44 protein-coding genes are annotated in these 57,351 nt (G+C 64.6%); 21 read left to right on the top strand and 23 right to left on the bottom strand.

Annotated elements, in window-relative coordinates; all coding sequences use genetic code 11:
* Positions 1-353 precede the first annotated feature (353 nt).
* The 6 genes from IE266_RS19925 to IE266_RS19900 all read right to left on the bottom strand — a co-directional run bounded on the left by IE266_RS19925 (position 354) and on the right by IE266_RS19900 (position 11,751).
* Complete coding sequence (locus tag IE266_RS19925; protein WP_189681875.1) at positions 354-5,060, bottom strand: DUF3320 domain-containing protein; 4,707 nt, start codon at positions 5,058-5,060, stop codon at positions 354-356.
* Positions 5,061-5,546: 486 nt separating this feature from the next.
* Positions 5,547-7,217, bottom strand: a complete 1,671-nt coding sequence (locus IE266_RS19920; protein ID WP_189681874.1) for an ABC transporter ATP-binding protein — start codon at positions 7,215-7,217, stop codon at positions 5,547-5,549.
* Positions 7,214-8,053, bottom strand: coding sequence for an ABC transporter permease (locus IE266_RS19915; protein ID WP_189681873.1), 840 nt, complete (start codon positions 8,051-8,053; stop codon positions 7,214-7,216). The genes IE266_RS19920 and IE266_RS19915 overlap by 4 nt, the downstream gene beginning before the upstream one ends.
* A complete protein-coding gene (locus IE266_RS19910) occupies positions 8,050-9,027 on the bottom strand; it encodes an ABC transporter permease (RefSeq protein WP_189681872.1) in 978 nt (325 codons plus the stop codon). Before IE266_RS19910 ends, IE266_RS19915 begins: the two co-directional genes overlap by 4 nt.
* 77 nt (positions 9,028-9,104) lie before the next feature.
* Positions 9,105-10,673 (bottom strand): ABC transporter substrate-binding protein, encoded by a 1,569-nt coding sequence (locus IE266_RS19905; protein ID WP_189681871.1) that lies wholly within the window; start codon positions 10,671-10,673, stop codon positions 9,105-9,107.
* A gap of 37 nt (positions 10,674-10,710) precedes the next feature.
* Entirely contained in the window at positions 10,711-11,751 is a 1,041-nt protein-coding gene (locus IE266_RS19900; RefSeq protein WP_229864316.1) for a histone deacetylase family protein, read from the bottom strand.
* A gap of 258 nt (positions 11,752-12,009) precedes the next feature.
* On the opposite strand from IE266_RS19900, the gene IE266_RS19895 reads away from it, so the two are divergent.
* The 6 genes from IE266_RS19895 (at position 12,010) to IE266_RS19870 (ending at position 18,685) form a co-directional block, all read left to right on the top strand.
* A complete protein-coding gene (locus IE266_RS19895) occupies positions 12,010-13,389 on the top strand; it encodes an aspartate aminotransferase family protein (protein ID WP_189681870.1) in 1,380 nt (459 codons plus the stop codon).
* 100 nt (positions 13,390-13,489) lie between these two features.
* Positions 13,490-15,079: an ABC transporter substrate-binding protein gene (locus IE266_RS19890; protein ID WP_189681869.1), complete on the top strand. Its 1,590-nt coding sequence runs from the start codon at positions 13,490-13,492 to the stop codon at positions 15,077-15,079.
* Complete coding sequence (locus IE266_RS19885) at positions 15,076-16,146, top strand: ABC transporter permease (RefSeq protein WP_229864314.1); 1,071 nt, start codon at positions 15,076-15,078, stop codon at positions 16,144-16,146. Before IE266_RS19890 ends, IE266_RS19885 begins: the two co-directional genes overlap by 4 nt.
* Positions 16,143-17,069 carry an ABC transporter permease gene (locus tag IE266_RS19880; protein ID WP_189681868.1) on the top strand — a complete coding sequence of 309 codons (927 nt, stop codon included), beginning with the start codon at positions 16,143-16,145 and terminating at the stop codon, positions 17,067-17,069. Before IE266_RS19885 ends, IE266_RS19880 begins: the two co-directional genes overlap by 4 nt.
* A gap of 9 nt (positions 17,070-17,078) precedes the next feature.
* Positions 17,079-17,927, top strand: coding sequence for an ABC transporter ATP-binding protein (locus tag IE266_RS19875; protein ID WP_189681867.1), 849 nt, complete (start codon positions 17,079-17,081; stop codon positions 17,925-17,927).
* A complete protein-coding gene (locus IE266_RS19870) occupies positions 17,924-18,685 on the top strand; it encodes an ABC transporter ATP-binding protein (RefSeq protein WP_189681866.1) in 762 nt (253 codons plus the stop codon). The genes IE266_RS19875 and IE266_RS19870 overlap by 4 nt, the downstream gene beginning before the upstream one ends.
* A gap of 5 nt (positions 18,686-18,690) precedes the next feature.
* Here IE266_RS19870 and IE266_RS19865 read toward each other — a convergent pair whose 3' ends face one another.
* Positions 18,691-19,452 carry an IclR family transcriptional regulator gene (locus IE266_RS19865; RefSeq protein ID WP_189681865.1) on the bottom strand — a complete coding sequence of 254 codons (762 nt, stop codon included), beginning with the start codon at positions 19,450-19,452 and terminating at the stop codon, positions 18,691-18,693.
* Between the two features lie 311 nt (positions 19,453-19,763).
* Here IE266_RS19865 and IE266_RS19860 point away from each other — a divergent pair, with 311 nt between their 5' ends.
* The 10 genes from IE266_RS19860 (at position 19,764) to IE266_RS19815 (ending at position 32,154) form a co-directional block, all read left to right on the top strand.
* The gene (locus tag IE266_RS19860; RefSeq protein ID WP_189681864.1) at positions 19,764-20,954 is read left to right on the top strand and encodes a CaiB/BaiF CoA transferase family protein; all 1,191 of its coding nucleotides are present in this window, start codon (positions 19,764-19,766) and stop codon (positions 20,952-20,954) included.
* A 14-nt stretch (positions 20,955-20,968) separates the two neighbouring features.
* Positions 20,969-21,559, top strand: coding sequence for a cysteine dioxygenase family protein (locus tag IE266_RS19855; RefSeq protein WP_189681863.1), 591 nt, complete (start codon positions 20,969-20,971; stop codon positions 21,557-21,559).
* Complete coding sequence (locus tag IE266_RS19850; protein ID WP_189681862.1) at positions 21,556-22,314, top strand: enoyl-CoA hydratase/isomerase family protein; 759 nt, start codon at positions 21,556-21,558, stop codon at positions 22,312-22,314. The genes IE266_RS19855 and IE266_RS19850 overlap by 4 nt, the downstream gene beginning before the upstream one ends.
* 10 nt (positions 22,315-22,324) lie before the next feature.
* Positions 22,325-24,451 carry an acetate--CoA ligase family protein gene (locus IE266_RS19845; protein ID WP_189681861.1) on the top strand — a complete coding sequence of 709 codons (2,127 nt, stop codon included), beginning with the start codon at positions 22,325-22,327 and terminating at the stop codon, positions 24,449-24,451.
* Between the two features lie 16 nt (positions 24,452-24,467).
* On the top strand, positions 24,468-25,205 hold the full coding sequence (locus IE266_RS19840) for an enoyl-CoA hydratase/isomerase family protein (RefSeq protein WP_189681860.1): 738 nt from the start codon (positions 24,468-24,470) through the stop codon (positions 25,203-25,205).
* Between the two features lie 10 nt (positions 25,206-25,215).
* Positions 25,216-27,513 (top strand): molybdopterin-dependent oxidoreductase, encoded by a 2,298-nt coding sequence (locus IE266_RS19835; RefSeq protein WP_189681859.1) that lies wholly within the window; start codon positions 25,216-25,218, stop codon positions 27,511-27,513.
* Positions 27,514-27,557: 44 nt separating this feature from the next.
* A complete protein-coding gene (locus IE266_RS19830; RefSeq protein ID WP_189681858.1) occupies positions 27,558-28,547 on the top strand; it encodes a Bug family tripartite tricarboxylate transporter substrate binding protein in 990 nt (329 codons plus the stop codon).
* 61 nt (positions 28,548-28,608) lie between these two features.
* Complete coding sequence (locus tag IE266_RS19825; protein ID WP_189681857.1) at positions 28,609-29,073, top strand: tripartite tricarboxylate transporter TctB family protein; 465 nt, start codon at positions 28,609-28,611, stop codon at positions 29,071-29,073.
* 9 nt (positions 29,074-29,082) lie between these two features.
* Complete coding sequence (locus tag IE266_RS19820; RefSeq protein WP_189681856.1) at positions 29,083-30,585, top strand: tripartite tricarboxylate transporter permease; 1,503 nt, start codon at positions 29,083-29,085, stop codon at positions 30,583-30,585.
* A gap of 135 nt (positions 30,586-30,720) precedes the next feature.
* Positions 30,721-32,154: an NAD-dependent succinate-semialdehyde dehydrogenase gene (locus IE266_RS19815; RefSeq protein ID WP_189681880.1), complete on the top strand. Its 1,434-nt coding sequence runs from the start codon at positions 30,721-30,723 to the stop codon at positions 32,152-32,154.
* Positions 32,155-32,792: 638 nt separating this feature from the next.
* Here IE266_RS19815 and IE266_RS19810 read toward each other — a convergent pair.
* The 5 genes from IE266_RS19810 to IE266_RS19790 all read right to left on the bottom strand — a co-directional run bounded on the left by IE266_RS19810 (position 32,793) and on the right by IE266_RS19790 (position 36,830).
* Positions 32,793-33,347, bottom strand: a complete 555-nt coding sequence (locus IE266_RS19810; RefSeq protein ID WP_189681855.1) for a hypothetical protein — start codon at positions 33,345-33,347, stop codon at positions 32,793-32,795.
* 344 nt (positions 33,348-33,691) lie between these two features.
* Positions 33,692-34,219 (bottom strand): hypothetical protein, encoded by a 528-nt coding sequence (locus IE266_RS19805; RefSeq protein ID WP_189681883.1) that lies wholly within the window; start codon positions 34,217-34,219, stop codon positions 33,692-33,694.
* Positions 34,220-34,382: 163 nt separating this feature from the next.
* Positions 34,383-34,577 (bottom strand): helix-turn-helix transcriptional regulator, encoded by a 195-nt coding sequence (locus IE266_RS19800; RefSeq protein WP_189681854.1) that lies wholly within the window; start codon positions 34,575-34,577, stop codon positions 34,383-34,385.
* 372 nt (positions 34,578-34,949) lie between these two features.
* Positions 34,950-35,645 (bottom strand): hypothetical protein, encoded by a 696-nt coding sequence (locus IE266_RS19795; protein WP_189681853.1) that lies wholly within the window; start codon positions 35,643-35,645, stop codon positions 34,950-34,952.
* 18 nt (positions 35,646-35,663) lie between these two features.
* Complete coding sequence (locus tag IE266_RS19790; RefSeq protein ID WP_189681852.1) at positions 35,664-36,830, bottom strand: tyrosine-type recombinase/integrase; 1,167 nt, start codon at positions 36,828-36,830, stop codon at positions 35,664-35,666.
* Between the two features lie 545 nt (positions 36,831-37,375).
* Here IE266_RS19790 and IE266_RS19785 point away from each other — a divergent pair.
* The gene (locus IE266_RS19785) at positions 37,376-37,558 is read left to right on the top strand and encodes a hypothetical protein (RefSeq protein ID WP_189681851.1); all 183 of its coding nucleotides are present in this window, start codon (positions 37,376-37,378) and stop codon (positions 37,556-37,558) included.
* On the opposite strand, the gene IE266_RS19780 is transcribed toward IE266_RS19785, so the two are convergent.
* Together IE266_RS19780 and IE266_RS19775 are read right to left on the bottom strand one after the other, a co-directional pair.
* Positions 37,555-38,979: an amidase gene (locus IE266_RS19780; protein ID WP_189681850.1), complete on the bottom strand. Its 1,425-nt coding sequence runs from the start codon at positions 38,977-38,979 to the stop codon at positions 37,555-37,557. The genes IE266_RS19785 and IE266_RS19780 overlap by 4 nt on opposite strands.
* Positions 38,980-38,981: 2 nt before the next feature.
* Entirely contained in the window at positions 38,982-39,611 is a 630-nt protein-coding gene (locus IE266_RS19775; protein WP_189681849.1) for a helix-turn-helix domain-containing protein, read from the bottom strand.
* Positions 39,612-39,687: 76 nt separating this feature from the next.
* Here IE266_RS19775 and IE266_RS19770 point away from each other — a divergent pair, with 76 nt between their 5' ends.
* Genes IE266_RS19770 through IE266_RS19755 form a run of 4 tightly spaced genes read left to right on the top strand, consistent with a single transcriptional unit; the run spans position 39,688 to position 43,471 of the window.
* On the top strand, positions 39,688-41,007 hold the full coding sequence (locus tag IE266_RS19770) for a TRAP transporter large permease (RefSeq protein WP_189681848.1): 1,320 nt from the start codon (positions 39,688-39,690) through the stop codon (positions 41,005-41,007).
* Positions 41,008-41,037: 30 nt separating this feature from the next.
* Positions 41,038-42,027, top strand: a complete 990-nt coding sequence (locus IE266_RS19765) for a TRAP transporter substrate-binding protein (RefSeq protein WP_189681847.1) — start codon at positions 41,038-41,040, stop codon at positions 42,025-42,027.
* Entirely contained in the window at positions 42,024-42,539 is a 516-nt protein-coding gene (locus tag IE266_RS19760) for a TRAP transporter small permease (protein WP_189681846.1), read from the top strand. The genes IE266_RS19765 and IE266_RS19760 overlap by 4 nt, the downstream gene beginning before the upstream one ends.
* Entirely contained in the window at positions 42,536-43,471 is a 936-nt protein-coding gene (locus IE266_RS19755; protein ID WP_189681845.1) for an ornithine cyclodeaminase family protein, read from the top strand. Before IE266_RS19760 ends, IE266_RS19755 begins: the two co-directional genes overlap by 4 nt.
* 9 nt (positions 43,472-43,480) lie before the next feature.
* Here the strand turns inward: IE266_RS19755 and IE266_RS19750 are convergent, their stop codons facing one another.
* The 9 genes from IE266_RS19750 to IE266_RS19710 all read right to left on the bottom strand — a co-directional run bounded on the left by IE266_RS19750 (position 43,481) and on the right by IE266_RS19710 (position 57,210).
* A complete protein-coding gene (locus IE266_RS19750; protein WP_229864312.1) occupies positions 43,481-44,836 on the bottom strand; it encodes an efflux transporter outer membrane subunit in 1,356 nt (451 codons plus the stop codon).
* 4 nt (positions 44,837-44,840) lie between these two features.
* Positions 44,841-47,951: a multidrug efflux RND transporter permease subunit gene (locus IE266_RS19745; RefSeq protein ID WP_189681843.1), complete on the bottom strand. Its 3,111-nt coding sequence runs from the start codon at positions 47,949-47,951 to the stop codon at positions 44,841-44,843.
* 4 nt (positions 47,952-47,955) lie between these two features.
* Positions 47,956-49,113, bottom strand: coding sequence for an efflux RND transporter periplasmic adaptor subunit (locus tag IE266_RS19740; protein WP_189681842.1), 1,158 nt, complete (start codon positions 49,111-49,113; stop codon positions 47,956-47,958).
* A gap of 441 nt (positions 49,114-49,554) precedes the next feature.
* Positions 49,555-49,701: a hypothetical protein gene (locus tag IE266_RS19735; protein ID WP_189681841.1), complete on the bottom strand. Its 147-nt coding sequence runs from the start codon at positions 49,699-49,701 to the stop codon at positions 49,555-49,557.
* Between the two features lie 163 nt (positions 49,702-49,864).
* On the bottom strand, positions 49,865-52,297 hold the full coding sequence (locus IE266_RS19730) for a GcvT family protein (protein ID WP_229864310.1): 2,433 nt from the start codon (positions 52,295-52,297) through the stop codon (positions 49,865-49,867).
* A 2-nt stretch (positions 52,298-52,299) separates the two neighbouring features.
* Positions 52,300-53,181 carry a choline/ethanolamine kinase family protein gene (locus tag IE266_RS19725; protein ID WP_229864308.1) on the bottom strand — a complete coding sequence of 294 codons (882 nt, stop codon included), beginning with the start codon at positions 53,179-53,181 and terminating at the stop codon, positions 52,300-52,302.
* The gene (locus IE266_RS19720) at positions 53,178-55,154 is read right to left on the bottom strand and encodes an ABC transporter permease (RefSeq protein WP_189681839.1); all 1,977 of its coding nucleotides are present in this window, start codon (positions 55,152-55,154) and stop codon (positions 53,178-53,180) included. The genes IE266_RS19725 and IE266_RS19720 overlap by 4 nt, the downstream gene beginning before the upstream one ends.
* Before the next feature lies 1 nt (position 55,155).
* A complete protein-coding gene (locus IE266_RS19715; RefSeq protein WP_189681838.1) occupies positions 55,156-56,169 on the bottom strand; it encodes a quaternary amine ABC transporter ATP-binding protein in 1,014 nt (337 codons plus the stop codon).
* A gap of 108 nt (positions 56,170-56,277) precedes the next feature.
* On the bottom strand, positions 56,278-57,210 hold the full coding sequence (locus tag IE266_RS19710) for an ABC transporter substrate-binding protein (RefSeq protein WP_189681837.1): 933 nt from the start codon (positions 57,208-57,210) through the stop codon (positions 56,278-56,280).
* Positions 57,211-57,351 lie beyond the last annotated feature (141 nt).

Here is a 57,351-nt window from a genome sequence, read left to right as displayed (position 1 = left end):
CAGCAGGACTCGCACAGCCAGCTTCAACGCGGCAGGAGGGGATCGGCGTGGCGCTTACCTTTTGTCCGCAGGCGCCGACCGTTCACTCGCGGATCTCGATGGGGTAACGCCGCTCCAGCATGCCGAGGCGAGAGGCTTCAGCGCGATGGTCCAGCGTCTGCGCAAGACGGACTGACCACTGGACGGGAATAGTCTGACGCAAGCCCGATCCCGGCTTGTCACCGGCGGCAACCGAGGCTCTTGGTGCCCCTCAATGCGGTGGTTCGGATTCTGTCCAGCACACGACAGGCTTGGGCGCTAAGATCGGTTTGATCGGCGAAGAGGTGTTTTCATCTGCGTGGGGTGGCAAGTCTCTAGTTCGCCTCCATTACTACTGCCAGGATCGCTGCGGATAGATCTGGCCCGACGCGCTGGAACCCGAGAAGGCGGGCGATTGCGCGTGTCATGTCCTCAGGCGGCATAATTCCGCTTTCCGCCTGGATGCGCGCCGCGGCTGACGCAATTTCCATTGGCGGAAGATACTCTGCCTTCAGGATCGTGCCTGTTTCAGCGCTGCGGTCCCGGACGGGTGTTTCCGCAAGCTGTTCATCATTCAGTACGAATTGGCCGATCCGATGAAGCCTGTTGTCGCTGCGTTTCTGGACCGCCTGCAAGGCGCGCGTGGTGGCGTCGACGATGCGGCCGCCGGTTCGGGACTTGGAAAAGGCGGTAGCAACCCGGCGGGCGATCTCGTCGACATGAAGCGGCCCTTCGATGTCGACGATCTTGATGATCAGATCGCCAATCTGCCCCTGGGGGGCATCATGAGGCTCGACCGTACTTCTGACCAGCACCTCCGCACGTTTGTAAGCCGGGGCTTTCAACTCCAGATGCCCGATCTCAATTGGACCTTCAGGAGCAATTTCCTGCTCAATCGGTTGGAGAATGCCGCGCTCATTGGCGCCGCGCACGGCGATACCATCCGAGGAGGCCACTCTTGCCTTCAGCAAAGCCTCTGCAAGGCGACGAACCTCATGCTCCCGGCGGAGGAACCAATCGGTGCTCCATATCCTGTGGAAGCGCCAGCCCAAGCTTTCAAGCACGTCCTGTCGCAACCTGTCACGTTCTCGCGCCCAGAGTGCCGAGTGATAGGTGGCGCCGTCGCATTCCACGGCGACGATATACTGGCCGGGCCGTTCCGGGTGACGCACGCCAATATCGATGCGGAATCCGGCCGTGCCGACTTGGAGATCGGCCTCGTAGCCCAAGCTACGGATGACGCGTGCGACATCCTCTTCGAAGGGACTGTCGGCATCCAGGCCCGTCGCAATGCGCTCTTCGATGATGCCGCTCTTGGCGAAATCAAGGAAGCGCTTGAGCACGCGGGGCCCTTCCCGCGACGAGCGGGAGGGATCGATATCGCCCGGATCGAAAGAGGCGAAGACTTCGCAACGGATGCGGGCGCGCGAGAACAGAACGTTCAGGCGGCGTTCGCCGCCCTCGCCGTTGATGGGACCGAAGGACATGGATGCCAGGCGCCCGTTCGGTTCTTGCGGGCCATAGCCGACCGAGATCAGGATCACGTCACGCTCGTCCCCCTGGACGTTTTCGATGTTCTTGACGAAGACATCCTCGGCGCGGCCTTCGCGCAGAAAAGCGTCGAGCACGGGATCTCGCCGGCGCTCGTATTCCAGTGCTTCGGTGAGGGTGTCGGACTGCGCTTTCGAAAAAGCGACAACCCCGAGGGAAAGATCGGGACTGTTGCGCGCATGTTCGACCACCGCCTGGACGATGTATTGCGCCTCGATCTTGTTGGTGCCGGCGCGCTCGGTGGCGGTTTTGCCGCGGGCATAGACGCCTGGCACACGCCGGAATTTCAGGCCGTAATTCGGGTCGAGCTGCAAAGGGGAGGGCGGCAAAACCAGGTTGTCACCGTAGAACTCGGCGTTCGATACGCGGATCAGCGAAGGATCCCGCGACCGATAGTGCCATTCCAACATTCGCGAACGCAGGCCACGCGCCTCGCATAGCGACAGGATACTCTCCATGTCGGCGGCCGTCGCGCCTGCCGGTATGTCCTCGTCTTCCTCCTCGCCATCGCCATCATCAACGAGGCGGTCGAAAAAGGAAGTGGGCGGCAACTGCTTCTGGTCGCCGACAACCACGATCTGGCGCGCCCGAGCGATGACGCCCAGCGCATCCTCGGGCCGGATTTGCGAGGCTTCGTCGATCACCAGAAGATCAAAGGTCACGGTGCCGGGCGGCAGAAATTGTGCCACCGAAATCGGGCTCATCAGCATGACCGGCTTGATCCGCTGAACCATGGAGCCTGCATTCTTCATAACCCAGCGGATTGGCTTGTGACGGCTCTTGCGACCAATCTCTCCGCGGATGACACCCATCTCGCCCATACTGCCCCGCGGGATCTGGGCAAAATGGCGCGCGAGGATCAGGGCCTGGGCGTCATTGAGGCGTGCGCGCTCCCTGTCCTGGAACATTCGCACCAGTTCGTGGCGATCGAGGCCCGCCAGGCGGCCAATTTCAGGTTCTGACTTGCGGGCGGCATTCCACCTCGCTTCGGCACAGGCGTAGGTGAATTCGTCCACCGCCTTTTCCGGAGCTACGCGTCCATCTGCGACTGCGTCGACCACGTCGCCGGCTCCGGCTTCGACGGTCTGGGCGGTTGCGCGGGCCAGGGCGGCCCAATCGGAATAGCTCCAGCTTTCACAGCGCATCTCGTCAAAGGATGCGGCTAGATCCGCAAGATCGACATCTTGCAGGTCTCCCGCGAGATCGGCCTGCTGCAGGTTCAGCTTGAGCCGGGCAATAGGTTTGTCGGCTTTTTCCTCGGCATCGCCGGCCTGCTCCGTGAGCGATCGTGCCAGGGCTTCGGGCGTTTCCACGTCCAGGGCCGCAAGAACGTCGGACGCTGACCCAAACCCGGCTGACTGCATGTCCTCCAACCAGCCTACGACCCTGCCGAATCCGGCGAAGTCGGTGCGTTCGCCGCGCCATCCATCTCCAAGAGCCGATTGAAGCCAGGTTTCGTCATCAGCAAGGCGACGCCTCAGACTTTGGACCGATGCGAGCTGATCGATCAGGGACAGCTGGTCTGCAGGAGATTTCGGAAGCGGGCCGCGCAGAAGTCCACCGAAGGCGTTCGAGGCCTTGCGATAGGGGCCAAATAGCCTTGCCCAGAACGAGGCCTGTCCGCCGGCAATGGCCGAGCGGAGCGCTCCGGTATCGGCCATCCACGCGTGATCGGCAAAGTGGGTATCGGCATTGCGTCGCGCCCGTTCCCAATCAGCGCCAGCTGTCAGGGCCTCGGCAAGGCGTGACTGGCCCAGCCGCCCGAACAGGCTTTCGCTCACCAAAGTCCGGGCGTCCTGAGGGGCAATTGCCAGAGTTTCGAAAGCTTTGGCGAGAGCCGACACCTCGGCGAGCGACAGGGGGGCGGGGCGCGAGAGTTTTGCCGCGATGCGGGAAGCATCGGACATCAGGTTCTTCAGCGCTTGGCTTGCAGTAGCGAGATCAGCTTCCAGCCGCGACAGGTCGGTGGGTTGCAGATCATAGTCCTGAACACCGCGGAACGGGTGGGCTTCGGGCGCCCCGATTGCACCAAGCGCCCCGACCATTCGGCTGATGGCTTGCACGGCGGCGCGTCGTTGCGAAAGGTCGAGCCTGTCCAGCTTGTCCAATGGAATTGATGGGGGCAGGGCGCCCTTGCCGATCAGCCCAATGATTTCCGCCATCGCCCGGAACGGTGTATCACCGGACGGGCCCGACGGCTTGTGAAGCAGATCTGTGATCCGGTTAAGCGTATCGCGATCCTGCCGCAGCGCGCCTGGATCCGCGACATTCGGCACCGCCTTTGCGCTGGCCATCAATGTCCGACCCAACTCTTGCGCGAGGGCCTTCTTATTCGCGCTGCGCGAATGCAGCTCGAGACAGATATCCCTCAGCCCCGAGCGCACCAGGCGGTGATGCACGACGGAAAGCGCGGCCATCTTCTCGGCAACGAAGAGGACGGTCTTACCGTCATGGGCGGCAGCAGCAATCAGATTGGTGATCGTCTGCGATTTGCCTGTTCCCGGCGGACCCTGGACCACGAGGTTCGATCCGCGCCTGACTTCCTCGATGACCTTGGTCTGCGATGCGTCGGCATCGACGACCTGGATGATGTCCGCCGGGTCGAGCAGGGCATCAAGCTTGTCGTCCGGGCCGAAGAGGGACGCCCCACCTTCGAACCCTTCGGCCAGAAGACCAGACAGAAGGTCGTTGCCAATGAGGCTGTTTTCCGGCCAGGACCCAGGATCGAGGTCGCGGTGCATGAGGAGCTTGGCAAAGGAAAAGAAGCCAAGCTGCATCCCGTCGACATCCACCGACCAACCAGCCTGCCCCGAAACCGCTTCCATCACCTGCGCGTAGTAGGTGGAAGGCTTCCAGCCTTCGGTCTCGTCGATGTCCGGCAGGGTGATGCCGAAATCCTGGCGGAGCCTTTCCTGCAGGGGCAGGTTGGTGGAGATGTCATCTTCGCGAACGCGGATGTCGTAGGTCGAAGTGCGCTCATTGCGCACGAGTTCTACGGGCAAGAGAACAAGAGGCGCCTCGCGCCAGATGTCCGAGCTTCCGCTCTCGCGCCATTTCAGGAATCCGAGCGCCAGATAGAGGATGTTGAGCCCTTGCTCTTCCTCAGCTGTGCGCGCATCGCCTGCCAATCGCAGCAGTCGGCGAGCCTGGGCTTCGGGGCCGAGTGGTGTCTCGAGAAATTGATCAATATAACGCTCGGGATCGATTGTCTCGGGGCCCTCGGTATCCTCAGATATTGAATTGAATTCCTCACCGTCCTCAGGATCCTCTTTACGACGATCCTTTCCCGTGGCTTTGAAGCGCAAACGCTTTGCCTGGTCGCGAAGCAGATCGAAGACGTCATCCGAACGTTCGTTGATGATTCCAAGACAGTTGGCACGTTGATTCGCCCGATTTACGTGGATCAGCCGGTTACGCGTGCCCGTCTCAAGTAGTTTGCGCCGCGCGGCGTCCAGTGTTTTCGTTGTAAAGCGATCCGTGCGGTCAAGCATGGTTGAAAATTTCTTTCTTCAGGTGGGCTCTGGCAGGAAACTGAACATAGCGCATACCAATCAGGCGAAATTAAGTCTTCATGCACGCATTGGGCTATGAAAAAGTCAATCGCAGAGCTTTGGCAAGACCGCAGCTGCCTATTGCGGATCGACTCTGATTTTATTGACTTCGCTGGCGAGGCGATTTGGCTGCGATGGGAGTTATGGGGAGGGGCCATGGAAGGTGAGGCAGCATTCCGTGCCAGTTTCGGTCCGTGAATCGATGCCAGCCCTGGTAGGAGAGGTGCGCAACCGCTGCGATAGCAAAGGCGGATGCAGCGACACCGGAGTGGGAAAACAACTACGAAGATCCGCCCCAATCCGGTCTCAATACTCGAATTTCTCGCGAGGCGTAGTCGATACAAGTTTGGCGGTGAACAGGGCGCCAAAGCCTCCCGAAACGTGTTGTCGGGATATGGCGCCCCTTCTCCTTCGTGAAATCCGCGATCAGATCCCTTCTGCCTTGCAGGACTGAAGCAGGGGATCTTGCCCCGTTTCGTTCGAGAACCAAGCGATCCCCGGCATGGAGTCGCAGAGTTGCTGGGTATAGGCGTGGCGTGGCGTTGCAAGCACGGCGTCGGCTTCTCCCAGTTCCACGATCTCGCCGCGCCGCATCACCGCGATGCGGTCGCAGACCTGCGCGGCGACCCGCAGATCGTGTGTGATGAACAGCATCGACAGGTTCAGCCGGTTGCGGATATCGGCCAGCAGGGCCAGCACCTGGGTCTGGATCGACACGTCGAGCGCCGAGACGGCTTCGTCGGCGACAATCAGTTCCGGCTGCATGACCAAAGCGCGGGCGATGCCGATCCGCTGACGCTGCCCGCCCGAGAACTCATGCGGGAAGCGATCGAGCGCGCCTCGGTCGAGGCCGACGAGATCGAGCATCTGCTCGGCGCGCTCCAGCGCCTCAGCGCGCGGGGTGCCGTGGATCATCTGCGTTTCGGTTAGGGCCCTGCGGATCTTGTGACGGGGGTTGAGCGAGGCATAGGGATCCTGGAAAACGATCTGGATCTTGGGCCGGATCTTAGCGCGTTCCTGCCGTGACATGGCCTGAAGGGGCTTGTCGTGGAACCGGATCTCGCCGCTGTCGAGTTCCAGCAACTGCACGACGGCCTGCCCGAGCGTCGACTTCCCCGAGCCGGATTCGCCGACCAACCCCAGCGTCTCGCCCCGGCCGATATCGACCGAGATGTTCTTGAGCGCCTCGACGCGCCGCCGTTTGGTGGAAATGAAGCCGCTGCCGCCGGTGACAAAGGTCTTGGTTGCGTGGCGGATCGAGAGTATCGGTTCGCCCCCGGCCTGCACGTCCGTCGCCGTGGTATCGGACAGGCCCCGCACCGCGGCGACCAGCTTGCGTGTATAAGGGTGTTTCGGGGCGTTCAGCACGGTTTCTGCTGGCCCTTCTTCGACCAGGTTGCCGAACTGCATCACCGCGACACGGTCGGCGATCTCGGCCACCACGCCGAAGTCGTGGGTAATGAACAGTACGGCGATATGCAACCTCTGCTGGATCTCGCGCAGCAACTCCAGGATTTGCTTTTGTGTGGTCACGTCCAGCGCGGTCGTCGGCTCGTCTGCGATCACGACATCGGGTTCGAGGGCGAGCGCCATGGCGATCATCACCCGCTGCCGCTGCCCGCCGGAAAGCCGGAAGGGGTAGGAATGCTGCAGCGTTTCGGGGTCGGGGAGCCCGGTGGCTTTCAGCAGTTCCAGGATGCGCTTCTGACGGTCGCTGGAACGCGTCACGCCATGGGCGACCAGAACCTCGTCCAGCTGTTCGCGCACCGTCAGCACCGGGTTCAGCGCCGTCATCGGCTCCTGGAACACCATCGAGATGCGGGCGCCGCGGATCTTTCGGTATTGCGCGTCAGAAAGCGAGGCGAACGGGGTGCCATCGAAGTTGATCTCTCCCCCCGCGATCCGTACGCCGGGCGGCAACAGGCCCATGATGGCGGTGGCGAGAAGCGATTTCCCCGAGCCGGACTCGCCGACGACGCAAAGGATCTCGTTGCGCCGCAGTTCGAGGTTCAGATCCTTGACGGCAAAGGGTCGGTCTGCGCCCTTGGGTAACGAGATGTCGAGCGACCGGATGCTGAGGATAGGTTCGTTCGTCATGTTCTGTTGCTCCTCGACAGTCGCGGGTTGAGGACGTCGCTCAGCCCCTGGCCGAACAGGTTCAGCGCCAGGACGGTGACGAAGATGGCAAGTCCGGGGATCGCGCTGAGCCACCAGGCATGGCGGATCATCGTGCGGCCGGCGCCGATCATGAAGCCCCAGGTGATGTAGTTCCGGTCGCCGAGGCCGAGGAAGGACAGGCCGCTTTCGATCAGGATCGCCGAGGCGACCATCAGGGAGGCCATAACAATAACCGGCGATAGGGCGTTCGGCAGGATCTGGTGCAGGATGATGTTGCTCTGCGAATGCCCGCCAACCTGGGCCGCCTTGACGAAGTCGCGCTGGCGCAGGGTGAGGAACTCGGCCCGCACCAGGCGCGCGATTGGCGGCCAGCTCACGACCGCGATGGCCGCGACGATCGAGCCGAGCGTGGGCGAGAAGATCGCAACGAGCACGATCGCCAGCATGAAGGACGGGATGGTCTGGAAGAATTCGGTCAGGCGCATCAGCAGGTCGTCGACGATGCCGCTGGAGTAGCCGGCTACTGCGCCGACCAGGACGCCGACACCGATGGCGACAACAGACGAGGCGAAGCCGATCATCAGCGACATGCGGGCGCCGTGCATGATCCCCGCGGCGACGTCACGGCCAAGCTGGTCCGTGCCGAAGAGAAAGCCCTTGCTGAACGGAGGCAGGTTCGGCCGTCCGGCCATCCGCCAGGGATCTCCGGGGAAGAGCAGGTCGGCGAATATTGCCATGAGCACCAGCGTCAGAAGCAGGATCAGGCCGATCATTCCGGAGCGGCTGCGAAGGAAACGTCGGGCGAAATCGGTCATGCGGCGACCTCGATCCTTGGGTCGGCGAGGCTGTAGACCAAATCGGCGACAAGATTGAAGAAAACGACGAAGGCCGAGGCGATGATGAAGATCGCCAGCAGCAGGTTGTAGTCGCGTTGCAGCAGGGCGTCGAACGCCAGCCGGCCGATGCCGGGCCAAGCGAACACGGTCTCGGTCAGCACCGCGCCACCGACGAGGTGGCCGGCCTGAAGGCTGGCGAGAGTGATAATCGGAAGCAAAGCGTTCTTGAGGATGTGGCGGCGCCAGATCCGTTTCTCCTCGAGGCCCTTGGCGCGTGCCGTGCGAACGAAATCGAGGTCCATTACCTCGAGTACCGAGGCACGGGTCATGCGGGTATAGGTGGCGAGATAGAGCAGACCCAGTGTTGCAGCGGGCAGCACCAGGTGCTGGGCAACGTCGAGCGTCCGTCCGATCGGTGACATCTCGACGCCAATTGTGTTCATACCGAAGGCCGGCAGCCAGCCGAGCTGAACCGAGAACAGCAGGATGGCCATCAGGCCGACCCAGAACAGCGGCAGGGCAAAGAACAGCAGCGCGGCGATGGTGATGACCCCGTCAGGCCACTTGCCGACATGTTTCGCGGCAGTGACGCCCATGATAAGGCCCCCGGCCAAGGCCAGCAGGAAGGCGGTCATTGTCAGAATCAGCGTGGCGGGAAGGCGTTCGCCGATCAGCTCGATCACCGGGCGATTGTGCTGGTAGGAATCGCCGAAATCCAGCCGGGCGACACCGGCGACGTATTTGAACAGTTGTTCTTGGATCGGCCGGTCAAGGCCGTAGCGCGCCCGGACTTGTTCGATGAACTCGGGATCGACCGATCCCTGTTCGCCGGCAAGTACGGTGGCCGGGTCGCCGGGTGCGGCACGTATCAGGCCAAAGCTTAGGACCGTGACGGCCAGCAAGACCATGATCGCCTTGACGAGGCGGCCGAACAAATAACGCAGCTGCGCCATGTCTCATTCTTCCTGTCGGGAGTAGGTGGACGCGGCACCTTTGGCGCCGCGTCTCTCTTTCCGGTTTTGGTCCGGCGTTACTTGGCGATCCAGACGTCCGCAAACGTCTCGTTGAGGCCTGGCGCCGTGGTGATGAGGTTCTTGATCTTGCTGCGATAGACCGTCGGGTAGGACATCGCGTGCGACCAGATCACCGGAGCGTCCCGCGACAGGATCTCCTGCGCCTGCGCATAGAATGCCTTGCGCTTGGCCGGATCCAGCGTCTTCCCGGCTTCGGCGAAGATGCGGTCGATCTCGGGGTTCTCGTAGCCGTCGACGTTGGCGGCGGTCCCGCGACCGAGCTGGTTGTCGGACTGATAGGTCTGGCCCACGCCCATGGCCGGATCGCCGAGCAGGTAGATGAAGTTGGTGGTGATGTCGAACTTGCCGGAGGTGGTCCGTTCGACCCAGCCCGGAACGTCGACCGAGACAACGTTGGTTTCGATGCCGATTTCCTTCAGCTGCTGGCGGATGTATTCCGCCTGGCGCTGCCAGGTTTCGCCATAGGGAAGGGGCATCAGGTCGAGCGTTGCATAGACTCCGTTCTGCGCGGTGACGCCGGACTCGGCCATCAGCGCCTTGGCCTTGTCGAGGTCGAAGGTGTAGTCGGTCAGGACGGATGGGTCATAGTAGGGGGTCCGCTCGGTCATCGGGCCATAGGCCGGCTTGCCGAAACCGCCGAAGACCGCGTCGATCATGAACTGACGATCGAGCGCGTAGGAAATGGCTTGGCGCACCTTCACGTTGTCCAGCGGCGCGTTGCGGGTGTTGATGTTGATGATCGCCAGCGGGTCGTAGAATTCCCAGCCTTTTTCGGTCATCTCGACGCCGTCCATGGCTGTCAGCCGCGAGACTTCGAAATTCTCGACATCGCCGCCGCGCAGCAGGTCGACCTGGCCCTGTTCGAAGGCGATCGCACGGCTGTTGGCGTCGGGGATGATGCGGAAATAGAGGTCGTCCAGATAGGGCTTGCCGTCCTGCCAGTAGTCGTCGTTGCGGACGAGGTGGATGTAGCTGCCCTTGTTCCACTCGTCGAACTTGAACGGGCCGGTGCCGATCGGGTGGTCGTTGGCCGGATTCTTGAAGATGTCGGTGCCTTCGTAGATGTGTTTGGGCACCATGGTGCCACCGGTTACCTCAAAGATGATGAGGAAGGCGGCATAGGGTTCTTTGAGCTTGAAGACCACGGTGTGCTCGTCCGGTGCGGTCATCTCCTCCACGAAGGACATCACGCGCTTGGTCCGCGAGAAGGCCTTGGGCAGAAATTCGGAGAAGGAGTAGATGACGTCGGCGCTGGTGAACGGAGCGCCGTCATGCCACTTGACGCCCTCGCGCAGGTGGAAGGTGTAGGACAGACCGTCTTCGGAGATCTCCCACGACTTGGCCAGCAAAGGCTGCGGCGTCATGTCGGGCGCAAAGGTGATAAGGCCTTCGTAGATCTTGCTGCCGACAAACGACACCGGCCCCAGCTTGTTGAGGCCCAGCATCACGGTCGGCGGCTCGGGTTGCACCACCATGTTCAGCGTGCCACCTTTCTGGGGCTCGTCCGCATGTGCGGCGAAGGCCGTCGTCAGCGCCAGCAGCGCCGCGGTTGCAAGTTGCTTCATCGGTAAATCTCTCCTGTTGTTATTTGTAAGGTCTTTGTCATTCCCGGCCTGTCTGGAAGCCGTCGAGGAATGCGGTGAGGTTCTTGCCCAGATCGTCGACGCAATAGCCGCCCTCCTGGATGATCGCGGTTGGCAGGCCGAGGGCGGCAATCCGGCGCGCCGCCTCGCGGAAACCCTCGGTGCTGACGGCCATCTCCTGCTGCGGGTCGTTCTCGTAGGCATCGAAGCCCAGCGACAGCACCAGCGAGGGCGCGCCAAAGGCCTTGATCCGGTCCAGCGCGGTGTCTAGCGCGTCCAGAAAGACCTTGTCCTTCGACCGTCGCGGCAGCGGCAGGTTGAGATTGGTACCCTTGCCGTCTCCCTCGCCGGTCTCGTCGGCATAACCGACATAGAAGGGGAAAACCTCGTTGGTGTCGGCGTGTATCGAGGCGAACAGCACCTTGCCGTCGCGATAGAAGATGTCCTGCGTGCCGTTGCCGTGGTGGACGTCGATGTCGAGGATGGCGGTGCGGCCCTGGCGATCGGCCAGCAGCCGGCCGGCGATGGCCGCGTTGTTCAGGTAGCAGAAGCCGCCGGCAAGGTCGGCATAGGCGTGATGGCCCGGCGGGCGGCAGATCGCATAGCCTTCGCGCAGCCCTCCCGAGACCCGGTCGGCCACGTCGAGAGCGCACATGGCGGCGTCGCGGGCGGCGGCCCAGGTCCCGGCGTCGATCGGTGCGGACCCGCCGGAGAGATAATAGCCCACTTGTGCCTGGATTGAGGCCGGCACCCTGGCGGGGTAGCGCGTGGGTGAGGCATGGGCGCAGGCATAGGGGCCGGCGCGGTCTTCGCCAAAGGCCTGCTTCCAGCGGCCGTAGGCGGTCTTGAGGAACTCCAGGTAGGGCGCAGTATGCACGGCCAGGACCGCATCCTCGCCGAATTCCCGCGGCGCCTGCATATCGCAACCGGCCGCACGTGCAGCTTTTGCGAGATTCAGTGCGCGAGACGGCAATTCCAGGTTGCCGACGATCATGCCTCGGATAGAGATCGTATCGGGGGCATGGTCTTCGTGCAGGTCGGAATAGACGGTCAACATCATACGGGCCCTTCTCCGTGATTTTGCTCGCAGATCGTCCGGAGCTTATTCTAAATATTGGTATTGCATATCGAGATTTAAAACATTCCTGTCCGAATCGAAAATTTTGTCAAGCGCGAAGAATGAAAAGACGCGGCTTGACAGGTCGCAGGATTCGGCTTCATGTAATATCAAATAAAAGTATAGCATTCTAATATGTGGAACTTCTTGCCAGACATCCACAAACGCAGAGTGCAGCCGGATGAAGGAAAGGAAAGTCAGATGAGCACGTTGCGGAACTCAAACGCGGAACGGGATGCCCGAACGCTGGTTCACCCCTATTCAAACCTGTCTTACGATACCGAGAGTCGCCTGCTGACCATCGTCAAAGGCGATGGCTGCTACGTGGAGGATGACCAGGGCAACCGGTACCTCGAAGGTATGGCGGGTCTCTGGTCCACCTCGCTCGGCTTCAGCGAGGAACGCCTGGCCGACGCGGCCAATGCGCAGATCCGCAAACTTCCCTACTACCATCTGTTCAATCACCGCTCGACCGAACCTTCGATCGACCTTGCTGAAAAACTGCTCTCGATCGCACCCGAGGGCCTCGAAAAGGTGCTGTTTGCGAATTCCGGTTCCGAGGCCAACGACCAGGCGGTGAAGCTGGTTTGGTATTACAACAACCAGAAGGGCCGTCCCGAGAAGAAGAAGATCATCTCGCGCTGGCGCGGCTACCATGGCGTGACCGTGGCCTCGGGCAGCCTCACCGGTCTGCCGGCGAACCATGCCGACTTCGATCTGCCGATCCGCAACATCATCCACGCCGACTGCCCGAGCCACTATCACCACGCCAACCCCGGCGAGAGCGAAGAGGCTTTTGCGCAGCGCCTGGCCGAAAGCCTCGAGGCGCAGATCCTGGCCGAGGGGCCGGAGACAGTCGCCGCGCTGATCGCCGAGCCGGTCAGCGGATCGGGCGGGGTGATCGTTCCGCCGAAGGGCTATTACGAGCGGGTTCAGAAGATCCTCAGGAAATACGATATCCTGCTGATCGCGGATGAGGTCATCTGCGGCTTTGGCCGCACCGGCAAGATGTTCGGCTGCGAGACCTACGGGTTGAAGCCCGACATCATGACGGTCGCCAAGGCGCTGTCGTCTTCCTACCTGCCGATCTCGGCCACGCTGATCAGCGGGAAGATCTATGATGCGCTGGTCGAGGAAAGCCGCAAGCACGGCGTCTTCGCCCATGGAGTGACCTATGCCGGGCACCCGGTCTGCGCGGCTGTGGCGCTGGAGACGCTGAAGATTTACGAGGAACGCGACATCCTGGGCCATGTCGCCCAGGTCGCGCCGCATTTCCAGGCGCGCCTGGCGGCGCTGGCCGACCGGCCGAACGTGGGACACACCCGAGGCGTCGGCCTGATCGGCGCGATCGAGCTGGTGGCCGACAAGACAAGCCGGGCGCCTTTCGCGCCGGCGCGCGGGGTTGGTCCGGCGTTCCAGTCGCATCTGCAGCGCAACGGCGTCATCGTGCGGGCCCTGCGCGATGCGGTGGCCTTCTGTCCGCCTCTGATCATCACCAAGGAGCAGATCGACGTCCTGTTCGATGCCGTGGAGGACGGCCTCGACTTCGTCGCGCGCGAGTTCTCGGCAGAGACGGTTTGACAACGGGTCAGTCCGCCAGGGCCGAACGCGCCCCGGCGGACTGACCCATGGGAGGGGGCGCTGGACTGTATTCCGGTGCCGAACATGAGAGGAGGATTACTTGAAACATTACCGATTCAAGGGGCTTGCCCTTGCCGCCGCCCTGGCGCTTGCAGCTCCCTTCGTGAAGGCGGCCACCCCGCCGGATACGCTGATGGTGGCACAGGCGATCGACGGGGTGATCTCCTTCGACCCGGCGGAGGTCTTCGAATTCGTCAGTGGCGAGGTCAGCAACAACGTCTACCTGCGGCTTGTCGCCCGTGACGAGGATGACCAGACCAAGCTGGTCGGCGGGGCGGCCGAAAGCTGGGAAGTGTCTGAAGACGGCATGACGCTGACCTTCAAGATGCGTCCCGATCTTGTCTTCGCTTCGGGCAATCCCGTCACCTCGGCCGATGCTGCCTTTTCGCTGCAGCGCGTGGTCACTCTGAACAAGAGCCCGGCTTTCATCCTGACCCAATTCGGCTGGACCCCCGAGAACGTTGCCGAAATGGTGACGGCTCCGGATCCATCGACCCTGGTGGTGAAGATTGCCGAACAGATGGCGCCGACGCTGGTGCTGAACGCGCTTTCGGCGGGTGTCGGCTCGGTTGTAGACAAGACCGAAGTCATGGCGCACGAGAAGGATGGCGACCTGGGCCATGACTGGCTGCGCACGAATTCCGCCGGCGCCGGCGCCTTCGTGCTGCGTGACTGGAAGGCCAACGAAGTTATCGTGCTGGAAAGCAACGAGTCCTACTTCCAGGGCGCCCCCGACATGAAGCGGATCATCATCCGGCACGTGCCCGAAGGCACCACGCAGCGTCTGATGCTCGAGAAGGGTGACATCGACATCGCCCGCAACCTCGGCTCGGACCAGCTCGAAGCGCTCAGCGCCAATGGCGACGTCAAGATCGAGCTCGATCCCAAGAGCACGGTTCTCTACCTCGGTATGAACACCACCAAGGAGATGTTCCAGAAGCCGCAGGTGATCGAGGCGATGCGCTGGTTGGTCGACTATGAGGGTATTGCGGGCAAGCTGCTGCAGCGGCAATACAAGGCGCACCAATCGGTGCTCTCCAGCGGCAGCTTCGCGGCGCTTGACGACATGCCCTATTCCTTCGATCCCGAGAAGGCCAAGGCGCTGCTGGCCGAAGCGGGTTATGCGGATGGGTTGAAGATCTCGATCGACATCTTCGCCGCATCGCCCTTCCGCGACATTGCCGAGGCCATGCAGGCGGATTTCGCCAAGGCAGGCGTGACGCTGGATATCATCGCCGGCGACCGCAAGCAGACGCTCACCAAATACCGGGCGCGCAACCACGAGCTGGTGCTGATGGTCTGGTCGCCGGACTATGGTGATCCGCATTCGACCATCGACTTCTTCGTGAGCAACCCGGACAACTCGGCCGAAAGCAGCGTCAAGACCGCGGCCTGGCGCAATGGCTGGCAGGACAAGGACGTGCAGGCGATGGCAGAGCAGGCCATGCGCGAGCGTGACACCGACAAGCGGATCCCGCTCTATGCCGACATCCAGAACGCCCTGCGCCACAACAGCCCGATGGCGGTCATGTTCCAGCAGGTCGAGCCGGTGGCGATGCGCGCCAACGTCGAGGGCTGGATCTCGGGTCCGGCGTTCGACACCTATGTGTTCCGCAGGATCACCAAGTGACGAGCCTCTCCGCGACTGGCGACAACGGAGGCGCCGGGCAGGAGCCCGGCGCCATCCATCGTGGCGGGCGCGCCATGGCGCGCTTCGGGCTCAGCCTGATGTTGACGCTGCTGGGCCTCACGCTCGTGACCTTCCTGATCGCGCGGGTCATTCCGATCGACCCGGTGCTTGTGATGGTCGGGGACCGGGCCACGCCCGAGGCCTACCAGGCGGCGCGCGAGGCGCTGGGCATCGACAAGCCGCTGCTGGTGCAATACGCTGATTACCTCTCGAAGGTCGTGCGCGGTGACTTCGGAGTGTCGAACATGACCGGCCAATCGGTGCTGGACGACACGCTGCGGGTGTTTCCCGCGACGATGGAACTGGCCATCGTGGCCACGCTGATCGGCACGCTGCTGGGACTGCCGCTGGGAGTCACCGCCGCCGTGCGGCAGGGTCGGCCGACTGATCACCTGATCCGCATCATCTCGCTGGTCGGCTATTCCGTGCCGGTGTTCTGGATCGGCCTTGTCGGTCTGCTGGTGTTCTACGCCAAGCTGGACCTCGTTGCCGGACCGGGCCGGCTCGACATGGTCTATCAATATACCGTGCCGGTTCGCACGGGGTTCGTGCTGATCGACACGATCATGGCCGGGGAATGGAGTGCCTTCGGCAATGCGATCTCGCATCTGATCCTGCCGGCGGGGATCCTGGGCTATTTCTCGATGGCCTATATCGCCCGCATGACACGATCGTTGATGATCGAGCAGTTGTCGCAGGAATACATCCTCGCGGCCCGCGCCAAGGGCGTGCCGGCGCGCCGGGTGATCTGGCGCCATGCCTTCGGCAATGTCGCCGTGCCGGTGCTGACGGTCGTCTCGCTCACCTTCATGTATCTGCTCGAAGGCGCGGTGCTGACCGAGACCGTTTTCGCCTGGCCGGGGCTGGGGCTCTACATCACCCAGGCGCTGTTCTCGGCCGACCTGAACGCCGTGCTCGGCGGCACCCTGGTGATCGGGATCTGCTTCGTGATCGTGAACCGTGCCACCGACTTCTTCTATCGTATCCTGGACCCGAGGACGAAATGAGCGCAGCGCATATCGACCGTGCCCCCGCCTCCGGGTGGCGGGGCTGGCTTACCGCGGAACAGCCCGAAAGCGTGTTTCAGGGCCGCGCGGTGCAGGTCTATCTCTCGGCCCGCCGGTTCATGGCCAACCCGCTGGCCGTAAGCGGCTTCCTCATCGTTCTGCTGCTTCTGTTCACGGCAGCGGCCGCGCCCTGGATCGCGACCCATGATCCGCTGGCCACCAATCTCGAGATGCGCCTGTTGCCGCCCTCGGCCGAGCATTGGTTCGGCACCGATCACCTCGGGCGGGATATCTACTCGCGCATCGTCCATGGCAGCCGGGTGACGCTCACCATCGTGTTCCTGGTGTCGATCCTGATCGGGCCGGTCGGCCTCGCCGCGGGTATCGTGTCGGGCTATTTCGGTGGCTGGGTCGATCGCACGCTGATGATGGTGACCGATATCGTGATGGCCTTTCCCCGCCTTGTCTTGGCGCTGGCTTTCGTCGCGGTGCTGGGGCCGGGGATCGAGAACGCGGTGATCGCTGTGGCGCTGACCGGCTGGCCGCCCTATGCGCGGCTGGCGCGGGCCGAGACGCTGTCCTTCCGCCGCCGCGAGTTCATCCAGGCGGCCCGCAGCCAGGGCGCTTCGCCGCTGCGCATCCTAGGTCTCTACATCCTGCCGCTCTGCATGCCGTCGGCCATCGTGCGCCTGACACTGGACATGGCCGGCATCATCCTGATCGCGGCCGGCCTGGGGTTCCTCGGGCTCGGGATGCAGCCACCAACGGCGGAATGGGGCTCGATGATCGCCACGGGGCGGGACTACCTGATCGACCAGTGGTGGGTGGCAACGCTCCCCGGCGCCGCGATCTTCGTGACCTGCCTTGGTTTCAACTTCCTGGGTGACGGGCTGGTCGATGTCTTCGACCCGCGACAGTCGTGAGGAGGGCGCATGACTGCAAGCACTGACAGGCCGCTGGTCGACCTGCGCAACCTGACCATCACCTTTGCTGGCCATCGCGGGCCGGTGACGGCGGTGCACGACTTGAACCTGACGATGGGACGCGAACGTGTCGCCATCGTCGGCGAGAGCGGCTCGGGCAAATCGGTGAGCGCGCGGGCGCTGATCGGTCTGCTTCCCGTATCGGCCAAGGTCTCAGCGAGCCGGATGGATTTCGACGGGATCGACCTCCGAGGAATGTCCGAAGCTGGGTTCGAACGTCTGCGGGGGAGCCGGATTGCGATGATCCTCCAGGACCCGCGCCAGTCGCTCAACCCGCTGATGACGGCGGGTCAGCAGATCGTCGAAAGTTGCCGCCTGCATCACCGCGAGGGCCGCCGGGCAGCGCGCGAACGCGCCATGGATCTGCTCGAGGCGGTGAGCATCCGCGAGCCGCAGCGGGTCTTCGACCTCTACCCGCACGAGGTCTCGGGCGGGATGGGGCAGCGCATCATGATCGCGATGATGCTGGCCGCGCAGCCCGACCTGCTGATCGCGGACGAGCCGACGTCGGCGCTGGATACGTCCGTGCGCACCGACGTGCTGGAAGAGATCCAGAAGCTTGTCGAAGACCGAGGCATGGGCCTGCTGCTCATCAGCCACGACCTCGACCTCGTTGCCTCGTACACCGACCGGGTCGTGGTGATGTATGCCGGGCGGGTGATGGAAACGCTGGAATCCCGCCATCTCCACGCGGCGCGGCATTCCTATACGCAGGGGTTGATCGGTTGCCGTCCGGTGCTGGGCCACCCGGTCGACGTGCTGCCGACCCTGGAACGCCAGGAGGCATGGAAATCATGACCGCAGCAGCCGTCGACATCGAAAATCTCAGCGTCCGCTTCGGCGCGGCCACCGTCGTGCGCGGTGTGTCCTTCTCGGTGCGGCCGGGGGAATGCGTTGGTCTGGTCGGCGAGTCCGGATCGGGAAAGAGCACCATTCTGCGGGCGATCATGGGGCTCGAACCGGTTTCGGACGGGCAGATCGTGATCCACGGAATGCCGCCCCGACCCGACCGGCTGACCCGTGCGGGCACCGTTCAGATGGTGTTCCAGGATCCCTATGCCTCGCTGCACCCGCGCCAGACCATCGGGCGCATTCTCGAAGAGCCGTTGCGTATCCACGGCATTGGGGGGCGGGAAGACAAGGTGCGCGCGGCGCTATCGGCGGTCGGTCTGCCGATTTCCTTCCGCTTCCGCTTTCCGCACCAGCTCTCGGGCGGGCAGCGCCAGCGCGTGGCGATTGCGCGGGCGCTTATCCTAGAGCCGCGTGTGTTGCTGCTGGACGAACCGACCTCGGCGCTGGATGTCTCGGTGCAGGCCGAGGTGCTGAATCTTCTCAAGCAGCTGCACGCCGAGCGCGGCTTCTCCATGCTCTTTGTTGGCCATGACCTGGGGGTGGTCGCTCATATGTGCAACCGCGTGATGGTGCTGGAGAACGGGATCCTGAAGGAGGAACTGAGCCAGCAGGCGCTCCATGCCGGCTGCGCCGAGGACCCCTATACGCGCAAGCTGCTTCAGGCGGCGCGCATGGAGGCCGCGGTGGTCCTGCACGTACGCTGATCGGCTCAGGACGCGAACGGGCCCCGGTTGCCCAACCCGCGCGAGATGGTCGCGGCATAGCGTCTTACTGCTTCACCCAGTACTTCGGTGCGCTCCGGTTCCGACAAACGAAAGTCGGGGCCGGACACGCCGACGGCTGCGATCGGGTCATTGCGCGAGTCGCGGATCACTGCGGCAAGGCCCCAGACGGCCTCGCGCCATTCACCCCTGTTGATCGAATAGCCCCGCTTGCGTGTCTCGATCAGATCGGCGCGCAGGACCTTCGGGTCGGTGATGGTCAGGTTCGAGTGCTTGACCAGTTTCTTGAGAATCGGAGTCAGCGCCTCGTCGGTCAGTTCCGAAAGCAGTGCCTTCCCAGTCGCCACGCAATAGGCCGGCGCCCGTCCACCGGTTCGGGTATAGGCCCCGACCGGCTGCGGGCTGTCGATCTTGTCGATATAGATCACTTCCGTCCCGTCCAGCACCGATAGGTGCACCGCCTCTCCGGTCTCGTGCGCCAAGTCGTGCAGTGGCACCGATGCGCATTTGCGCAGGTCCAGCCGATTCACGATCTGCGAGCCCATCTCCCAGAGCTTGAGGCTGCTGGTGAACTCCTTGGTATTCGGGTCCTGGACGATGTACCCCGCGAATTCGAGTGTCTTCAACACGCGGTGGGCATTGCTCTTCATCAACCCGAGTTCCGTGGCGATATGCGCCGATTTGACCGGTTCCGAAGCGCTCACGACTTGTTCGAGTACCTGCAGTCCCTTGAGCAAAGTCTTGTCCATTCGGTCTCTTCCCTGCCTGCGATTCGGGTTGGGTCTTAACTTTATTATGTCATAATTTGGGATGCCATTCTAATTTTTAAGAATCACTTCAGGTGTGGATTGGCTGCTATGTCGGCTTCCCATCAGGTGTCCCCGGCCCGCGGCATCTCGGATCCGGGGTCTGAATCCAACTGTAGCGCAATGTTCACGAGCCAAGCAGGGGGCAAACAGATTTCTTGCTTGACCTTTGATCTCAAAACTTCAAAGTATTCCACATAGAGGTATCATATCTCAATATTTAGAACTATCCCCAGGGGTATGAGGAGGAAGATTTGAGCGTATCTGAACAGAGCTTCGATGCCCCGCTCGCCGGTGTGACGGTGGTGGAATTCTGCAGCGTGGCCGCTGGGCCGTTCTGCGGAATGCTGTTGGCTGACATGGGTGCCGAGGTGATCAAGGTCGAGCCGCCAAGTGGCGACACCCTGCGGCAGTGGCCACCGCTGAACGAAGGGTTCAGCGAAAACTTCGCCTCGTTGAACCGCAACAAGATGTCCATCGCGCTCGATCTGAAATCGCCCGAGGGCCATGCCATCGCCGACAGCCTGATCCGCCGCGCCGACGTGGTGATCGAGAATAACCGCCCCGGCGTGATGGACCGTCTGAACCTCGGCCCGGCCCGCTACCGCGAGAGCCGCCCCGATCTCGTCTACTGCTCGCTCTCCGCATATGGCCAGACCGGCCCGCGCGCGCGCGATGGTGGCTTCGATGTTACGATCCAGGCTTTCTCCGGCATCATGAGCGTGACCGGCGAGCAGGATGGCGGGCCGGTGAAATGTGGCGTGCCGATCTCGGATTTCTCGACCGGGCTTTATGCCGCCTTCGCCATCTCCTCGATGCTGACCCGCGTGCGCGAGACCGGCAAGGGCGGGCATGTCGACATCTCGATGTTGGGCGCGAGCCTGGGCATCGCGGCGCTGCAGACGAGCGAATACTTCGGCAGCGGCCGCGACCCGCAGAAGCTCGGTGCCGCGCATCCGCGCAACGCCCCCTACGAGGCTTTCCAGGCCAGCGATACGCACTTCGTAATCGCCGCCGGCAATGACAAGCTCTGGCGCTCGGTCTGCGATGTGGTCGACCGTTCGGACCTTGTCGAGGATCCGCGCTTCCTGACCACACGGGACCGAGCGGCCAACCAGAAGGCACTGAAACAGATTCTGAATGCGGTCTTTGCCACCCGGCCGGCACGCGACTGGCTCGACAGCCTGGCCGCCGAGGGTGTGCCCTGTTCGCCGATCAACGCCTATTCCCAGGTGCTTTCGGACCCGCATGTTGCCGAACAGAAATGGGTGCAGCCGCTGCGGCTGCCCAACGGGCAGGAAACCCACACATTTGCCAGCCCGCTGCGCATTGACGGCAGCGCGCCATCGATCCGGCGCGGGCCTCCGGAGCTGGACGGCGACCGGGCGACGGTACTGGGGCTGGTGCAAGAGATGGAAAACGATCGCGCCACGGCGGCGCGCTGAAGGGAGGAGATTTCATGGCGGAACAACTTAATACGGGCCGGCTGCGGCATTTCTTGTCTGAACTCAGCGCACTGGTGTCGCGGGCGAATGGTGACGAGGCGATCATCCTCAAGGATGGCGCCGACCTGCTGCGTAACCTTGTCGCGGTCGACGACTGGCTGCCCGCTGATTGCGCGCAGGGCCGGCCGCAGGGCTATCAGCAGCATCTGCTTTACTGCGACCCGCAGGAGCGTTTCTCGGTCGTCAGCTTCGTCTGGGGACCGGGACAGGAAACCCCGGTCCACGACCATACGGTCTGGGGTCTGGTGGGGCAGTTGCGCGGGTCAGAACGCAGCATCGGCTACGAACTGCGCGACGGCCGCATGACCCCGACCGACAACGCGGTGCTGCAGACAGGTGAGGTAGTGGCTGTCTCGCCGCGTGTCGGCGATATCCACAAGGTCAGCAATGCCGAGACTGACCGGGATTCCATCTCGATCCACGTCTATGGCGCGAACATCGGTGCGGTGCGCCGCCATGTCTTTGCTTCGGACGGAAAGGAATCGACCTTCATTTCCGGCTATTCCAATACCACCCTGCCCAACATCTGGGGCATGACCGGATGACCGGACCGCTGCGTGTCTCGGACGGTGAGGGGCACCGGCTGCTGACGCTGGACCGCCCCGACAAGGGCAACGCCCTGTCCGAGGAATTAACCGATGCCTTGGATGCGGCCTGCGTGCAGGCCGTGGCTGATGATGTGCCCCTGCTGGTGCTGGCCGGCGCGGGACGCCACTTCTGCACCGGCTTCGACCTCGCCGACTTGGAAGAGCTCAGCGACGGCGATCTGCTCGCCCGTTTCGTGCGCATCGAGATGATGCTCGACCGACTGTGGCAATTGCCGGTTCCGACGCTTGCGATCGCCAAGGGGCGCACGATGGGCGCCGGGGCCGACATCTTCGTTGCCTGCCAGCGTCGGGTGGCTGTCGAAGGGGCCAGCTTTGCCTTTCCGGGGGTGAACTTCGGGCTGGTGCTGGGCACCCGCCGGCTGGGCGCGCGCATCGGCGACGGGCCGGCGGCGGAGATCCTGCTGGGCGGTCGCCTGGTTACAGCCGAGGAGGCGGTGGCGCTGGGCCTCGCACAGCGAGTGATCGCGCCGGGAGAGGAGGCGGCGGCCATCGCCGCCGGGGCAGAGCTGGCCGCCCGTCTGCCGAAGGTCACCGGACGGGCGTTGCGTGCCGTGCTCTCGGGGCCGGCGGATGCCGATGGCGACCTCGCGCGGCTCGTGCGCTCGGCCGCGCCACGTGGCCTGCGCGACCGGATCATGGCCTATCGGGCCGGTTTGAAGACAAGGACCAGCGCCGCACCGGCGCAGAGTTGAGGGAAGAGGAATGAACGATATGACCCGTCCGGCGCGTATTGCCGAGATGCTGGAGCCGAAGTCCGTTGCGGTGATCGGCGCTTCGGAGGACCTGACGAAATTTGGTGGCCGGCTGTTCAAGCTGCTGGTGCATCACGGTTTCGAAGGCCAGATCTATCCGATCAACCGCAAGCGCGAGTCGCTGCTGGGCATCGCCTGCCACACCGACATCGGTGCGACACCGACGCCGCCGGACATGGCGGTGATGGCGGTGCCGCGCGACCACGTGAAAGCGGCGGTGCGCGAATGCGCCGAAGCCGGCACCAAGGCAGCGATCATCATCACCGCCAAGTTCTCGGATGCTGGGGAGGAAGGCGCCGCGCTCGAGGCCGAGATCGTCGAGGAGGCCCGCAAGTTCGGGATGCGCCTGATCGGTCCGAACTGCCTTGGCCTAATCAGCCCGGTGAACAAACTGGTGCTCTGCGCCTCGCCGGCGCTTTTCGTCGACAAGCTTCTGGTCGGCCGGATCGGCATGGTCAGCCAGTCGGGCGCGCTGATGGCGACGATATTCGACCGGGCGCAGACCCGCGGCGTCGGCTTCTCGCATTGCTTCTCGATCGGCAACCAGGCCGATCTCGACCTTTGCGACTTCCTCGACTTCCTGGTCGACGACCCCGCGACCGATGTGATCTGCACCTATATCGAGGGTGTCAAGGATGGACGGCGCTTCCTCGAAGTGGCGGAGAGGGCCCGCGCGGCGGGCAAGCCGGTGCTCGCGGTCAAGGCCGGGCGCACCGACTTTGGCGCGGCGGCAGCCTTCTCGCATACGGCAAGCCTCGCCGGCAGTTACGAGGCCTTCGCGGCCGCCTGCCGCGAGACTGGCGTGGTGCTGATGGACGACCCGGACGCGATGATCATGCTGGCGGCGGCGCTGACCCGTTTCGACCAGCCGAAACGCCTTGAAACCGCGATCTTGACCACCTCGGGCGGCGGCGGCGCGATCACCGCGGACCGGCTGACCGACTGGAACCTGCCGCTGGCCAGCTACGCGCCCGAAACCGTCGCGGCGCTGGAACAGTACTACTACCCCGACAATGCCAAGGCGAACCCGATCGACATGGGCGCGGCGATCACCGGCGGGTCGATGCTAGTGGGCGAGGGCTCGGCCCAAGCGCTGCTGCAGGACACGGCCTCGGGCATCGTGCTCTGCCCGCTGACGACGGCGCCCGACATGCGGCTGCTTTGCGAATGCATCGCCAAGGGCCTGGCTAGTGCCGAGGCGGGCGGGGCCCGCAAGCCCTGCCTGGTGGTGCTTCAGCCGGGGCAGGCGGCCAACAAGGCGCGCGCAGAACTGCTCAAGCACGGGCTGTTCTACTTCGACTCGTTGGATGAGGCGATCCGCGTGATCGACGGCTATCGCACCATGCAGGCGATGGCCGGCACCCGCGCCGACAAGGGCGGCTCGCCGGGCAAGACTTCGGCCGAGGCGCTGAGCGGCGCGCTTGACGAGGCCAGGGCAAAGGCGGTGCTCGCCGATTACGGCGTGCCGGTGAACCGGGGCGTGGTGGCCCCAGACGCGGCGGCCGCCGGCAAGGCGGCGGCGGGGCTGAAGGCGCCCTTCGTCGTCAAGGTCGTCTCGCCCGATATTGTGCACAAGTCTGATGCCGGTGGTGTGGCCCTGAACCTGGGGGACGCGCAGGCGGTCGAGGCGGCAGTGGCCGCGATGGCGGCACGGCTGGCGGCAGGCCATCCGAAGGCGGTCATCGAGGGCTACCTCGTGCAGGAGATGGTGTCGGGCGAGCTCGAGATGTTTGTCGGCGCACGGCGCGATCCACTGTTCGGGCCGGTGGTCATGGTGGGCGCTGGCGGCGTGCTGGTCGAACTGCTCAAAGATGTGGCCGTGCGGCTGGCTCCGGTCTCGCCCGCGGAGGCCCGCGAGATGCTGCTGGGTCTGCGCGTCGCGCCGCTGCTCAAGGGCTTCCGTGGCAGCGCGCCGCTGGATCTGGGCGCGCTGGCCGACGCGGTCAGCCGGGTGAGCTGGCTTGCCCATGACCTGGGTGACCGCTTCGGCGAACTCGACGTGAACCCGGTGCTGGTTGGCAAGGCCGGCCAGGGCTGCACCGGCGTCGATGCCCGGCTTCTGATGAACGACAAGTAAGAGGGAAGAGAACAGAATGAGCGATATTGACGTCCGGCAGGAAGGCCGGGTCACGGTGTTCACCATCAACCGCCCGGAAAAACTGAACGCGATCAGCAGCGGGGTTGCGGTGGACCTGCAGAAGGCCTTCGAGGAGTTCGACGCCTCGGACCAGCGGGTCGCGGTCCTTTGCGGGGCTGGCGAGAAGGCCTTCACCTCGGGCGCCGACGTGACCGACCTGCCCGAACTCTGGCGCTGCGTGCCGGCGGTGGGCATCCGGACCAACAAGCCGATCATCTGCGCGGTCGACGGCTGGTGTGTCGGCGGCGGGCTGGTGATGGCGGCGACGTCGGATCTCTGCGTGGCGACGGAACGGGCCAAGTTCTCCTATCCCGAGGCCAAGCTTGGGCTGACCGGCGGCATCATCGCCGCGCTGGCCGCGCGCATCCCTCACAAGATGGCGATGGAAGTTATGCTTCTGGGCCGCCCGGTCTCGGGGCGGCGCGCCTACGAGATGGGTCTGGTCAACGAGATCGCGCCGGAGGGCAAGCATGTCGAGGTCGCGCTGGGCATGGCGCAGGAACTGGCCGGCATGGCACCGCTGGTGCTGGGGACGCTCAAGGCGATGGTCAACGACCACATGCTGGTTAAGTCCCCCTCGGAGCAGATGGCGCTGACCCAGGCGGCGTTGAACACTGTTCGCAACAGTGCCGACCTGCAGGAGGGTCTCGCGGCCTATCGCGAGAAGCGAAGCCCCAATTTTACGGGGAAATAAGGGAACCGACATGACGCTTTTCACCTCGGCCCATTGGGGCATCCGGACCGCTGAAATCGCGGCGGACGGGCAGATCAGGCTGTTGCCCTGGCCTGGCGATCCCGATCCGAACGTGATCGGGCTGGACCAACTCGAGGCCGGGGTGCAAGCGATCAGGGTGTGCCGTCCAGCCGTACGCAAGAGCTGGCTGGACGGCGGCCCCGGCAGCCGCCCCGACCTGCGTGGCCGCGATCCCTTTGTCGAGATCGGCTGGGATGAGGCGCTTGACCTCGCTGCGGCCGAGATCGACCGGGTCCGCAAGACACACGGCAACGGTTCGATCTTTGGCGGCTCCTACGGCTGGTCGAGCGCAGGCCGCTTTCACCACGCGCAAAGCCAGGTCCATCGTTTCCTGAACGCGGCGGGCGGTTACGTGCGCCATGAGAACTCCTATTCGCTGGGCGCCGCGCGGGTGATCCTGCCGCATATCATCGCGTCGATGCCCTATGTGATGGCCAATCACACCTCATGGGATGTGCTGCGCGACCATACCCAGTTGCTGCTCTGCTTTGGCGGGGTGCCGTGGAAGAACGCCCAGATCTCGGCCGGCGGCGTCCTGCGCCACCATGTGCGGCCCGGCATCGACGCCATGCGCGTAGCCGGCATCCGCATGGTGAACGTCGGCCCTGTGGGCGACAATCTCGACAATGCGGCAGCGGCATGGGTGCCTTGCCGGCCAAACACAGATACCGCCGTCCTGCTTGGCATGGCGCATGTGTTGCATGACGAAGGGCTGGCCGACCGCGCATTCCTCGACCGATACTGCACCGGCTACGACCGCTTTCTGGCCTATCTGAACGGAGGCGCCGACGGCACTGCGCGCAACCCGGAATGGGCGGAACGCATCTCGGGTGTGCCGGCAGACACCATCCGGCAGCTGGCGCGCGACGCGGCGAGTCACCGCACCATGCTGAACATGTCCTGGTCCCTGCAACGTGCCTCGCATGGGGAACAACCGGTTTGGGCGCTGGTCGCCGTGGCGGCGATGCTGGGGCAGATCGGCTTGCCGGGTGGCGGGTTCGGCTTCGGCTATGGCGCGGCGAACACGCTGGGCAGCAATGAGGGGCTGCTGGTGGGGCCGACCTTGCCACAGGGCCGCAACGCGGTTTCCGATTTCATCCCGGTGGCGCGGATTGCCGACATGTTGCTTTCGCCCGGTGGCAGCTATCCCTACGACGGGAAGACCCGGACCTATGCCGATATCCGACTGATCTACTGGGCCGGCGGTAACCCTTGGCATCACCATCAGGATCTAAACCGCCTTGAGCGGGCATGGCAAAAGCCCGAAACGGTGATAGTCAACGAGCAATACTGGACCGCCACCGCCAAGCACGCCGATATCGTGCTGCCGGCTACCATTCCGGCCGAGCGCGACGACATAGGCTATTCGACCCGCGAGGGCCACATGGTTGCGATGCGGCAGCTGGTGCCGCCGCTGGGCGGAGCGCGCGACGACTACGATATCTTCACGGAACTCTCGCGCCGTCTCGATTGCGAGGAGACTTTCACCGAAGGCAACGACAGCGCCGCCTGGCTCCGCAAGCTCTACGAACAGAACCGCGGCGTTCTGGCGCGGCAGGGGATCGACATTCCCGACTATGATCAGTTCCGCGAAATCGGCCTGATCGACTTTGCCGACCAGAAGGCGCCGGTGGTGATGTTCGATGCGTTCCGCGCCGATCCCGAGGCTAACCGACTGTCGACGCCTTCCGGGCGGATCGAGATCTTCAGCGAGACGATCGACAGCTTCGGTCTTGCCGATTGCCCCGGCCACCCGGTCTGGCTGGAACCGGACGAATGGCTCGGTCGGCTGCCCGCGGGCGACGATCGGCTGCACCTGCTGTCGGACCAACCGGAACGCAAGCTGCACAGCCAGCTCGATGCCAGCGCGCATAGTCGTGACAACAAGGTGGGCGGGCGCGAGCAGGTACACTTGAATCCCGCCGACGCCGCGGAGCGTGGAATTGCCGACGGTGACGTCGTGGAGCTTTCCAATGACCGGGGCGCCTGCCTTGCGGCTGCACGGCTCAACGACCGTATCATGCCCGGCGTGGCGCGGCTGTCGACCGGTGCTTGGCACGACCCGGACGAGAGCGGTCGCGACCGTCACGGCAACCCCAACGTGCTTACGCTCGACAAGGGAACGTCGAGCCTGGCGCAGGGCAGCGTCGCCCAGACCTGCCTTGTACGCATCACCGGGCCGGTGAATGCGCCACCTTGCACGACTGCATTCAATTTGCCGCACTTCGTGGCCCGTGAGGAGAATTGAAGGACCGCGAAGACCACCAGTTCCAATCCAAGGGAGGAGACGACATGACCAATATTTTTAATGCCGGCTGGACACGCCGGAGCATATTGGCTGGGGCGGCCGCGATCGCCACGGCGTTGACGATGCCGGGGCAGGCCAGGGCCGATTGGCCCGAGGGGAATATGCGGATGATCGTTCCCTATGCTCCGGGTGGCACCTCGGACAACATCACGCGTGCCGTTACCCCGGCCATCGAGGCCATCCTCGGACGCACGATCACAATTGAGAACATCGGTGGCGGTGGCGGCGTGATCGGTGTCACCCAACTTGCCAAGGCCGAGCCCGACGGGCTGACCTTCGGTTTCGTGCCGACAGCGACGCTGGTGATAGCACCCCTGATGCGCAAGCTGAACTACGACCCGCTGACCGAGATCCAGCCCGTGGCCAAGGTTGCCGAAAGCTACGGCGCCCTAGCCATGCGCAAGGACTTCCCCGCCGACACGCTGGACGAGGTCATCGCCTATGCCAAGGCGCATCCCGGCGAGGTGACCTTTGGTTCGGCCGGCATTGGCTCGATCACCCATCTGTACGTTGAGATCTTCGCCGCCTCGGCCGGGGTCGAGGTCAACCACGTACCCTTCAAGGGATCGAGCGAGGCGATGAACAACGTGCTTGGCGGCCATGTCGACGGCCAGTTCGACGCCGTAGTGCTGCGCCAGGCGCAGGCCGGCGCGGTCAAGCCGATCGCCATCCTCAACGACGAACGCTGGGACGGACTGCCGGATGTGCCGACGCTGAACGATCTCGGGTTCAAGGGCTTCGAGGACATCGCCTCGTGGTTCGGCTTCATCGCGCCGGCTGGCGTACCCGAAGAGGCGGTGCAGCAGTTCAGCGCCGCCGTCGACCAGGCGCTGAAGGACCCGCAGGTGATCGAGCGGCTCGCGGCGCTGGGCGTGATGCCGAAGTATCTGCCCGCCGACAAGTTTGGTGCGCTGATACAGTCGAACTACAAGCAGTACGGCGACATCCTGACGCCGCTCGGCCTGACCCAATGATGGCCCGCCGCGCGGCCGCCGCAGCGACGCGGAACCGCGCGGCACATCCAGGAGGTTTCGCATGATCCTGCGATTGATCCCCGGACTTGTGACTGTCCTGATCGGCATTCTGCTGGTCGCGGTCGTGGTCCCGAATGGCATCGACGATCCGGGCTTCACCCAGCCCCATTCGCTCGCCCCCGGCGACTTTCCAACCCACCTCGCCTGGCTGGTGCTTATCACGGGGCTGCTTCTGCTAGCCTTCGGCGCGCTGGGCGCTCCCACCGAAGCTGTCTCGCCCGGTGAGATCCGTGCCGCGCGGGCGCTGCCCTTCGCGGCGGCGCTGCTTGGCTTCGTCCTGCTGATCCCGGTGATCGGCATCGAGGCCGGCACCTTTACCTTTACCCTAGCGCTGTTCGTCTTCACGGCGGATATCGGCTGGGGGAGAGGGCTTGCGGTTGCGGCGGGCTTTGCCATCGCCATCCACATCATTTTTATCGAGCTTGCGGGTGTTCCCATGCCTAGCACGCTGCGACTGCTGTTCTGAGGAGCGCGCATGGAACACTGGGCCAGCGTCTTCTCCATGATCCTCGACTGGAAGGTTCTGATCTTCCTGCCGCTCGGGGTGATCATGGGGGCCATCATCGGCGCAATTCCGGGACTGACGATCACCATGTCGATCTCGGTCCTGCTGCCATTCACCCTATTTCTTGACCCTCTTCCCGGTCTCGTTCTGATCTTCGGGATCTCCAAGGGCGGGCTGTTCGGCGGTTCGATCTCGGCGATCCTGCTCAACGTACCCGGCACGCCGGCGGCCGCCTGCACGATGCTCGACGGTTATCCCCTGGCCCGCAAGGGTCGCGCCGGAGAGGCGCTCGACACAGCGCTCTGGGCCTCTTTCCTGGGCGACCTGATCTCGGTTCTAGCGCTGATCCTGCTGGCCGGTTCGCTGGCGCAGCTGGGCCTGCAGTTCGGCCCGGTCGAGCTCTTCGCACTGATCGTCTTCTCGCTGACGGTGATTGCAGCAATCTCCACCTCGGGACTGTTGCGCGGCATCGTCGGCGGGCTGCTTGGCCTGCTCGCTGGCACCGTCGGACTGGACCTCGTCTATGGCTCGGAGCGCTTCACCTTCGGCTCGGCGCATCTCTATGACGGCATCGCCTTCATGCCGCTGCTGGTCGGGCTCTTCGCGCTACCCGATATCCTGATGTTCTACTTCGGGCGAAGGCAGCCGAGGTCTGGCGCGGGCAAGCTGGCAGAGGGCGCCTCGCGCCGGCTGTCGATGGCCAACTTCCGAATGGTCCTGCCGACAATCCTCAAGGGCGGGGGTATCGGCGTAATTCTCGGCGCGATCCCCGGCATCGGCGCGACCGCCTCGACCTTCGTGGCCTATGCCGAGGCGCGCCGGTCCGCGCCGGACCGAGAGGAGTTCGGCAAGGGCGCGCTCTCGGGCGTTGCCGCCGCCGAGAGCGCGAACAGCGGCACCGGGGCCTCGACCCTGATCCCGCTACTGGCTTTGGGCATTCCCGGCGATATCGTCGGCGCAATGCTGCTGGGCGCTTTCTACTTCCACGGCCTGGCGCCGGGGCCGTTGCTCTTCGCCAATGACATGGACTTCATCCACGCGCTCTACATCACGCTGATCGTCTCCTCGGCAATCGTTTTGGTCGTTGGTCGCTATGGCACGCGCTACATCCAGCGCATCGTCGAAGTGCCGCGCGACGTGCTGTTCCCAGTGGTACTAGTGCTGACGGTGATCGGTGCCTTTGCGATCTCGAATTCGATCTTCGACGTCTGGGTGATGCTGGTCGCCGGGGCCGTGGGTATTGGATTCCGGGCGCTGCGCATTCCCGAGGCTGCCTTCCTGATCGGCTTCGTGCTCTCGCCGCTGCTCGAGAACAACATGCAGCGGGTGCTGATCATCTCCAAAGGGGACTACGCCGCGTTCTTCGACAGCTACCTCGCGCTGCTCTTCTATGCCGCGACCCTGGTGGCGATTGTCGGGCGGTTTGCGATGCCTGCCTTGAAAGAGCGCCGCCTCCGGCAAAGGACGAGCTGACGCACCACAATCACTGCAGTTTCCCCGACGGGGCGGTTCGCCGCCCCGTCCTTGCTGGAAGGTCACCGGTATATCGCGGCGGAAATCATGACATGCCGGCCGCAAGCAATAGCAAACCCTGAAAGGTCAAACAGAATGCAAGCCCACGACACCAAACTGTTTATCAACGGAGAGTGGCGACCGGCCTTGTCCGGAGAGACGATCGAGGTTGTCAATCCTGCCACCGGCCGTCGGATTGGCGCCGTGGCCAAGGCCGCGATCGAGGATCTCGACCTGGCGCTCTCCGCCGCCGAGCGGAGCTTCCTGGCCTGGAAGGTATCGTCGCCGCTGGAGCGGTCGAAGATCATGCAGCGGGCGGCCCAGCTGCTGCGCGAGCGTGCCGGGGAAATCTCCGAGTTAATGTCGGCGGAACAGGGCAAGCCCCTGGTGCAGTCCAGGGCCGAGGCGATGTCGGGAGCCGACATCATCGAATGGTTCGCGGAAGAGGGTCGCCGCTCCTATGGCCGGGTCATCCCGTCCCGTGTGCCGGGCGTGACCCAGTTGACGGTCAAGGAGGCGGTCGGACCAGTGGCGGCCTTCACCCCGTGGAACTTCCCGATCAACCAGGTTGTGCGCAAGGTCTCTGCGGCGCTTGCCGCCGGGTGCAGTATCATCGTCAAGGCTCCCGAGGAGACCCCGGCCTCGCCTGCCGCGCTGATCAGATGTTTCGCCGATGCCGGCATTCCGGCCGGTGTGCTCAACCTCGTCTACGGCGACCCGGCGCAGATTTCGGAATACCTGATCCCGCATCCGGTGATCCGCAAGATCTCCTTCACCGGTTCGACGCCGGTAGGGAAGATACTTGCCGGCATCGCGGGGCAGCACATGAAGCGGGCAACCATGGAACTTGGCGGCCACGCCCCGGTTCTGGTGTTCGATGACGCCGATGTCGATGTTGCGGCGGCGACGCTCGCGGCGACCAAGTTCCGCAATGCCGGGCAGGTCTGTGTCTCGCCGACCCGCTTCCTCGTCCAATCCGCCGTCGCCGATCAATTCATCGACAATTTCGTCACCAGGGCCGAGGCGATGAAGGTCGGCCCGGCCACCGATCCGGCGAACGACATGGGGCCGCTGGCCAACGAACGCCGCATCCCGGCGCTCGAGCGCATGATCGGTGATGCCGTAGACCGCGGCGCCAAGCTCCGCACCGGCGGTCGTCGGGTCGGCAACGAGGGCTGGTTCTTCGAGCCGACGGTACTGACTGACGTTCCGGTGGACGCCGTCATCATGAACGAGGAGCCCTTCGGGCCCGTCGCCGTGATCAACAGGTTCGATAACGATGACGATGCATTCGCCGAGGCGAACCGGCTGGCTTATGGCCTCGCCGCTTATGCATGGACAGGATCTTCTGCGCGCGCGCAAAGGCTGCAGGATCAAATTCAATCCGGGATGCTGACGATCAATCATGTCGGCCTGGGCCTGCCCGAGGTGCCGTTCGGCGGCATCAACGACAGCGGGATGGGAACAGAAGGCGGCGCTGACGCTCTCGACGCCTATCTCCAAACGCGGTTCATAACGCGCCTGGGGTGATACTGGCAGTCAGATAGTCCCCTAACGCGCTTCATTGCGCTGGTCAGACCAAGTTGCGATCGGCGGCCGCGTTCTTTCCAGAGCCGTGTTCAGATCTGATCTAACCCTAATTGAGAGCCGAGCAAGCTGGGCCACTATTTCTTCCGCGACAATAATGGAAGCCTTGTTCGTGGTGGTCTCCGGCGAAGGAGACCACCGATTCTGGAAAGCATAATCGGCGACCCCGACGCCAGATGACGACCTCGACATTGAAATTGCGGCTATGCAAGTTTCGCGAAGCTACGTACATCCACGCCATCAGATAAAACAATCGAGCGATCTTACATGCGGGCTTCGAATTGTTCCGCGGATGTATTCAGCCCTGCCAAACGGTAAGTGCTCACTTCATAGTTCGTCCAGCAAACCGTCTGTTGCCCGTCGCAGCAGGGCGACCCATTTACGCAGAACATCGATCTCGTTGGTGCGGGCGCCATGAACATAGCTGCCATTGCGGGCGCCCGGCGGTGCGCCACCACGAGCACCATGCATCCGGCAGACGGACCAGCCTCTGACAGCGGGTGCACGACATGGTTCGCCGGTACGCTTGCTGTGTGCGGTACACCTTGGAGCAGCATGGGCGCTTTGCATGGGGTTGGCGGTCATTTGGCGCGGCGCCCCCCACTGTCGGCCATATTCGCCACGATCGCTTGCCCTCCCTCATTCACCGTCACGTGCTCGATGCGCATGGTCTGGGTGGGGCCGGACTTAAGGCGACGCCAGGCTTCGAGCTGCTTGGTGAACGTCGTGTTCGTCCCGTTAAGCAGCTTGCCCAGCGCAATATTCAGTTCAGATTTGTTGTCCGCGTTTAGGTGGAGTGAGATGCGCGCCGACGCGAAGTGGGTCATGACAAGTTGCTGCAGCAGCATGCTTTCCAAAGCCGAAGTGGGCTTCTCTTCAGCGCTGATTGCCCCCATGAGTGCCCGCTCCGGTCCGGGTTCCAGACCGAGGCTCATGAGGCCAGTCGCGAAGAGGGCACATGCGGCCTCAGAAGTTTCGGTTCCGAACATGTGCTTGAGGTCCTCAAGCGGCGGCATGACAAACGTCTTCATCTCCGTGGGCGCGGGATAGTCCAAGACCATCCGCTCAGACGATTTGACTTGCGTCACGTCAGACGGCTGTTCGTCTTGCTTTTTGGCTTTGGTGGTGGGGGGCATTTGAGTGCGATCTCCGATGTCAGATGGGAAAGTTTGATCCGGGTAGGCGCAAACACTGGTGTGGAGGACCCGGTTTCGGGGGAGCCAGCTCAGGCGGCCGCTACGCCACCACGGCTTGGACACCTGCTGCGCTCCACCATCCCCCTATAGGGGGTGGTGGAGCGGGCGTTCCTAGAGTCACCGTCACCGCAACCTGTTTGAGCATCAGATGCTGCCCATAGACCCAGGGACGTGGCGGAATGCTGGCCGGGTCGCGATGAACAATCGCTGTCGGCAAACGCTCCGGGACAACGCGCGGGATTTCCGTAGGATGTGCCGCCAACTGATCTACCATGCCCGCAAAATCACGCATTGTGCCGCTTCTCTCTCGATACGTATTCGAGAAATTTCGCTTGCCGGGCAGGCGACATCTTCTTGAAGCTAGCCAGGCAGTACGCTTCCAACTCAGCCGGCTCTGCCATGTCCGCCCAGTATGTCGCTTGGTCCTTGAAGCTGAAGAGGGGCGCCTGTGGCTGCCCTGCGCCTTGGATAAGGGCCAAATGAGCCGTCTCCACAGCTGTGTCGCCGCCAAGGGCCCTCAGGGACATGAAGGCCAGAAGCTCGAGTACAACTTTATCTAGGCTGGTCCCCATTTCCAACCGCAGTTCCAGCCATGCGTCTGGCGTGCAAAGTATGAGCGCACGTTCGAACAGCCGAATGGACGGCTCATGCTGCTCTTTCCACCCCATCGGCGTGTTCTGAATGTGGTGCGTGACGCCACGCTTGACGTCGGGCGGAACGTCGAAATCTTCAATGATGGTCGCCGAGTGTGCCTGCCACACTTGGCAATGAGTACAGTCCGAGTTTACCAGCTCGGTGTCTTTGCAGCTCATAAGTTGCTCCTTGGAAATTGAGCGCAAGGAATCGTTCCACCTACCACTGGTAGGTGGATACTTTCTCTGCGAAGGGGAGGTGGGGCCTTAGTTCAGCCTGGTGGCTGGGAAGCGTCCCCAAGATCTGGCTCTTGGTACACAGCCTGATTCCGATTGCTCAGTATTAGCTGCTCGACATCTTCTTGCTGCCGAGGCCCAGGCTGCTCAGCGCCGTGTCGATTTCGGTTTCCACCCAATAGAGGCGGCCACCCAGCTTGATGGGGCCCGGCAGGCGGCCCTCCTCGATATCCTTGTAGATCGAGGAGCGGGCGCGCCCGCCGAGTTTGGCGCGCAGGTCGTTGAAGTTGAGGTAGTGCATTGTCTTGTCCCAAAGTGAATGACGACACCTCAATTTGACTGAGGCTGCCTCGAACCAATCATAGGGGGACCATCTTTAGAGGGGGGGGAAGTCTGAAATTTATCCTATCTATTTCAATGCATTGGTTGTGCCGTGTGCGTCTTGCAGGTGCTGTGCCGCCGGCACTGTTCGGTGCAATCCGGCGGTTAGCGCCGGTTCTTTCTTTTCGCGGCGCATGACGGCTTGGGATACGATCCGGCGAGCGCAGTGTTCAGAAGCGTGAAAACCTCTCCGAGGGTCATATCTATCAACGCGCACCATCGGTTGACGTCCATATCGTCGACGCTGGCAATACCCAGAATGCGGGCCGGACGGCCGACGTTGACGGCCAAATTACTTGTGATGACGGACTACTCGCGGCGGCATCGGATCGTTCGAGAACGCATCAGCAAGGGAAATTCGACGCAAAGGCACCGCAACAATTTCTTCCGGAACTCTCACAAGCTTCACATCGAGAGTGGGGCATTTTTGTTCTATGAAACGTTGAAAACTCTTCGCCAAGCCTAAAGCCTTTTCGGCTACGAAAGCATCATTGGGCAGACGTTCTATGAATTTATTCTCGGTGTGGTTGAGCGTCCATACGGCCGCGATATAGTGCGAGACACTCTTGAAGTTCCGCCAACCTTTCCGAACATCATCGATCTCGCGAGATATTGCATCCCCATGCTGCCTCCAAATTTCTGAGAGCTCCCCATGAGATTTGATCCTGCCACCGGATTTTCTGTGAGCGTATGAGTGGCATGCAACGCGTGACTGAGCCTCAGACAGAGAACTTACACGAGCTTCGAGCTCGGAGCTTCTCCAGAGCTCTTTCAGGATATTCCCTGCATAGCCTCGCATTCTGAGTTTTTTGCGCGCACGTCTATCCCTGCGTTGAGCAGCGTCAGCGCCATCTTCCGCTACGAGCGCTTGGTATTCACGCCAAATGTCATCTGGACTGCTAGCCAAGGTTGCCGCAAGGACCATGAAGCCAGGGTACGCAATGTATCCCCCGCTGAGTTCGCGGATCGGCAAGAACATGTCAGCCATTTCAATTCGTGACCTTCTTCACTCAACCTTTGCAGAAGAAACATGGTCAGCCCAACGTTCCAACAGTGCTCGACGTTGTTCCAAGAAATCGGTTCGTCGGTAGGCACGCTCAACTGAGGTCCCGGTGACGTGCGCCAACATGGTTTCCGCGACCTCGTTGGGAGCGTTTGTCTCTTCTGCCAGCCATGTCCTGAGACTGGAACGAAAGCCGTGCGGACGCTCAGCCATGCCCCGTCGTTCCATTAGGCGCGCCATAGTCGCATCGGAGATTACGCCCTTCTTGAATGAGGGGAAAAGGTACCCTTGCCTCATGAAGGGTTTCGCCAAGTCGACCACGCCCAGCGCCTCGCGCGAAAGTGGAACACGGAAATCGGCAGTTCGATCTCGACGGCCCTTCATCCCTTCGCCTGGGATCGTCCAGATACCATCCTCAATCTGATCTATATGAAGGAAGCGAACTGGACTCGAGCGTACACCTGTCAAAATAAGGAATCTGAGCGCCAAATGGGTGATGGTAGGCTCTGCCAGACTGGCATAGAACTCCGGCACCTCCGACCAATGCAGAGCGGGAACGTTTTGGGGTTTGTGCCGAGACTTCCCCAGAAGCGCCTTGGCTTTCTCCGTCGCCTGTAGGTCCACGTTTAGTCCCAGCGCTGCGCCATGACGCAGCACAATGCCGAGACGATTTAGAGCCTTGCGCGCCGTATCCGCCTTTTCATGCCAGATGGGGGACAGGGCTGCCTGGATGTCCCGTTGGTCAATCTCCTCAATCGGAACCTGACCGAGCTTGGGCAACACATGAAGTTCCAAAGGAGAGAACCAGCGCCCTGCTTTGCCGTCACCTTTCAGTTCTGCTTTCTTGGCTTCAAACGCTTCCTCCGCGACAATTCGTAGTGTGTTGTGGTCGCGGGCGCGTTCGCGGTTTTGCCGTTCTCGCTCTTTGATGGGGTCCACGCCCGAGGCGGCGATCGCGCGCCAATGATCAGCGGCATCTCGCGCCTGTTTCAGCGACACGCTATTGAGCCCGCCGAGCCCCATTTCACGACGGCGACCGTGTACGGTCACACGCAGCATCCACTGCGCACCACCATCAGCTCGCTTGACCAGCCACAGCCCCGTACCGTCGTTGTGTTTTCCAACTGGCGCTGACTTCACGAATGAAGCCGCCAACTTGTGCTTTGCCACTAGATTTCATCCACCTTTTTATCCACCCCAACATATCGGATAGCATCGGATAGAACAAGACGGCAACGGGCCGTTTGCTCCATAAAAAACAGGCGAAAAGCTACAAACCACTTCAACCTCGGGCAACAATATATAGATGTCGGATGCCTCTCCTGGGCACCATGCGAAACCCAATATCGCATCGTTATCAGGCACTTGTGTGACCGCGAACAGCGGTTCGCTCCTCATGGTGCGCCCCTGCTGGTTCTCGATTGGATCGCCCTTCCGCCGGAATCACGGTTCGGTCTGGCGAATGGCTGTCCGCCAGATCCTCTCCATCATGCGGAACTCGCAATCTTGCCCAGAGTGCGCGCGTTTTTGGACCCGACCAGAACGCTTTTGATGACCGTCCGAGGGCATTTCGCAGCTCTGCTGCCTGGATACTCTCCCGAGCCTGACAACGTGGGTCAATGAAGACTCCACATGTGCTTCATCAATACGAAGCGCGGCTCCATCCTGCACCATCCGAACCGATGACCCGATGTGGCAGGTGCATGACATCCTCCGTGGAAATCGACCGGATCGAGAAGCGTTACGGCGCGACGACGACGTTACACTCATGGCTGGATGTGCAGCCGGGCGCGTTCATGACCCTGGCCGGCCCGTCGGTTTGCGGCAAGTCGATCCCGTTGCGCATCGTTGTCGGGCTGACCCTGCAAACCAAGCGGCAGCTCGATGCTGCACGCTAGATCGGCCGTCGGCGGAAGGGGCGGGCCATCTCGACCTGCCGGGCGGCCTGCAGCACCAGCGCGTCCGAAGCCAGCGGGCCGACGATCTGCGCGCCGACCGGCAGGCCTTCGGGCGTCTGGTGCACCGGCAGCGCGATGGCCGGCAGGCCGCTGGCGTTGAAAGGCGATGAAAAGGGGCTGAAATCGAACAGCTTCTCCAGGAACCCTTCGAGATCGCTCGATGTCATCGGCAGCGACTTGTGCGGCAGCGGCGGCGTGGCCGTGGCGGGCGTCACCATCAGGTCGAAGCGGTCGAAATAGGCGGCCAGTCGGCGCGCCTCGCGGTTGATGACCGCCGTGCGCATCAGGTGATCGGAGAGCGAAACGGTGCGCGAATAGCGCAGCGCGGCGCGGGTCATCGGTTCCAGCCCGGCGAGTTCCTCGTCGCGCAACTCGCCCGCGCCGGGATAGAGGCCGGCGAGCGACGCAAGCAGCACGCGGATCATCGCGTCGGTCAGGGCGTGCACGTCGAAATCGGGGCGCGCCTCCTCGACCTCGTGTCCGAGATCGGCCAGCAGCGCGCCGGTCATCGCGGCGGCCTCTGCGCAGACGGCGTCGACCGGCGTGCCGTCAAAGCGGGTGGTCACCAGCCCGATGCGCAGCTTGCCGGGCGCCCGTTCGATCAGCGCCTCGAAGGGTTCGGTGGGCTTGGGCGTGAAATAGGGCGCACCGCTGTCCGGCCCGGCGGTCACGTCGAGGATCGCCGCACTGTCGCGCACGCTGACCGTCACCGCGTGTTCATGGCTGATGCCGTGGTTCGGGTCGCCGCGATGCGGGCCGAAGGGGTTCAGCGCGCGGCTTGGCTTGAAGCCGACCAGCCCGTTGAAAGCGGCCGGGATGCGGATCGACCCGGCGCTGTCGGTGGCATGGGCCGCCGGCATCATGCCGCTGGCCACCGCCGCCCCGGCGCCGCCGCTCGACCCGCCCGCGCCGCGTTCGGGGTCCCAGGGGTTGCGTGTCAGGCCCCAGGCGGCGCTGTCGGTCTCCATCGTCAGGCCGAACTCGGGCGAGGCGCTGCGGCCGAGAAAGCCGAAGCCCGCCGCGCGCAGGCGGCCGACCAGTGTGGAGTCGAAATCGAAGACCGTGCCCTTGAACCGCTCGGACCCGTTGGAGAGCGGCAGCCCCCGCACCGGCGCGTGCAGGTCCTTGATGAGATAGGGCATCCCGAGGAAGCGCGGGGCCTCGCCCTGCGCCTCGCGCGCGGCCAGCGCGTCGAGCGCCTCTTCGAACTGCATCACCACCACCGCGTTGACCCGCGGGTTCTGCGCCTCGATCTCGCGGATCGCGGTTTCGAGCACCTCGCGCGGCGCGAGGTCGCCCTTGCCGACCAGCGCGGCCAGTCCGACCAGGTCATGCCCGATCCATTCTTCGCGTGTCAGCATCTTCAGTCCTCCAGGGGCAGCCCGCCGCCGCCGGTCACGATGTTCAGAAGGGTGGCGTCCTCCTCCGAGACCGAGATCAGCGCGTGGCCCATCCCGGCGTCGTAATAGGCGCTGTCGCCGGCCTCGAGCCGGATCGGCGCGTAGAGGTCGGAATGCAGCTCGACCGCGCCGGTGAGGACGAAGACCAGCTCTTCGCCGGGGTGCGTCACAAGCTGTTCGAACTCGGCGACGGTGCGCGCCTTGACCACGACAACGGTGGCGTCGATCAGCTTCTGCTTGAGGCCCATCGCCAGCGGTTCGTAGATATAGGTCGAGGCGTCATAGCCGACCCGGTCGGCGGCGCGGGTCACGTCGAGCCGGCCCATCACCTGCACCGGGCGCTTGCCGATCGGCTTTTCGCCGTCGAGCAGGGTCGAAAGGTCGACATCCAGCCCGCGCGCCAGCTTCAGCAAGCCGTCGAAGGTGGGCGAGAGGTTGGAATTCTCGATCTTGGAGATGGTGGAGCCGGCCATCCCGGCCCGTTCGGCCACCTGTTGCAGCGTCAGCCCCTTGCCCCGACGCAGCGCGCGCACCTTCTCGCCGAAAGCGGCCAGGGAGTCCGTCGGGTTTTCGTCTTCGCTCTTCGGGGACATGAATATTTCCCTTCGGAAATTTATTGCTTGACATATTGCGTATACGAAAGAGACGATCCCGGCAAGGAGTATCGGGATGTCCTTCGGTCTGATCATCGCCTTCATCGCCCTGGGCATCGCCGGCGGGGTGGCGATCAGCTATGTCGCCGGTTCCGCTGCCGTGCTCGCCTTCCTGGCCAGCGGCTATGGCAATTACCTCGCCATCATGCCACAACGGATCTTCAGCCAGATCGACGTCTTCACCTTCCTGTCGATGCCGCTGTTCATCCTGGCCGGAGAGCTGATGACCCGGGGCGGCGTGACCGGCGCGCTGATCGACCTGGCCATGCTGATCGTCGGGCGGCTGAAGGGCGGGCTGGGCTACGTGAACATCGCGGCTTCGGTCTTCCTTGCGGGCATCTCGGGCTCGGCGGTGGCCGATGCGGCGGCGACCACCAAGACGCTGGTGCCGGCGATGGTCCACCGGGGATATCGGCTCGACTTCGCCGCCGCGCTGACGGCGGCAAGCTGCGTGATCGGTCCGATCATCCCGCCCTCGATCGTGATGATCTTCTACGGCGCGCTGATGAATGTCTCGGTCGCGGCGATGTTCGCGGGCGGCATCGTGCCGGGGCTGCTGATGGCTCTGTTCCTCTTCGCCTACAACGCCTGGTGCGCCCGGCGCGAGGATCATCCGGGCGGCGCCGGGGTGGTGCTGCCGCCCGTGCGCGCCACCATTGCGCGGGCCTTGCCGGCGCTGCTGATCCCGGTGGTGATCGTCGGCGGCATCGTCTTCGGCGTCGTCACCCCGACCGAGGCGGCTGCGCTGGCGGTGGCGATCACGGTGGTGCTGGTCTTCGCCTATCGCCTGATGGACCGCGACCGTCCCGCCGCGGCCTTCCGCCACCTCCTTGCCGAAGGCTCGCGGGCGGTTGAAGGCGCGGTGATGCTGACCGGGTCGATCTTCATGATCCTCTTCGCCGCCGCGATCTTCGGCTATCTCGTCGGCATCATGCGGCTGCCCGAGGGCATCGCCACGATGGTGACGACGCTCGACCTAACCGCCACGACCTATTTCCTGCTGGCCAGCGCCATCATGTTTGCCGCCGGCATGGTGATGGACGTGACCATGGCGCTGGTGCTGATGGTGCCGGTGCTGATCCCCGCGGCCATCGCCGCAGGGGCCGACCCGGTGCATGTCGGCGTGGTCAGCTGCCTGAACCTGACGCTGGGCCTGATCTCGCCGCCCTTCGGAGGCATCCTCATGGTGGTCTCGGCCGCGGGCGGGCTGTCCTACCTGCGGCTGTCGCTGGCCATCCTGCCGTTTCTCGCGGTGCAGGTCGCCCTGCTGCTGCTGCTGATCCTCGTGCCCGAACTGACGCTGGCGCTCCCGCGCCTGCTGGGCCTCGTCAATTGAAAGACCGATAGAAAACAAAGGGAGTTCGACATGTTTGATCTGAAGAAAACTGCCTCGGCCATTGCCCTCGGGCTGGCGCTTGCCGCGCCCGCCGCCGCGCAGGAGGTGCGCATCGCGGTCCAGTGTCCGGCCGTCCCGGCCTGTTCGGACTGGGTCTATGCCGAGGATTTCGCCGCCGCTCTGCGCGAAGGCGGCATGGAGGCCACCGTGTTCGCCGGGGCGAGCCTGGGAAAGGATCCCGAGATCGTCGACCAGCTGTCGCAGGGCCTGCTGCAGTTCGGCGTGACCAACTTCGTGATGATCGCGCAGGTCGACCCGCGCATCCTCGGCTTCCTCGCGCCCTATGTCTTCGAGAAATCCAGGCAGTTCTTCCGGGCCACCCAGGACGTCGAGAGCCCGATGCTCGACGACATCCGCACCAAGATGCAGGCGCAGGGCGTGATGATCGCCGGATTGCCCGGCCTCGGCGGGCAGATGGGCCTGTTCAACGCCAAGAAGGACGTCGCCTCGGTCGAGGATCTCACCGACCTGCGGCTGCGCGCCATCGACGCCAACCAGGTCAAGCTGTTCGAGGCCTGGGGCACCCAGGGCGTGGTGGTCGACATGCCGGAATTCGCCGGCGCGGTGCAGCAGGGGATCGTGGACGGATACTTCAACCCGCCCGCCGTGCCGCTGATCTTCAAGCATACCGAGTTCCTGACCCATTTCACCGATCTCAAGGCCGGCACGCCCTTCCGCGCGGCGCTGATGTCGGCGGATTGGTACGAGGGCCTTGGCGACGACCAGAAGAAGGTGGTCGACGGGGCGGTCGAGACGGCCAACGCCAAGAACCGCGAATGGACCTACGCGGCCGAGAAGGCCGAGCTGGGAGCGCTCGAGAAGGCCGGGGTCAAGGTCGTCACGCCCTCACCCGAGGCGCTGGCCGAGTTCAAGCGCCGCAGCCAGGAGGTCTGGGACACGCTGATGCCGCAGGGCTCGGTGGCCGACATGCAGGCGCTGGCCGACGCCTCGAAGGAATGAACCGGATCGAACGGCTGAGCGCGGGGCTGGACAGGGTCTGCCTCGCGCTGGCCAAGGCCGGTCTGATCGGGATCGCGCTTGTGATCCTGCTCCAGGTGGCGGCGCGCTATGGAATGCGCAGCCCCTATGCCTGGACCGAGGAACTGGCGCGCTACCTGATGGTCTGGAGCGGGTTGCTCGGGGCCACCTGCGCTTTCCGGCGCGGGCTCGATCCGGTGATCCTCTCGGTCGACGCGGCCTCGTCGCCGGGGATGCAGCGGCTGGCGCGGGTGATGCTGGCGCTGGCGGTGGTGATCTTCCTCGCGCCGACGCTGCACTATTCGGTCTTCGGGCCGGGCTTCAACATCGAGCGCGGCTTTCTCTGGCGCGGCGCGGGGCGGAATTCGCCGGGCCTGGGCCTCAACATGGCGCTGGTCGGCGCGGTGATCCCGATCACCTGCCTGATCATCCTGACACATTGCGCGGCGCGGGTATGCGGCCCCTTCGCGCCACGGAAAGGCATCCCGGAATGAAGGTCATCACCGCCCCGCAGGTGCTCGGGCGCATCAGCGTCGCCGAACTGGTCCCGGTGATGGAGCAGACCATGCGCGACGTCTCGTCGGGTTCTGCGCTGCATCCGCCGCGTTTCGCCATCCCGATCAACGAAGCGGGGCGGATGGGGCTGATGTACGGCGCCCTGAGCACGCCGGCCGTGCATGGCGTCAAGGTGCTGAGCCTCTACCCCGAGGCCGCGAAACACGGCTTGTCGAGCCACCAGGGCTTCGTTCTGCTGTTCGAGAGCGCGCTGGGCAAGCCTGTTGCGGCCATCGAGGCCGACGCCCTGACCGCGCTGCGCACCGCCGCCGTCTCGATGCTGGCAACGCGGGAACTTGCCCGGCCCGATCCGCGTGACTTCACCATCTGCGGCGCGGGCGAGCAGGCGGAATGGCACCTGCGCGGGATACTGGAGTGTTTCGCGCCCGAGGAGATCCGCCTCTGGGCCCGCCGCCCCGAGGCCGCCGCCGCGCTGGCGGCGCATTTCGCGGATGCGCCCTTGCGGATCGTCGCAGACCTCGGCGAAGCGCTGAAGGGCGCGGATGTGGTCACCACGACCACCTCGGCCCGTGCGCCATTCCTGCCGGGGGCGCTGCTGGAGCCGGGGCAGCACATCAACCTCGTCGGCGCCAGCCTCGCCGACACGCGCGAGGTGGATGACGCGGGCGTGGCCCGGATGGCGATGTTCACCGACTCGCTGGAGAGTTCCAGCCGCGAGTCGGGCGAGATCCTCGGGGCGAAGGCCTCGGGAGCGATCCCGGCCGATTTTCCGGTTCACGAGATCGGCGCGGTGCTGGCGGGCCAGGCGCCGGGGCGCAGCGATGCCGGGCAGATCACCGCCTACAAGTCGCACGGCCTGATCGCGCAGGATCTCGCCGCCGGCTGGCATATCGCGCAGCAGCTCGGCTGATCCGGCGGCTCAGCGCGGCGTCGGCGAGCCGACATAGGCCCCGGCCCCCAGCGCGACCTGCAGCGTCGCCCAGTCGACCGCCATCGACTGGATCCCGGCGGCAAGGCCGAGGCGCGCGGTTTCCAGCGAGCGGTCGGTGTCGAGCAGGTCGAGCAGCGACAGCGCGCCCTGTTCGTAGGACTGGCGCGAGAGTTGCAGCGCGCGGGCATAGGCCTCGACCGAATTGCCGAGCAGACCGACGCTCTGGCGGTCGCGGACCCAGCGGCTGTTGGCGGACTGCACGTCCTCGACCGCGCCCAGAACGGTGCTGCGCCAGCTGATCTCGGCCTGTTTCGCGGCCGAGATGGCGGCGTCGCGGCTGGCGCGCAGCGCGGGTTGCTTGAGGATGGGCAGCGTCAGCGTGGGGCCGAAGCTCCAGGTGGTGTTGCTGGTGCCCGACACGCTGCCCGAGAGCGAGATCGAGGGCCGCAGGTTGGACTCGGCGACGCCGACGGCCGCGGTGGCCGACATCAGCGACATCTCGGCCGAACGCACGTCGGGCCGGTTGCGCAGCAGGTCGGCGGGGATGCCGACGCCGCCCGAGCCGCGCGGGCGCGGCTGGGCGCGGCCCTTGCGCATCTGCGCCAGTATCGGGTCGGCGGGTTCTCCGAGCAGGGTGGCGATGGTATAGACCCGCGCCAGGAAATTGGCCTCGAGCGTGGGAATACTGGCCCGCGCCGCGTAGAGCAGCGCCCGGACCTGGGCGAGGTCCAGCTCGGTCGCGGAGCCGGCGTCGAATTTCTGCTGCGTGATGCGCAGCGTCTCTTCGCGGCTGGCGATGGTGCCGCGGGTCAGGGCGAGCGACTCCTGGTAATAGCGCGCGTCGATATAGGCCCCGATCAGCGCCGCGAGATAGGCCAGCCGCGCTGTGCCCTCGTTGGCCTGCGCCGCGCCGAGGCTGGCTTCGGCCCCTTCGCGCGAGCGGCGGATGCCGCCGAAGAGGTCGAGCACCAGGCCCGCGGACAGGGCCCGGTTCTGGCTGGTGGTGGAACTGGTGGTGTCCGACCCCGCCTTGATCGACGAGGCCGACAGCGCACCGCTGATCGCGGCGGGCAGGCCGGTGCCGCGCAGGTTGGCCTCGGCGGCGCGAATGCGCTCCATCGCGCCGGCGATGTCGAGGTTCTGCCGCAGCCCGCGTGCCACCAGCTCGTTCAGCATGGCGTCGTTGTAGCCGGTCCACCATTGCCGGGTGGCGATCTCGCCCAGCTGGCTGGCCGTGGCCTCGGTGAATCGCGCGGCGAGGGCCATCTCGGGCTGCTTGTACTGCGGGCCGACCGTGGTGCAGGCGGTGGCGAGCAGCGTCACCGCGAGGAATACTGGTTTCAACGGGTCAACTCCGCGATTTGGCGCTGCGCGTGAACAGCCGGCGCACGCTGACATAGAAGGCCGGGATCAGGAAGACCCCGAGCACGGTGGCCGAGAGCATCCCGCCGAGAACGCCGATGCCAATGGAATTCTGCGCCGCCGCCCCGGCCCCGGTGGCCACCGCCAGCGGCAGGACGCCGAGGATGAAGGCCAGCGAGGTCATCAGGATCGGCCTCAGGCGCTGCCGCGCGGCCTCGATGGTGGCGTCGAGCAGGGACATGCCCTTTGCCTGCAGCTCCACCGCGAATTCGACGATCAGGATGGCGTTCTTGGCGGCAAGCCCGATGGTGGTGAGCAACCCGACCTTGAAGTAGACGTCGTTCGACTGGCCGAGGAACTTGGCCGCCGCGAGCGCGCCGAGGATGCCCACGGGCACGGCGAGGATGACGGCGAAGGGCACGGTCCAGCTCTCGTAGAGCGCGGCGAGGCAGAGGAAGACCACCAGCACCGAGATGGCGTAGAGCATCGGCGCCTGCGAACCGGACAGGCGTTCCTGGTAGGAAATGCCGGTCCAGGCCAGGCCATAGCCGCCCGGCATCTCGGCCACGAGTTCGGCCATCGCGTCCATCGCGTCGCCCGAGCTGACGCCCGGTCCGGGTTCGCCCGAGAGCTGGAGCGCCAGGGTGCCGCCGTAGCGGGCCAGCGAGGAGGGCACGCTTTCCCAGTTCAGCGTGGTGAACGACTGGAACGGCACCATCTCGCCGCCGGTGTTGCGGGCGGACCAGCGGAAGACATCCTCGGGCTGCATCCGGTAGGGGGCGTCGCCCTGCACGATCACCGGGCGCAGGCGGGTGCCCATCTGGAAATCGTTCACCTCGCTGCCCGAGAAGATCGTGCGCAGCATCCCGTTCACCGTCGACAGGGTCAGGCCATAGCTCGACGCTTTCTGCCGGTCGATGTCGATGCGCAGTGCGGTGCGGTCGGCGTCTTCGTTGCCGCGCATGTTGGCGACGCGGCCGTCGGCCGGGGCGGCGGCGACAAGATCGTTCGCGGCGGCGCGCAGGGCCTCGATCCCGCGCCCGCTTTGGTCAAGGAGATACATCTGGAAGCCCGAGGTCGAACCCATGCCGCTGATCGCCGGCGGCTGCACGACGCGCACGGTGCCCTGCCGGTTGGTCTGCATGAAGTGCATGTTGGCGCGCTGGGCGATGGCGGCGGCCGACAGGCGGTCGTTGCCGCTGCGCTCGTCAAAGTCCTTCAGCTTGACGAAGAGCATGGCGGTGTTCTGCGCCGAACCCGAGAAGCTGAAGCCGAGCGAGGCAAAGGTCGATTCCACGCCGTCGGGTTCCTCGTTCAGCAGGTAGTCCTCGACCTTCTGCACCACGTCGAGCGTCTGCGCCGTGGTGGAGCCGTCGGGCAGGCGGATGATGGTCATCAGCACGCCCTGGTCCTCGGGCGGCAGGAACGACGAGGAGATCTGCGTGAACAGCACCCAGACCAGCCCGCAAACCGCCGCCAGCGCTGCCAGCGCGGCGAAGGGGCGTTTCAGGATCCGCCGGTTGGCGCCGAGATAGCCGCGGGTCATGCGGTCGAAACCCCGGTTGAACCAGCGTGCCGGTGCGATGCCCTCGCCGTGGCGGCGCGGTCGCAGCAGCGATGCGCAAAGCGCCGGGGTCAGGATCAGCGCGACGAAGACCGAGAGCGCCATGGCGGTGACGATGGTGACCGAGAACTGCCGGTAGATGATCCCGGTCGAGCCGGACATGAAGGCCATGGGCAGGAAGACCGCCGAGAGCACAAGGCCGATGCCGATCAGGGCCGAGGTGATCTGGTCCATCGACTTCTCGGTCGCCTCGACCGGGCCGAGGCCCTCTTCCTCCATCACCCGCTCGACGTTCTCGACCACGACGATGGCGTCGTCGACCAGCAGGCCGATGGCCAGCACCATGGCGAACATGGTCAGCGTGTTGATCGAATAGCCAAAGACCGAGAGCACGCCGAAGGTGCCGAGCAGCACCACCGGCACCGCCAGTGTCGGGATCAGCGTGGCGCGCCAGTTCTGCAGGAACAGCAGGATGACGAGAAAGACCAGCACGATCGCCTCGATCAGCGTGTGCATCACCTTCTCGATCGAAAGCTCGACGAAGGGCGAGGTGTCATAGGCGTATTCGATGCTCACCCCTTCCGGAAAGCTCGATTGCAGCCCGTCGAGTGTCTCGCGCACCAGCGCGGCGGTCTCGACCGCATTGGCCCCGGTGGCGAGGTTGATGCCGAAGCCGGCGGCGTTGTGGCGGTTGAAACGGCTGTCGCCGCCATAGCTCTGCTGCCCGATCTCTATGCGGGCGACGTCGCCCAGACGCACCTGCGCGCCGGCTGCGTCGGTCTTGAGCAGGATGTTGCGGAAGTCGTCGACCGTCTTGAGCTGGCTCTGCGCGGTCACGTCGACGGTGAATTGCTGCGCCGGGGCGGCCGGGCCGGAGCCGAGCGCGCCAACCGCCACCGTGGTGTTCTGCGCCTGCACCGCCGCGGTGATGTCGGAGGGCGTCAGCGCATAGCGGAACAGGCTGTCGGGATCGAGCCAGATGCGCATGGCATAGCCCGATCCGAAGGTGTTGATCGAGCCGACCCCCTCGATCCGCTGCACCGGCCCCTCGACGCGGGAGTCGAGCATGTCGGCCAGTTCGATGGTCGAATATCGGTTGTCCTCGCTGACCAGCGCGCCGACCATCAGGATCGAGGTGGACGACCGGTTGACCCGCACACCCGCCGTCTGCACCGCTTCGGGCAATTGCGACAGGATCAGCTGGACCTTGTTCTGCACGTCGCTTTGCGCGGTGTCGGGGTCGATGTCCTGTTCGAACACCAGGCTGATCGAGGCGGTGCCCTTGCCCGAGGAGGAGGTCATGTAGATCAGCCCGTCGAGGCCGGTCATCGCGTCTTCGATGGTCGAGGTGACCGAGTTCTGCACCGCCTCGGCCGAGGCGCCGCTGTAGCTGGCCGAGATCCGCACCGTGGGCGGCGAGACCTCGGGGTATTGCGAGATCGGCAGCGTGGTCAGGCCAAGCGCGCCGGCCAGCATGGTGACGATGGCAAGCACCCAGGCGAAGACCGGGCGGTGGATGAAAAAGCGCGCCATCGGGTCAGTTACCGCCCTTGGCGTCGGTGACGACGCCGGTGTCCGTGATGGTCGCGGGGACGGGCGTGATGCCGGTCCCGTTGCCGACCCGGTCGAGGTTGTCGACGATCAGCCGGGCGCCGTCGTCGAGGCCCGCGGCGACGATCCAGGCGCGGTCGGTCGAGCCGATCGGCGTGACATCGGCCTGCACGGCCTTGCCGTCGGGCCCGAGCAGGAAGACCCGGATCTTCCCGTCGGCCTGCATCCGCGCCGCGAGCTGCGGCACCAGGATCGCCTGCGAGGTGCCGAGCGTGACGGCGGCGCGCACGAACATGCCGGGCAGGATCAGCCGGTCGGGATTGGCGAATTCGAAGCGTACGTTGCGGGTGCCGGTGGTGGTCGAGACGGTGCTGGCGATGCTGTCGAGCTTGCCCTCACCGTAGAAGTCCTGGCCGTTTTCCAGCGTCAGGCGGATCTGCACGCGGTCTCCGGTCTTCATCTCGCCGTTTTCGATCCGGGCGCGCAGTTGCAGCATCCGGGCGCTGGCCTCGGAGAGATCGACATAGATCGGGTCGAGCCTGGTGACCGTGGCCAGCGCGGCGGTCTGGCCGCTGGTCACCAGGTCGCCCACCGAGACCGCCGCGACCGAGGGGATGCCGTCGATCGGGCTGGTGATCCGGGCGCGTTCGAGGTTGATTTCGGCGGTGCGCACGGCGGCCTCGGCCTCGGCGATGGAGGCGAGCGCCTGGGCGTGGGTCACACGCGCCGAGTCCAGCGCCTCCTGGGTGACGCTGCTGCCGACCAGGCGTTCGGCGCGGTCGAGCGCGGCCTTGGCGGCAGGCAGCGCGGCCTGGGTGCGTTGCAGCGTGGCGCGGGCCGCGGCCAGCGCGGCCTCGTAGCTCTTGGGGTCGATCTGGAACAGCAGTGTGCCGGCGGTGACCGGGCGGCCGGGGCGATAGGCGACTTCGGTGACCACGCCGTTGACCAGCGGCCGGATCGCCGCCGATTGCGAGGCCGCCGCCTGGCCGGAAAGCGTCACCGTCACCGGAACGTCCTCGCGTTTCAGCTCGATGACGCCGGCCGTCACCGCCATGCCCGGCGTCTGCTGCGCCTGCGCCGCAGAGAGGCCGAGCACCAGCGCGAGAAGGAGGGAGAGGGGCCGAAGGGTCGCTTTGCCGGTCACGATACGCTTCCTGTTTCCGGGGTTTTGGCCTGGGCCTTTGCGGATTGCCTGCAGCTTTCGCAGAAGGGGTGCCCAGAGGCGCCGGGCCGCTTTTCCGCTTGGGTCGGGGTATTCTCGCGCAGATCCCGAAGGGCGGCAAGGCGCGCCCGGTCTGCGCGACGATAGGGCGCGCGGCGGGCGGAGTTCGGGAGAATGCATCAGTCGACCTCGGGCAGGCAATTCCGTTGCCGCGCCCGACGGGCAACGGCTTGCAGCCTTGAACGGGCGTGCCTGGTGTTTCCGTCGCGTGAAAAGTGCTCGTGATCCGGGGGATACCGGTGGCGGGCTACCCCGAGGCGACCTGGGTGTTAATCTGCGCCAGTCATCGCTTTTGGGGAGAAAACCCACGAGGCCGGGCGGTCGGGCCCGGCCTGCTGTTTCGGGAAAGGGTCGTCGGGAGGATCAGGCTTCGGCAAAGGCCTCGACGACGGCGCCGTAGGCCCAGCCCTGTTCGATCAGCCGCTTTCTGATGTCCTGATCGCCAGCTCCGCACCTGCGAAGAAACTTCACTTCTTCCGTCAGTTTCTTAACAACCAATTGCTTGTTCATGGCGCGACTCACAACTTGTTACCAACAGTAAGAATGATAGCAGAAAATCCGCCGATCGGGTGCGCGAACGTGAAAAAAGGCCCGTTTCCGGGCCTTTTGATCGACAGTGATGCTTCGGCAGATTGGATTGTGTGCGTTCCGCCAACGGGGCGCGCGACTCGGGTCAGGCCTTGATGCGCTCCATCCTGGGATCGACCAGCGGGGCGAGGGTGATCTCGCAGGGGACGCGTTCGGTTGCCACCTCGAGCTCGTAGGACCCGGACAGCACGTGGTCGCGGTCGATCGGCGTGGCGCTGCGCACGTAGCCCATGCCAATGCTCTTGCCGATGGTATGCCCATAGCCCGCCGAGGAGAGCCAGCCGCAGCGTTCGCCGTTGCGATAGATGGTCTCGCGCCCCGAGAGGATCACATCGCCGTCGCAGGTGAAGGTGGCCACGATCTTCTTCACCCCGGTCTCGCGCTGGGCGCGCACCGCCTCGCGGCCGCGGAAGGGAATGTTCGACTTCATCTTCACCGCCCAGCCGAGGCCCGCCTCGTCGGGGGTGTGGTCGGGGCCGATGTCGCCGGCCCAGGCGCGATAGCCCTTTTCCAGCCGCAGCGTCTCGATGGCGCGGTAGCCGGCGTTCTTCAGGCCGAGCGGCGCGCCTGCCTTGTGCAGCGCCTCGTAGACGGTCAGCGCGTATTCCACCGGCAGGTGCAGCTCCCAGCCGAGTTCGCCGACATAGGTGATGCGCAGCGCCAGCACCGGGCAGCCGGCGATGCCGATGGTGCGGGACTGGCCGAAGGGGAAGCCGTCGTTGCTGACGTCGTCGCGGGTGACGGCGGACAGGATCTCGCGCGCCTTCGGTCCGAAGAGCGAGAGCACGGCGTTGGACGAGGTGACGTCAACCAGCTGGGCGTTCAGGCCCTCGGGGATGTTCCGCGCAATCCAGTCGAAGTCATGGGTGGCAAAGCCGGTGCCGGTGACGATGTAATATTCGTCTTCCTTCGTGCGCACGCAGGTCAGGTCGCATTCGATGCCGCCGCGGTCGTTCAGCATCTGGGTATAGATGATCGACCCGACCGGCTTGTCCACGCGGTTCGCCGCGATCCAGCTCAGCGCCGCCTCGGCGTCGGGGCCTTTCAGCACGAACTTGGCGAAGGAGGTCTGGTCGAAGAGCACGGCCGCCTCGCGCGCGGCCTTGTGTTCGCGGGCGACCGCGACGTGCCAGTTCGGGCGTTCGAAGGTGTAGATGTCGCGCGCCTCCTCGCCCGGTTCGGCGAACCAGTTCGGGCGTTCCCAGCCCAGTTTCTCGCCAAAGACCGCGCCTGAGGCCTTGAGCGTGTCATAGAGCGGCGAGCGGCGGCAGGGGCGGCCGCTGGAGTGTTCCTCCGAGGGCCAGGCCATGGTGTAATGCTTGCCGTAGGCCTCGAGCGTGCGGGTGCGCACCCAGTCCTCGTCGCGGTGCGGGCGGCCGAAGCGGCGGATGTCGACCGGCCAGAGGTCGTAGGGCGGGGCGCCCTCGGCGACCCATTCCGCCAGCGCCATCCCCGCGCCGCCGCCCGAGGCGATGCCGAAGGCGTTGAACCCGGCGCCGATGAAGACATTGGCCATCTCGGGGGCCTCGCCCAGGATGAAGTTGCCGTCTGGGGTAAAGCTCTCGGGGCCGTTGATGAGCTGCTTGACGCCCGCCTTCTCCAGCGCCGGAACGCGGGGCAGGGCGAGTTCGACGATCTGTTCGAAATGGTCGAAGTTCGACTCGAGCAGCTGGAAATCGAAGTTCTCGGGGATGCCGTTCTGCGCCCAGGGGATCGGGTTCGGCTCGTAGCCGCCCATCACCAGCCCGCCGACCTCTTCCTTGTAATAGGTCAGCCGGTCGGGGTCGCGCAGGGTGGGCAGGTTGGAGGGCACGCCGAAGGGTTCCGAGACCATATACTGATGTTCGACCGAGACCAGCGGCACCGAGACGCCGATGGTCTTGGCCAGCGTTCGGGTCCACTGGCCGCAGCAGAGCACCAGCTTTTCGCAGGCGATGTCGCCCTGCGGCGTGCGCACGCCGACCAGCTTGCCCTTGTCGGTCAGGATCTGGGTGACTGGCGTATGCTCGACCAGCTTCGCCCCCTTGGCGCGGGCACCCTTGGCCAGCGCCTGGGTGATGTCGGCGGGGTTGGCCTGACCGTCGGTGGGCAGAAAGGCCGCGCCGACCACGTCGCCGATATCCATCAGCGGCCAGAGGTCCTGCGCCTCCTGCGGCGTCAGCAGCTGCATGTCGAGGCCGAAGCTGTGGGCGGTGGTGGCCTGGCGGCGCACCTCGGTCCAGCGTTCGGCGTTGCAGGCGAGCCGCAGGCCGCCATTCATCTTCCAGCCGGTCGCCAGGCCGGTCTCGGCCTCGAGCGTGCGGTAGAGTTCGATCGAATAGCCCAGCAGCTGGGTGATATTGGCGTTCGAGCGCAGCTGCCCGACCAGCCCGGCGGCATGCCAGGTCGACCCGGAGGTAAGCTGCGCCTTTTCCAGCAGCAGCACCTCCTGCCCCATGCGGGCGAGGTGATAGGCGGTCGAGCATCCGATGATGCCGCCACCGACGATGATGATCTTTGAGGAGGTCGGGAGAGTCATGTTCACCCCTGGAGTTTCTTGAAATCGTCGAGCGCGGCGGTCAGCCGGCCCAGGTTCTCGGCGGTATAGGCCGCATAGTCGAAGTCGAGTTCGGAATGGATCTCCGAGGCCATCGACCAGAGCGTCTCGCGCATCAGCGAGGCGCATTTCATCGCCTGAAAGGCGCGCCAGTCGCGCTCGGGGTCGGTGGTCGGGTATCGGTCCAGCAATTCGCGTTCCTGCGCTTCGGTGAGGGCGTTGTTCGAGGCGAGGCCGGCAAGATCGAAGAGCGGCGAGTTGTAGCCGCCGTATTCCCAATCGATCAGCCAGAGCCTTTCGCCATCGTCCAGCAGGTTGGCGGCCAGCAGGTCGTTGTGGCCGATGACCATGCGTACCGGGCCGGTGGCGGCCTCGAGCGCGTCGCAGTCGGCCAGCATCCCGGGCAGCAGCGCCTGATGGGCTGTGCCGTCGGTCATGAGGCGGGCGACATAGCTGCGGTTGACCTGGAACGGCCAGAACGCCAGCACCGGCGCCGTCAGCCCCGGCCCCAGGGCGCGATGGGCGCGGGCGATCAGGTCGGTGATGCGGGGCAGGTTGGCGGGGTCGCGCACGTCCTCGGGGGTGAAGGTGCGCGCCTCGATGAAGTCGAGCACGAGCACGCCGGGTTCGTGATGCACCACGGCGGGCGAGAGCCCGGCCCCGGCGGCTGCGCGCGACAGCGCCAGTTCGTTCCAGCGCATGACGCCGTGTTCGGGAATGTCGTTGCCCAGCCGCACGACATAGGACCGCCCGCCGTCGCGCACCCGCAGGTTGACGTTGGTGATGCCGCCGCCCAGCACCTCGATCCCGGTGGGTGCGTCGAAGCAGGACAGGCCGGCGGCCCTTTGGATGGCGGTCTCGCTCACAGTCCGAGCCTCCGCTTCTGGCCCTCGGCGAGGGCGTTGAAGATGCGGTCGGCGACGATCGCGATGAAGGCGACCGACAGGCCGGCGACCACGCCCGGCCCGGCCTGCGCCTTGGCCAGCGCGATATAGACCTCCTGGCCCAGGTCGCGGGTGCCGACCAGCGCGGTGATGACCAGCATCGAGAGCGCCAGCATGATGGTCTGGTTCAGGCCCAGCAGCAGGTGCGGCGCGGCCATCGGCAGCTTGATCCGCCAGAGCAGCTGCGACCGGGTGCAGCCAGACATGGTGCCCGCCTCGATCAGCGCCTCGGGGACCGAGCGCAGCCCATGCGCGGCATAGCGCACCGCCGGGGCCAGCGCGTAGAGCACGACGGCGACCATGGCGCTGAAGTCGCCGACGCGGAACAGCATGACGACAGGGATCAGGTAGACAAAGCTCGGCAGCGTCTGGAGCGTGTCCATCAGCCCCAGGATGACGCGGCCGGCGCCCGGCCTCTCGGCGGCCCAGATCCCCAGCGGAATGCCGATCAGCGTGGCGATCAGCACCGAGACGCCGCAGAGGTAGATCGTCACCATCGCCTTGGGCCAGAGGCCGGTCGCGGCGATGAAGCCCATCAGCAGCGCGGCCAGCAGGCCCAGCTTCCAGCCGCCGATGCGCCCGGCGATCAGGCCCATCACGAGAATGCCCCAGGCCCAGGGAATGCCGCCGAAGAACTTCTTCACCGGCAGCAGCAACCAGTTCAGGATCACCACCTTGATCGCCTCGAAGGTGTCGAAGAAGTTGACGTTGATCCACTTCATCGCCTCGCCCCAGAACGGGCCGGTGGTGAGGGTGAGGCGGTCGGGATAGCTCTGCACGCCGGGCAGGACGAGCCCGAGCGCCAGCGTCGCCGCGATCACGACGAAGACTGTCGTGCTCCAGGGGTGGCGCCGCACCAGGTTGCCCGAGAGCCGGGCGCGCTGGCTGCGCTCGGCAAAGGCCTGGCTGGCGCGGTCGAGCGCGATGGCCATGACTACGATGGCCAGCCCCGCCTCGATCCCGCCACCGATGTCGAGCCGGCGCAGCGCGGCGAGCACGTCGAAGCCAAGGCCGCCGGCGCCGATCATCGAGGCGATGATCACCATGTTGAGCGTCAGCATGATGACCTGGTTGACGCCCACCATCAGCGAGGGCGTCGCCGAGGGCACCAGCACCTTCCACATCAGCTGGCGGCGGGTGCAGCCGGCCATGCGGCCCGCCTCGATCACCTCCTCGGGCACGCCGCGCAGGGCCAGCACGGTGATGCGCACCATCGGCGGCATGGCATAGATCACCGTGGCGACCAGCGCCGCAACCGGGCCGAAGCCGAAGAGGATCAGGATCGGCACCAGGTAGGCGAAGACCGGCACCGTCTGCATCAGGTCGAGGAAGGGGCGCATCATCCGGTCGAACCAGGGCGTGCGATAAGCGGCGATGCCAAGCAGCAGCCCGCCGACCGCGCCGATGGGCACCGCGACCAGCACCGAGGAGAGCGTGATCATCGCGCTCTCCCACTGGCCGAAGACCGCGAGGTAGAGGAAGCAGCCGCCAACCAGCGCGCCAAGCTTCCAGTCGCGCGCGTAATGGCCGATGGCGGTGGCGCAGGTGATGACCGCGATCCAGCTGAGCGAGGGGGCGATCTGTACCGCCGCGTCGCCGATGCCGCTGGAAAAGCCCTCGATCAGCAGGTCGCGCAGGATCTGGTAGGGCATCTCGACCACCGCCGCGATGGCGCGGGTCAGGTCGCGGAAGGTGAAGAGGCCGAAATTGGCATCCTCGACCAGCCAGTCGAGAAACGATTTGATCGCACCTTCCAGCGGCAGTTCCCACTGTTTCGGGTATTTCAGCAGCCAGCGCGCGTCGAGCGTCTTGCTGAGCTGGAAGGAAAAGGCCGAAAGCAGCCAGGTCAGCCCGAAGAGGCCGAGCCAGAAGGCAAGGGGCCAGCGCCCGCGCATCTCAGCGCCGCCCGACCAGCACGTCGATCACCGCCTGTCGGGTGATCTGGCCGATGGCCTGCCCGTCCTGCATGACCCGGTGGGGCAGGGCGGAGGCCTCGACTTGGTCGGCGATCTGCTCGATCCGCGCATCATGCGGCACTTCGCCGGCAAAGCTGTCGCCGGCCAGCGGTTCCATCACTGAAACGGCGCGGATCACCTTGGAACGGCTGACGTGGCGGGTGAACTCGGCCACGTAGTCGGTGGCGGGGCGCAGCACCAGTTCCTCGGGGGTGGCGACCTGTTCGATGGCGCCGTCCTTCATCACCGCGATGCGGTCGGCGAGGCGGATTGCCTCGTCGAAGTCGTGGGTGATGAAGACGATGGTCTTGTGCAGCATGTTCTGCAGGCGAATGAACTCGTCCTGCATCTCGCGCCTAATCAGCGGGTCGAGTGCGGAGAACGGTTCGTCGAGGAACCAGAGGTCCGGCTCCACCGCCAGCGAGCGGGCGATGCCGACGCGCTGCTGCTGGCCGCCCGACAGCTCGCGCGGGTAGTTGCCCTCGCGGCCCTTGAGGCCGACCAGTTCCACCACCTTGCGGGCGCGCTCCATCCGCTCGGCGCGGGGGACGCCCTGCACGTCGAGCGGGAAGGCGGCGTTTTCCAGCACGGTCAGGTGCGGTAGCAGGGCGAACTGCTGGAACACCATGCCCATCTTGGTGCGGCGAATGCGGATGAGGTCCTTTTCCGGCATCGAGAGCAGGTTCTGCCCCTCGAAGAAGATCTCGCCCGCGGTCGGCTCGATCAGCCGCGAGAGACAACGCACCAGCGTCGACTTGCCCGAGCCGGAGAGGCCCATGATCACGAAGATCTCGCCCTTGTGGATCTGCACGTTGGCATCGCGCACCGCGCCGATCAGTCCGGCGGCGCTCAGCTCGCCCTTCTTCGGTCTCGAATTGCGGGTGAGAAAGCTGTCGGCCTGTGCGCCGTAGATCTTCCAGACCTTGCGGCATTCGAGGATGACGGGTCTGTCCATGCCGGCCTCTGGCGATATTCGATATTGTTGGCCCCGGTCCATTTGGCGCGGGGCAAAGGAAACAAGGGCGCACGCCCCGAAGAACGCGCGCCCAGGCGAGGAGACTGGTTACTTCACGATCCAGGCGGACCAGGTATCCTTGTTCGCATCCATCCAGGCCGCGACGGTTTCCTCGACAGACTTGCCGTTGAGGTCGACCTCGGCCACCATCTTGCCCATCTCGTCGTTGGTGATGTGGAAGTTCTCGATCGTCTTGGTGGCATTCGGCCATTTCTCGGCGACGCCCTTGTAGGCGACCTTCCAGATCGGGCCGCGCGGCTTGCCGCAGTCATAGGCGGCGTTCGGGTTCACGCCGACCGAGGGGTCGCTGTAGCATTCCGGCGAATAGGGCGGGAATTCGACGTATTGGCCCTCGTATTTGGCCGGCGCCCAGTGCGGCGAGTAGATCCAGAGGATGATCGGGTCCTGCCGCTGGTAGGCGGCCTCGAGCTCGGCGAAAAGGGCGGCGTCGGTGCCGGCGTGCACCACCTCGAAGTCCAGCTCGAGCGCCTCGACCCGCTCCTCGTCGAAACCGCCCCAGGTGACGGGGCCGCCCAGGTAACGGCCCATGGGCGCGGTTTCCGGCGTGGCGAAGGCGTCGGCGCAGTCCTTCAGCGCCTCCCAGTTGGGCAGGCCGGGGCAGCGGTCGGCCATATATGCCGGGTACCACCATTCCTCGATGGCCTGCATCCCGGTCTCGCCGAGGTTGATCACGTTGCCGGTGGCGAAGGCCTCGTCCATGGCCTCGCGGCCGGTGGTTTCCCAGATCTCCATGGCGACGTGCAGGTCGCCCGTCTTAAGCCCTGCGAATTGGGCGATGTAGTCGGCCTGGACATATTCGACGTTGTGGCCCGCCTGCTTGAGCACCTCGCCCATGAGCGTGGTGGTGATGAGCTGCCCGGACCAGTCATGCAGGGTCAGCTTGATCGGATCGCTCGAATCCTGCGCGACCGCGGGGAAGGCGGTCATCAACGCGGCCGCGGCTACGGAGATATACTTCATGGGTCCACTCCCGGTTAGGGCTGACGCGCAGTTCTGTGGCGGGTCTGAAGCCCTCGAACGCCAGCGGTGTCCAAGGTATTCAACCGGATTCGGCGGTCAAATCAACAAAAATCAACAAAATTGATGGCAAGATGAGGCTTT

This window comes from Seohaeicola zhoushanensis, assembly GCF_014656415.1.
Lineage (GTDB): Bacteria > Pseudomonadota > Alphaproteobacteria > Rhodobacterales > Rhodobacteraceae > Seohaeicola_A > Seohaeicola_A zhoushanensis.
The sequence above is the reverse complement of the archived record's forward strand: the minus strand, read 5'-3'. Positions and strand labels throughout refer to the sequence as shown.

Bases quoted from the DNA above. Each gene is read 5' to 3' on its own strand.
- IE266_RS19925 (WP_189681875.1), bottom strand. From the start codon at position 5,060: ATGCTTGACCGCACGGATCGCTTTACAACGAAAACACTGGACGCCGCG.
- IE266_RS19920 (WP_189681874.1), bottom strand. From the start codon at position 7,217: ATGACGAACGAACCTATCCTCAGCATCCGGTCGCTCGACATCTCGTTA.
- IE266_RS19915 (WP_189681873.1), bottom strand. From the start codon at position 8,053: ATGACCGATTTCGCCCGACGTTTCCTTCGCAGCCGCTCCGGAATGATC.
- IE266_RS19910 (WP_189681872.1), bottom strand. From the start codon at position 9,027: ATGGCGCAGCTGCGTTATTTGTTCGGCCGCCTCGTCAAGGCGATCATG.
- IE266_RS19905 (WP_189681871.1), bottom strand. From the start codon at position 10,673: ATGAAGCAACTTGCAACCGCGGCGCTGCTGGCGCTGACGACGGCCTTC.
- IE266_RS19900 (WP_229864316.1), bottom strand. From the start codon at position 11,751: ATGATGTTGACCGTCTATTCCGACCTGCACGAAGACCATGCCCCCGAT.
- IE266_RS19895 (WP_189681870.1), top strand. From the start codon at position 12,010: ATGAGCACGTTGCGGAACTCAAACGCGGAACGGGATGCCCGAACGCTG.
- IE266_RS19880 (WP_189681868.1), top strand. From the start codon at position 16,143: ATGAGCGCAGCGCATATCGACCGTGCCCCCGCCTCCGGGTGGCGGGGC.
- IE266_RS19875 (WP_189681867.1), top strand. From the start codon at position 17,079: ATGACTGCAAGCACTGACAGGCCGCTGGTCGACCTGCGCAACCTGACC.
- IE266_RS19870 (WP_189681866.1), top strand. From the start codon at position 17,924: ATGACCGCAGCAGCCGTCGACATCGAAAATCTCAGCGTCCGCTTCGGC.
- IE266_RS19865 (WP_189681865.1), bottom strand. From the start codon at position 19,452: ATGGACAAGACTTTGCTCAAGGGACTGCAGGTACTCGAACAAGTCGTG.
- IE266_RS19855 (WP_189681863.1), top strand. From the start codon at position 20,969: ATGGCGGAACAACTTAATACGGGCCGGCTGCGGCATTTCTTGTCTGAA.
- IE266_RS19850 (WP_189681862.1), top strand. From the start codon at position 21,556: ATGACCGGACCGCTGCGTGTCTCGGACGGTGAGGGGCACCGGCTGCTG.
- IE266_RS19845 (WP_189681861.1), top strand. From the start codon at position 22,325: ATGAACGATATGACCCGTCCGGCGCGTATTGCCGAGATGCTGGAGCCG.
- IE266_RS19840 (WP_189681860.1), top strand. From the start codon at position 24,468: ATGAGCGATATTGACGTCCGGCAGGAAGGCCGGGTCACGGTGTTCACC.
- IE266_RS19835 (WP_189681859.1), top strand. From the start codon at position 25,216: ATGACGCTTTTCACCTCGGCCCATTGGGGCATCCGGACCGCTGAAATC.
- IE266_RS19830 (WP_189681858.1), top strand. From the start codon at position 27,558: ATGACCAATATTTTTAATGCCGGCTGGACACGCCGGAGCATATTGGCT.
- IE266_RS19825 (WP_189681857.1), top strand. From the start codon at position 28,609: ATGATCCTGCGATTGATCCCCGGACTTGTGACTGTCCTGATCGGCATT.
- IE266_RS19820 (WP_189681856.1), top strand. From the start codon at position 29,083: ATGGAACACTGGGCCAGCGTCTTCTCCATGATCCTCGACTGGAAGGTT.
- IE266_RS19815 (WP_189681880.1), top strand. From the start codon at position 30,721: ATGCAAGCCCACGACACCAAACTGTTTATCAACGGAGAGTGGCGACCG.
- IE266_RS19810 (WP_189681855.1), bottom strand. From the start codon at position 33,347: ATGCCCCCCACCACCAAAGCCAAAAAGCAAGACGAACAGCCGTCTGAC.
- IE266_RS19805 (WP_189681883.1), bottom strand. From the start codon at position 34,219: ATGAGCTGCAAAGACACCGAGCTGGTAAACTCGGACTGTACTCATTGC.
- IE266_RS19800 (WP_189681854.1), bottom strand. From the start codon at position 34,577: ATGCACTACCTCAACTTCAACGACCTGCGCGCCAAACTCGGCGGGCGC.
- IE266_RS19795 (WP_189681853.1), bottom strand. From the start codon at position 35,645: ATGGCTGACATGTTCTTGCCGATCCGCGAACTCAGCGGGGGATACATT.
- IE266_RS19780 (WP_189681850.1), bottom strand. From the start codon at position 38,979: ATGCTGACACGCGAAGAATGGATCGGGCATGACCTGGTCGGACTGGCC.
- IE266_RS19775 (WP_189681849.1), bottom strand. From the start codon at position 39,611: ATGTCCCCGAAGAGCGAAGACGAAAACCCGACGGACTCCCTGGCCGCT.
- IE266_RS19770 (WP_189681848.1), top strand. From the start codon at position 39,688: ATGTCCTTCGGTCTGATCATCGCCTTCATCGCCCTGGGCATCGCCGGC.
- IE266_RS19765 (WP_189681847.1), top strand. From the start codon at position 41,038: ATGTTTGATCTGAAGAAAACTGCCTCGGCCATTGCCCTCGGGCTGGCG.
- IE266_RS19760 (WP_189681846.1), top strand. From the start codon at position 42,024: ATGAACCGGATCGAACGGCTGAGCGCGGGGCTGGACAGGGTCTGCCTC.
- IE266_RS19755 (WP_189681845.1), top strand. From the start codon at position 42,536: ATGAAGGTCATCACCGCCCCGCAGGTGCTCGGGCGCATCAGCGTCGCC.
- IE266_RS19745 (WP_189681843.1), bottom strand. From the start codon at position 47,951: ATGGCGCGCTTTTTCATCCACCGCCCGGTCTTCGCCTGGGTGCTTGCC.
- IE266_RS19735 (WP_189681841.1), bottom strand. From the start codon at position 49,701: ATGAACAAGCAATTGGTTGTTAAGAAACTGACGGAAGAAGTGAAGTTT.
- IE266_RS19730 (WP_229864310.1), bottom strand. From the start codon at position 52,297: ATGACTCTCCCGACCTCCTCAAAGATCATCATCGTCGGTGGCGGCATC.
- IE266_RS19720 (WP_189681839.1), bottom strand. From the start codon at position 55,154: ATGCGCGGGCGCTGGCCCCTTGCCTTCTGGCTCGGCCTCTTCGGGCTG.
- IE266_RS19715 (WP_189681838.1), bottom strand. From the start codon at position 56,169: ATGGACAGACCCGTCATCCTCGAATGCCGCAAGGTCTGGAAGATCTAC.
- IE266_RS19710 (WP_189681837.1), bottom strand. From the start codon at position 57,210: ATGAAGTATATCTCCGTAGCCGCGGCCGCGTTGATGACCGCCTTCCCC.